This is a genomic window from Halochromatium sp. NSM3, assembly GCF_059621085.1.
In genome coordinates this window covers 1-57,671 of the sequence record NZ_JCAQIA010000007.1, presented here as the reverse complement: position 1 = coordinate 57,671, position 57,671 = coordinate 1, and the positions used below count along the sequence as shown (strand labels likewise).

50 protein-coding genes, 3 pseudogenes and 1 CRISPR repeat array (1 of these 54 running past the window's edge) are annotated in these 57,671 nt (G+C 64.7%); of the genes and pseudogenes, 15 read left to right on the top strand and 38 right to left on the bottom strand.

Annotation, left to right across the window (positions count from 1 at the left end):
* The 3 genes from nagZ to fur form a co-directional block, all read right to left on the bottom strand.
* Window positions 1-589, bottom strand: partial view of a beta-N-acetylhexosaminidase gene (gene nagZ / locus AC54T3_RS04870; protein ID WP_496622880.1) — the 5' portion only. 464 nt of this gene lie to the left of the window's left edge; only the first 589 of its 1,053 coding nucleotides appear in the window; its start codon is at window positions 587-589; the stop codon falls past the left edge of the window.
* A 105-nt stretch (window positions 590-694) separates the two neighbouring features.
* The gene (locus tag AC54T3_RS04865; protein WP_496622798.1) at window positions 695-1,171 is read right to left on the bottom strand and encodes a L,D-transpeptidase family protein; all 477 of its coding nucleotides are present in this window, start codon (window positions 1,169-1,171) and stop codon (window positions 695-697) included.
* Window positions 1,168-1,614 (bottom strand): ferric iron uptake transcriptional regulator, encoded by a 447-nt coding sequence (gene fur, locus AC54T3_RS04860; RefSeq protein WP_496622878.1) that lies wholly within the window; start codon window positions 1,612-1,614, stop codon window positions 1,168-1,170. The genes AC54T3_RS04865 and fur overlap by 4 nt, the downstream gene beginning before the upstream one ends.
* A 114-nt stretch (window positions 1,615-1,728) precedes the next feature.
* Here fur and AC54T3_RS04855 point away from each other — a divergent pair, with 114 nt between their 5' ends.
* A complete protein-coding gene (locus tag AC54T3_RS04855; RefSeq protein WP_496622797.1) occupies window positions 1,729-2,229 on the top strand; it encodes an outer membrane protein assembly factor BamE in 501 nt (166 codons plus the stop codon).
* A gap of 25 nt (window positions 2,230-2,254) precedes the next feature.
* Here AC54T3_RS04855 and AC54T3_RS04850 read toward each other — a convergent pair whose 3' ends face one another.
* The 12 genes from AC54T3_RS04850 to rlmD form a co-directional block, all read right to left on the bottom strand.
* Window positions 2,255-2,572, bottom strand: a complete 318-nt coding sequence (locus tag AC54T3_RS04850) for an RnfH family protein (RefSeq protein WP_496622796.1) — start codon at window positions 2,570-2,572, stop codon at window positions 2,255-2,257.
* Window positions 2,562-2,996 (bottom strand): type II toxin-antitoxin system RatA family toxin, encoded by a 435-nt coding sequence (locus AC54T3_RS04845; RefSeq protein ID WP_496622794.1) that lies wholly within the window; start codon window positions 2,994-2,996, stop codon window positions 2,562-2,564. Before AC54T3_RS04845 ends, AC54T3_RS04850 begins: the two co-directional genes overlap by 11 nt.
* A gap of 1 nt (window position 2,997) precedes the next feature.
* Window positions 2,998-4,365, bottom strand: coding sequence for a sodium-dependent transporter (locus tag AC54T3_RS04840; protein ID WP_496622793.1), 1,368 nt, complete (start codon window positions 4,363-4,365; stop codon window positions 2,998-3,000).
* Between the two features lie 4 nt (window positions 4,366-4,369).
* The gene (glmM, locus tag AC54T3_RS04835) at window positions 4,370-5,710 is read right to left on the bottom strand and encodes a phosphoglucosamine mutase (RefSeq protein ID WP_496622792.1); all 1,341 of its coding nucleotides are present in this window, start codon (window positions 5,708-5,710) and stop codon (window positions 4,370-4,372) included.
* A 36-nt stretch (window positions 5,711-5,746) separates the two neighbouring features.
* Complete coding sequence (gene folP / locus AC54T3_RS04830; RefSeq protein WP_496622790.1) at window positions 5,747-6,526, bottom strand: dihydropteroate synthase; 780 nt, start codon at window positions 6,524-6,526, stop codon at window positions 5,747-5,749.
* Window positions 6,527-6,614: 88 nt separating this feature from the next.
* Entirely contained in the window at window positions 6,615-8,537 is a 1,923-nt protein-coding gene (ftsH, locus tag AC54T3_RS04825) for an ATP-dependent zinc metalloprotease FtsH (RefSeq protein WP_496622788.1), read from the bottom strand.
* Between the two features lie 91 nt (window positions 8,538-8,628).
* Complete coding sequence (gene rlmE / locus AC54T3_RS04820; protein ID WP_496622786.1) at window positions 8,629-9,252, bottom strand: 23S rRNA (uridine(2552)-2'-O)-methyltransferase RlmE; 624 nt, start codon at window positions 9,250-9,252, stop codon at window positions 8,629-8,631.
* 46 nt (window positions 9,253-9,298) lie between these two features.
* Complete coding sequence (locus AC54T3_RS04815; RefSeq protein WP_496622784.1) at window positions 9,299-10,075, bottom strand: hypothetical protein; 777 nt, start codon at window positions 10,073-10,075, stop codon at window positions 9,299-9,301.
* A gap of 264 nt (window positions 10,076-10,339) precedes the next feature.
* Complete coding sequence (locus AC54T3_RS04810) at window positions 10,340-10,696, bottom strand: high-potential iron-sulfur protein (RefSeq protein WP_496622782.1); 357 nt, start codon at window positions 10,694-10,696, stop codon at window positions 10,340-10,342.
* Between the two features lie 244 nt (window positions 10,697-10,940).
* On the bottom strand, window positions 10,941-11,420 hold the full coding sequence (locus tag AC54T3_RS04805; RefSeq protein WP_496622780.1) for a C40 family peptidase: 480 nt from the start codon (window positions 11,418-11,420) through the stop codon (window positions 10,941-10,943).
* A 158-nt stretch (window positions 11,421-11,578) separates the two neighbouring features.
* On the bottom strand, window positions 11,579-12,046 hold the full coding sequence (locus AC54T3_RS04800; protein ID WP_496622778.1) for a CYTH domain-containing protein: 468 nt from the start codon (window positions 12,044-12,046) through the stop codon (window positions 11,579-11,581).
* Window positions 12,047-12,082: 36 nt separating this feature from the next.
* Window positions 12,083-13,507, bottom strand: a complete 1,425-nt coding sequence (rlmD, locus tag AC54T3_RS04795) for a 23S rRNA (uracil(1939)-C(5))-methyltransferase RlmD (RefSeq protein WP_496622776.1) — start codon at window positions 13,505-13,507, stop codon at window positions 12,083-12,085.
* A gap of 147 nt (window positions 13,508-13,654) precedes the next feature.
* Here rlmD and AC54T3_RS04790 point away from each other — a divergent pair, with 147 nt between their 5' ends.
* A complete protein-coding gene (locus AC54T3_RS04790) occupies window positions 13,655-14,146 on the top strand; it encodes a hypothetical protein (protein WP_496622775.1) in 492 nt (163 codons plus the stop codon).
* A 50-nt stretch (window positions 14,147-14,196) separates the two neighbouring features.
* Here AC54T3_RS04790 and cysM read toward each other — a convergent pair whose 3' ends face one another.
* Together cysM and lptG are read right to left on the bottom strand one after the other, a co-directional pair.
* Entirely contained in the window at window positions 14,197-15,090 is an 894-nt protein-coding gene (gene cysM / locus AC54T3_RS04785; RefSeq protein ID WP_496622773.1) for a cysteine synthase CysM, read from the bottom strand.
* 34 nt (window positions 15,091-15,124) lie between these two features.
* Window positions 15,125-16,186, bottom strand: coding sequence for an LPS export ABC transporter permease LptG (gene lptG, locus AC54T3_RS04780; protein WP_496622771.1), 1,062 nt, complete (start codon window positions 16,184-16,186; stop codon window positions 15,125-15,127).
* A 189-nt stretch (window positions 16,187-16,375) separates the two neighbouring features.
* Here lptG and AC54T3_RS04775 point away from each other — a divergent pair, with 189 nt between their 5' ends.
* The 3 genes and pseudogenes from AC54T3_RS04775 to AC54T3_RS04765 form a co-directional block, all read left to right on the top strand.
* Complete coding sequence (locus AC54T3_RS04775; RefSeq protein WP_496622770.1) at window positions 16,376-17,887, top strand: leucyl aminopeptidase; 1,512 nt, start codon at window positions 16,376-16,378, stop codon at window positions 17,885-17,887.
* 75 nt (window positions 17,888-17,962) lie between these two features.
* Entirely contained in the window at window positions 17,963-18,415 is a 453-nt protein-coding gene (locus tag AC54T3_RS04770) for a DNA polymerase III subunit chi (RefSeq protein WP_496622768.1), read from the top strand.
* 100 nt (window positions 18,416-18,515) lie between these two features.
* Window positions 18,516-19,165: pseudogene (locus tag AC54T3_RS04765) on the top strand (AAA family ATPase); the annotation flags it as partial.
* Window positions 19,166-19,205: 40 nt separating this feature from the next.
* Here AC54T3_RS04765 and AC54T3_RS04760 read toward each other — a convergent pair.
* Entirely contained in the window at window positions 19,206-21,755 is a 2,550-nt protein-coding gene (locus AC54T3_RS04760; RefSeq protein WP_496622766.1) for a penicillin-binding protein 1A, read from the bottom strand.
* A 145-nt stretch (window positions 21,756-21,900) separates the two neighbouring features.
* Between AC54T3_RS04760 and AC54T3_RS04755 the strand changes: the two genes are divergently transcribed.
* Together AC54T3_RS04755 and AC54T3_RS04750 are read left to right on the top strand one after the other, a co-directional pair.
* A complete protein-coding gene (locus AC54T3_RS04755) occupies window positions 21,901-22,593 on the top strand; it encodes a TetR/AcrR family transcriptional regulator (protein WP_496622764.1) in 693 nt (230 codons plus the stop codon).
* Window positions 22,594-22,766: 173 nt separating this feature from the next.
* The gene (locus tag AC54T3_RS04750) at window positions 22,767-23,246 is read left to right on the top strand and encodes an Hsp20 family protein (RefSeq protein ID WP_496622763.1); all 480 of its coding nucleotides are present in this window, start codon (window positions 22,767-22,769) and stop codon (window positions 23,244-23,246) included.
* 265 nt (window positions 23,247-23,511) lie between these two features.
* On the opposite strand, the gene hemW is transcribed toward AC54T3_RS04750, so the two are convergent.
* The 3 genes from hemW to uvrD are packed head-to-tail and all read right to left on the bottom strand — an operon-like array spanning window position 23,512 to window position 28,084.
* Window positions 23,512-24,714, bottom strand: a complete 1,203-nt coding sequence (hemW, locus tag AC54T3_RS04745) for a radical SAM family heme chaperone HemW (RefSeq protein WP_496622762.1) — start codon at window positions 24,712-24,714, stop codon at window positions 23,512-23,514.
* 11 nt (window positions 24,715-24,725) lie between these two features.
* Complete coding sequence (locus AC54T3_RS04740) at window positions 24,726-25,808, bottom strand: TRAP transporter substrate-binding protein (protein WP_496622761.1); 1,083 nt, start codon at window positions 25,806-25,808, stop codon at window positions 24,726-24,728.
* 35 nt (window positions 25,809-25,843) lie between these two features.
* A complete protein-coding gene (gene uvrD, locus AC54T3_RS04735) occupies window positions 25,844-28,084 on the bottom strand; it encodes a DNA helicase II (RefSeq protein WP_496622760.1) in 2,241 nt (746 codons plus the stop codon).
* A gap of 176 nt (window positions 28,085-28,260) precedes the next feature.
* Between uvrD and hemE the strand changes: the two genes are divergently transcribed.
* Window positions 28,261-29,328, top strand: coding sequence for a uroporphyrinogen decarboxylase (gene hemE, locus AC54T3_RS04730; protein ID WP_496622759.1), 1,068 nt, complete (start codon window positions 28,261-28,263; stop codon window positions 29,326-29,328).
* Window positions 29,329-29,375: 47 nt separating this feature from the next.
* Here the strand turns inward: hemE and glmS are convergent, their stop codons facing one another.
* The 17 genes and pseudogenes from glmS to AC54T3_RS04645 all read right to left on the bottom strand — a co-directional run bounded on the left by glmS (window position 29,376) and on the right by AC54T3_RS04645 (window position 46,452).
* A complete protein-coding gene (gene glmS / locus AC54T3_RS04725; RefSeq protein ID WP_496622758.1) occupies window positions 29,376-31,295 on the bottom strand; it encodes a glutamine--fructose-6-phosphate transaminase (isomerizing) in 1,920 nt (639 codons plus the stop codon).
* 13 nt (window positions 31,296-31,308) lie between these two features.
* Window positions 31,309-32,676 carry a bifunctional UDP-N-acetylglucosamine diphosphorylase/glucosamine-1-phosphate N-acetyltransferase GlmU gene (glmU, locus tag AC54T3_RS04720; protein WP_496622757.1) on the bottom strand — a complete coding sequence of 456 codons (1,368 nt, stop codon included), beginning with the start codon at window positions 32,674-32,676 and terminating at the stop codon, window positions 31,309-31,311.
* A gap of 182 nt (window positions 32,677-32,858) precedes the next feature.
* Complete coding sequence (locus AC54T3_RS04715; RefSeq protein WP_496622756.1) at window positions 32,859-33,284, bottom strand: F0F1 ATP synthase subunit epsilon; 426 nt, start codon at window positions 33,282-33,284, stop codon at window positions 32,859-32,861.
* Window positions 33,285-33,313: 29 nt separating this feature from the next.
* Window positions 33,314-34,690, bottom strand: coding sequence for a F0F1 ATP synthase subunit beta (gene atpD / locus AC54T3_RS04710; protein ID WP_496622755.1), 1,377 nt, complete (start codon window positions 34,688-34,690; stop codon window positions 33,314-33,316).
* A gap of 87 nt (window positions 34,691-34,777) precedes the next feature.
* The gene (atpG, locus tag AC54T3_RS04705) at window positions 34,778-35,650 is read right to left on the bottom strand and encodes a F0F1 ATP synthase subunit gamma (protein ID WP_496622754.1); all 873 of its coding nucleotides are present in this window, start codon (window positions 35,648-35,650) and stop codon (window positions 34,778-34,780) included.
* Between the two features lie 115 nt (window positions 35,651-35,765).
* Window positions 35,766-37,307 (bottom strand): F0F1 ATP synthase subunit alpha, encoded by a 1,542-nt coding sequence (gene atpA / locus AC54T3_RS04700; protein ID WP_496622753.1) that lies wholly within the window; start codon window positions 37,305-37,307, stop codon window positions 35,766-35,768.
* Window positions 37,308-37,320: 13 nt separating this feature from the next.
* Entirely contained in the window at window positions 37,321-37,860 is a 540-nt protein-coding gene (locus AC54T3_RS04695; protein WP_496622751.1) for a F0F1 ATP synthase subunit delta, read from the bottom strand.
* Between the two features lie 9 nt (window positions 37,861-37,869).
* Entirely contained in the window at window positions 37,870-38,340 is a 471-nt protein-coding gene (locus AC54T3_RS04690; RefSeq protein WP_496622749.1) for a F0F1 ATP synthase subunit B, read from the bottom strand.
* A gap of 60 nt (window positions 38,341-38,400) precedes the next feature.
* Entirely contained in the window at window positions 38,401-38,634 is a 234-nt protein-coding gene (gene atpE / locus AC54T3_RS04685; RefSeq protein ID WP_200246175.1) for a F0F1 ATP synthase subunit C, read from the bottom strand.
* Between the two features lie 43 nt (window positions 38,635-38,677).
* On the bottom strand, window positions 38,678-39,544 hold the full coding sequence (atpB, locus tag AC54T3_RS04680; RefSeq protein ID WP_496622747.1) for a F0F1 ATP synthase subunit A: 867 nt from the start codon (window positions 39,542-39,544) through the stop codon (window positions 38,678-38,680).
* Between the two features lie 15 nt (window positions 39,545-39,559).
* The gene (locus tag AC54T3_RS04675) at window positions 39,560-39,922 is read right to left on the bottom strand and encodes an ATP synthase subunit I (RefSeq protein ID WP_496622745.1); all 363 of its coding nucleotides are present in this window, start codon (window positions 39,920-39,922) and stop codon (window positions 39,560-39,562) included.
* 340 nt (window positions 39,923-40,262) lie between these two features.
* Window positions 40,263-41,183, bottom strand: coding sequence for a ParB/RepB/Spo0J family partition protein (locus AC54T3_RS04670; protein WP_496622743.1), 921 nt, complete (start codon window positions 41,181-41,183; stop codon window positions 40,263-40,265).
* A gap of 45 nt (window positions 41,184-41,228) precedes the next feature.
* Window positions 41,229-42,023, bottom strand: coding sequence for a ParA family protein (locus AC54T3_RS04665; protein WP_496622742.1), 795 nt, complete (start codon window positions 42,021-42,023; stop codon window positions 41,229-41,231).
* Complete coding sequence (rsmG, locus tag AC54T3_RS04660; RefSeq protein WP_496622876.1) at window positions 42,016-42,732, bottom strand: 16S rRNA (guanine(527)-N(7))-methyltransferase RsmG; 717 nt, start codon at window positions 42,730-42,732, stop codon at window positions 42,016-42,018. Before rsmG ends, AC54T3_RS04665 begins: the two co-directional genes overlap by 8 nt.
* A 15-nt stretch (window positions 42,733-42,747) precedes the next feature.
* Window positions 42,748-43,014 (bottom strand): annotated as a pseudogene (gene gidA, locus AC54T3_RS04655) (tRNA uridine-5-carboxymethylaminomethyl(34) synthesis enzyme MnmG); the annotation flags it as partial.
* Between the two features lie 180 nt (window positions 43,015-43,194).
* Window positions 43,195-44,811 (bottom strand): annotated as a pseudogene (mnmG, locus tag AC54T3_RS04650) (tRNA uridine-5-carboxymethylaminomethyl(34) synthesis enzyme MnmG); the annotation flags it as partial.
* Window positions 44,812-44,985: 174 nt separating this feature from the next.
* Window positions 44,986-46,452, bottom strand: coding sequence for a lytic transglycosylase domain-containing protein (locus tag AC54T3_RS04645; protein WP_496622741.1), 1,467 nt, complete (start codon window positions 46,450-46,452; stop codon window positions 44,986-44,988).
* Between the two features lie 242 nt (window positions 46,453-46,694).
* Here AC54T3_RS04645 and rlmH point away from each other — a divergent pair, with 242 nt between their 5' ends.
* The 7 genes from rlmH (at window position 46,695) to AC54T3_RS04610 (ending at window position 57,154) form a co-directional block, all read left to right on the top strand.
* Window positions 46,695-47,219 carry a 23S rRNA (pseudouridine(1915)-N(3))-methyltransferase RlmH gene (gene rlmH / locus AC54T3_RS04640; RefSeq protein ID WP_496622740.1) on the top strand — a complete coding sequence of 175 codons (525 nt, stop codon included), beginning with the start codon at window positions 46,695-46,697 and terminating at the stop codon, window positions 47,217-47,219.
* Window positions 47,216-47,896, top strand: a complete 681-nt coding sequence (locus AC54T3_RS04635) for a Maf family protein (protein ID WP_496622738.1) — start codon at window positions 47,216-47,218, stop codon at window positions 47,894-47,896. The genes rlmH and AC54T3_RS04635 overlap by 4 nt, the downstream gene beginning before the upstream one ends.
* A 184-nt stretch (window positions 47,897-48,080) precedes the next feature.
* The gene (gene rng / locus AC54T3_RS04630) at window positions 48,081-49,535 is read left to right on the top strand and encodes a ribonuclease G (RefSeq protein ID WP_496622874.1); all 1,455 of its coding nucleotides are present in this window, start codon (window positions 48,081-48,083) and stop codon (window positions 49,533-49,535) included.
* Between the two features lie 131 nt (window positions 49,536-49,666).
* Window positions 49,667-53,899 (top strand): YhdP family protein, encoded by a 4,233-nt coding sequence (locus AC54T3_RS04625; protein ID WP_496622737.1) that lies wholly within the window; start codon window positions 49,667-49,669, stop codon window positions 53,897-53,899.
* 89 nt (window positions 53,900-53,988) lie between these two features.
* Complete coding sequence (locus AC54T3_RS04620; RefSeq protein ID WP_496622735.1) at window positions 53,989-54,816, top strand: carbon-nitrogen hydrolase family protein; 828 nt, start codon at window positions 53,989-53,991, stop codon at window positions 54,814-54,816.
* A gap of 196 nt (window positions 54,817-55,012) precedes the next feature.
* The gene (gene tldD, locus AC54T3_RS04615; protein ID WP_496622733.1) at window positions 55,013-56,458 is read left to right on the top strand and encodes a metalloprotease TldD; all 1,446 of its coding nucleotides are present in this window, start codon (window positions 55,013-55,015) and stop codon (window positions 56,456-56,458) included.
* A gap of 45 nt (window positions 56,459-56,503) precedes the next feature.
* Entirely contained in the window at window positions 56,504-57,154 is a 651-nt protein-coding gene (locus AC54T3_RS04610; protein WP_496622731.1) for a Uma2 family endonuclease, read from the top strand.
* 122 nt (window positions 57,155-57,276) lie between these two features.
* Window positions 57,277-57,671: a CRISPR direct-repeat array (repeat unit 29 nt; unit sequence CGGTTCATCCCCGCAGGCGCGGGGAACAC).

The following is a 57,671-nucleotide window of genomic DNA, read 5'->3' as shown; positions in this document are numbered from 1 at the left end:
CGGGCAATTCCAGATGCGAATCGGCGACCACACCGCCATGGCCGGGAAAGTGCTTGCCACAGCCGGCCATGCCTGCGGCATGCACCCCGTCCAGCCAGGCCGTCGCCAGCGTGGCCACCGCCTCCGGCGTGGTGGCAAAGGCGCGGTCACCGATGACGCAGCTCAGTCCTTGCTCGACATCGAGCACGGGCGCGAAACTGAAATCGACACCGAGCTGACGCAGCTCAATCGCCATCAGCCAACCGACGGCGCGGGCGGCATCGAGGGCCGAGCGCGCATCACGCTCATAGAGCTTGCCGAAGCGCGCCGCCGCCGGCAACCGCGTGAGGCCCTCGCGGAAGCGCTGGACGCGCCCGCCCTCCTGATCGACCGCGATCAACAGACGCCGCTCATCGAGGGCGCGGATGGACTGGGTCAGCGCGGTGAGTTGAGCGGGCGCGGTGAAATTGCGTTGGAACAGGATGACGCCACCAACCGCCGGATGACGCAAGAGCTCGCGGTCCTCGGCGCTGAGTTCGATCCCGCCGAGATCCAGCATCACCGGTCCCAGCCGCCGCTGGCCGGGACGTTGATCGGCGTGTGCCCTCATCATGAAGCTGCTGGCCATCTCGGCAACCCTGTGTCCTGATCGGCGGTTCGTAGAGTACAGGCCGATGGCATTGTCGGCCCCATAAGGCGGTGTCTCGGCGGCGGATCAGCCGATCAGCACCGGACAACCGACCGGCACCAGGTCGCAGAGCCGGATCACATCGGCATTGCGCATGCGAATACAGCCCTGCGAGCGTGGCACCCCCATCGGCTCGGTCTCCGGGCAGCCGTGGATGTAGACAAAGCGACGCAGCGTATCCACCGAGCCACCCCGATTCCACCCCGGCTCGCAGCCGGTGAGCCAGAGGATGCGGCTCAGTATCCAATCCCGCTGCGGCGCCGCAGCCGCCAGCGCGCCCGAATAGACCTCACCGGTCCAACGGCGTGCGCGGAACACGGCACCGCTCGGACAGCCCTGCCCCACCTTGAGGCGAATGCGGTGCAAGCCGCGCGGTGTGCAACCGCTGCCGTTCAGCTCGCCCGGACCACGCGCCGCCGTCGACACAGAGGTCACCTCCAGCAGCGCGTCCCCGCAATAGAGCGAGAGCTGTTGCAGCTCCAGATCGACCTGGATTCTGATCACGCCCCCCGCTTGATCGCCGAGCGTCGCGGACAGTCCTCGCCCTGGAGGCAATCGCCATAGATGACCAGCGCATGCTCAACGATCTTGAACCCGTTCTGTTCGGCGACGGCCCGCTGGCGCTCCTCGATCACCTCGTCAAAGAACTCGACCACAGCGCCGCATTTGACGCAGACGAGGTGATCATGGTGCCCCCCCCGATTCAGCTCGAACACCGATTGTCCGCCTTCGAAATGGTGGCGGATGACCAACCCGGCGCCCTCGAACTGAGTCAACACCCGGTAGACGGTCGCCAGGCCGATCTCCTCATCGGCGGCCAGGAGTTCCTTGTAGACCTCTTCGGCGCTCAGGTGTCGCTGCTCGCTGGTCTCCAGGATATGGAGGATCTTCAGTCGCGGGACAGTGACCTTGAGTCCAGCCTGCTTGATCTGGTGCTGATTCTCCATGGGCTGCTTACTCATCAGTCCACGCGGCACGCGGCGCCTGCTCAAGAAAATGATGCCGTTCGCTCATGTGCGGTACCATCTATGTTTGTTTCATCCGGTCTTTATAACAGATTGATGCGAAGGCTTGTCATTCTTAGCTCGATCCTAATCCTCGCGACCCTGTTGGCGAGCACCGGCTGCGCGCGTGGCAAGAAACCCGATGCGCCACCAAGCGGCTCGATGCTGTCGAACCTGCCCTTTGTCTACAAGATGACAGTCCAGCAAGGGAATATCATCACCGAGCGCATGGTCAACCAGATCCAGCTCGGGATGAATCGCGAGCAGGTGCGTTTTGTCCTCGGCACACCCTTGCTCACCGATATGTTCCACACCGACCGTTGGGATTACCTCTACACCATTCGTCGCGGTCATGCGCCGATGGAGAGCAAGCGACTCACGCTCTGGTTCGAAGACGACCAACTCGTGAGTATCGATGGATTCGCGCGGCCCGACCCGGCCGAAGCACTCACCGCATTCGAGGACGAGACCGTGATCGTCGAGGTGCCCGATTGGCAAGACGATCGCGGTCTGTTCAACCGCGCGCTGAATGCCGTCGGCGTCGAGACCGTCGACTAAAGCGCCCTATCCGCCGAGGACACACTCAGGTGCTGGCTGTCGCGGCCTTGGTGCCACTGGAGCCAGCCGCGCGCTGCTTGCGCGCCTGCTTCGGATCAGCGATCAACGGTGGATAGATCTCGACCCGATCACCACTCGCCAAGACCTGATCGAGCTTGGCGACCTTGCCGAAGAGACCCACCTTGTTCACCCCGAGATCGATCTCGGGGAATCGCGCGAGGATGCCGGAGCGCTCGATCGCATCGGCCAGGGTCATCCCCGGCTGCCCCTTCACCGGTATCAGTGCCTGCGCACGCTCGCGCGCATAGGCGACTTCGACGTCGACAGTCTTCTCAGTCTCCATAGATCTCATCCGCTCGTTTGCAAAAGGCGTCCACCAGGGAGTTGGCGATCTGCCCGAAGACGCCACCGAAGGCCTTGTCGATGAGGCGCCCGGAAAACTCGAAATCCAGTTCCAGTTCGACCTTGCAGGCATCCTCGCGCAGCGCGGTGAAGATCCAGACGCCGTTGAGTTTTCGGAAGGGCCCCTCTTTGAGGCCCAAGTACATACGCTCTGGGGGCTCGAGCTTGTTGCAGGTCGCGAACACCTGCCGCACCCCAAGCCGGGCGACCTCGATGCGGCCGCACAGTTCATCGTCGTTGCGCGACAGCAAGGTCGCTGATTGACACCAGGGCAGAAATCGCGGATAGCCCTCCACGTCCGCCACTAGGTCGAACATCTGTTGCGTCGAGTGACGCACCAGCGCGCTTTTCTTTACCTGTGGCACGTCAAATCAGTCCAATCGCATTCAAAAACACAAGGATGACACAGAGCGGCGCGACCCAGCGGATCAGCGCGCGCCACAGACGATACAGCCAGGCGCCACTGCTGACACCGAGTTCGGCGCGTGACACCTGATCGTCGAGGATCCAGCCGGCAAAGATCGCGATCAGGATACCGCCAAGCGGTAGCAGCACGTTGGCGGTCAGATAATCGAAGAGGTCCAAGATCCCCTTACCGAACACCATGAAACCGGACCATGCGTTCAGCGACAGCAGACAGGCGATGCCGAGCAGCCAAACCGTGCCGCCTGCCAGCAGCGATGCGCGAACCCGGCTGAAGTCCTTGTTCTCGACCAGGTAGGCGACCATCGGCTCGAGCAATGAGATCGCCGAGGTCCAGGCGGCGAACGCGAGCAACAGGAAGAACAGCACACCGAACAAGGCGCCGAACGGCATCTGCCCGAAGGCAACGGGCAGCGTCTGGAAGATCAGCCCGGGGCCGGCGCTCGGCTCGAGGCCGTTGGCGAAGACGATCGGAAAGATCGCCAGCCCAGCCAGTACCGCCACCAGGGTGTCCATGCCGGCGATGATTGCCACATTGGCGCCGATCGAGGCCTGGCTGCTGAGATAGGAGCCATAGATCATGATCGCGCCCATGCCCAAGCTCAGGCTGAAGAACGCCTGTCCCATCGCGCTCAGGATTGCCTCCCCAGCATTGGCTCTGAGCGCGGAAAAATTCGGGGTGAACAAGTACGAGAACCCCGCTCCGAGGTCTCCCGCCTGAGCCGCATACAGCACCATGATGATCAGCAAGACAAACAGCGCCGGCATCAAGAAGCGTACGGCGCGCTCCAAACCACTGACAACACCGCGTGCGACGATCATCACCACCAACACCATGAAGATGGTATGCCAGGCCAAGAGCCGCTCGGGGTCCGCCATCAGCGCACCGAAGATGGCCTCGGAACCAACTCCATCGATGCCTGAGAACTGCCCACTGCCGGCACGAAAGACATAGGCCAGCGTCCAGCCCGCGATCACGCTATAGAAGGACAGGATCAAGAACCCGCACAGGATGCCTATCCAACCGAGCAGTTGCCAAGCCGGATGCACACCCTGCTGCGCCGCCAGCGCGCGCATGGTATTGATCGGACTCTGCCGGCCGCGCCGCCCGAGCATGACCTCGGCGATCATGATCGGAATGCCGATAGCGGCCACGCAGAGCAGATAGATGAGGACGAAGGCGCCACCGCCATATTCGCCTGCGGTGTACGGGAAACGCCAGATATTGCCGAGGCCGACCGCAGAGCCCGTCGCCGCGAGGATAAAGGCGAGGCGCGATGACCACATGCCATGCATCGAGGTCGTCGACATCGGCTCAGGCCCCCAACTCGTCGCGCACCAGGGCCGCAAGTTGCTCGGCAAGCGTCTGCACCATGCCAGCATCGGCGCCTTCGACCATCACCCGCACCAGCGGCTCGGTCCCGGAGAGACGCAGCAGGATGCGCCCCTGCTCGCCGAGGTCCGACTCGGCATCGCGCACCGCGTCCTGAATACGCGGTCGTGACATGACATCGATGCGCTGCTCGAGGCGCACATTGATCAACACCTGCGGATAGGACTCGACCGGCCGCACCGCATCGGCGAGCTTGACATCGGCATCGATCAGCGCCTGCAGCACCTGCAGCGCGGCGATGATGCCATCGCCGGTGGTGGTCCGATCCCGGCAGATGATGTGCCCCGAGGGCTCGCCACCCAGCATGCCGCCGTCTTGCTTGAGCCGTTCCATGATGTAACGATCGCCAACCTGGGTGCGGACGAAATCGATCCCCAATCGCCGCAGCGCGAGTTCGAAACCGAGGTTACTCATCAGGGTGCCGACGACGGCGCCGCGCAGCGCATCATGGCTCAATCGCGATTGCGCGATGATATAGATCAGCGCATCGCCATCGATGAGCCGCCCCTCGGCATCGACCATCATCAACCGATCGCCATCGCCATCGAAGGCGATGCCAAGCTCGGCACCCTCGGCGAGCACTGTCTCGGCCAGGGCAGCCGGCTTGGTCGAACCGACTTCGCGATTGATGTTGAAGCCATCGGGGCGCGCGCCGATGGTCACGACCTCGGCGCCGAGTTCCTCGAAGACATAGGGGGCGACGTTGTAGGTGGCGCCATGCGCGCAGTCGAGCACCAGCTTGAGGCCCTTGAGCGAGGTCGACGGCGGGATGCTGCTCTTGCAGAACTCGATATAGCGCCCGGCGGCATCCTCGACCCGCCTTACCTTGCCGAGGTCGGCCGAGGGCACGGTGCGCAGCGGCTGATCGATCGCCGCCTCGATCTCATACTCGATCGCGTCGGGCAGCTTATCGCCATCACCCGAGAAGAACTTGATGCCGTTATCGTCATACGGATTATGGGACGCCGTAATCACGATACCGGCGGCGGCGCGAAAGGTGCGGGTCAGATAGGCAACCCCAGGCGTCGGCATCGGCCCCAGCAGACGGATATCGACGCCAGCGGCGACCAGCCCGGCTTCGAGCGCGGACTCGAACATATACCCCGAGATGCGGGTGTCCTTGCCGATCAGGACCGTGCTGCCATCGCTGCGGCCGAGCACCCGGCCGGCGGCCCAGCCGAGCTTGAGGACGAAATCCGGGCTGACGCTCGGATCGCCAACGCGTCCACGAATCCCATCGGTGCCGAAATACTTGCGTTTCAATGCTTCACCTTCCTCTCATCGAGCGACCATCGGCACTCAAGCTGCAGCGGCAACCGCAGCGAACACGCGGACCGCATCCCGCGTCGCCGCGACGTCATGGGTGCGGATGATCGCCGCACCCCGCGCCAGTGCCAGCACTGCGGCGGCAACCCCGGCCGGACCCCGGCCACGCACATCCCGTCCCGTCAATGCGCCGAGCATGGACTTGCGCGACAGACCCACCAACAGCGGACACCCAAGCTCCGCGACCCGATCCAATCGCGCGAGCAGTGTCAGATTATGCGCGAGGCGCTTGCCAAAGCCAAAGCCCGGATCAAGCACCAGCCGCTGACGCGCAATACCGGCCTGCTCGCACGCATGGACACGCGCGCGCAGGAAGTCGATGACCTCGGCCACCACATCCTCATAATGCGGCTCATGTTGCATGGTACGCGGCAGCCCTTGCATATGCATCAGGCACACCGGCAAACCGGTCTCGGCCGCTACGCGCAAGGCATCGGGCGCCTGCAAGGCGAAAACATCGTTGATCATCCCGACGCCAGCACGCGCAGCGGCGCGCATGACCGCAGGCTTGGAGGTATCGATCGAGATCGGCACCTCGACGCGCCGACTGAGCGCTTCGATCACCGGCACCACGCGGTCGATCTCCTGCGCTTCCGGCACCGGCTCGGCACCGGGACGCGTCGACTCGCCGCCGACATCGATGATCGCCGCACCCTCGGCCACGAGCTGCTCGGCGTGCGCGAGCGCATGCGCGACACACACAAAATCACCCCCGTCCGAGAAGGAATCGGGGGTGACGTTGAGGATACCCATGACGCGGGGAACGGTCAGGTCCAGTGACCGGTCCCCGCACTGCAGTGCCGTCATCCGCGTGCGCTACAGCGGTCGCTGCCCGCGCGCATCAGTGCTCGCCGGCGGGCCCGCCGATCGGACCCGAGGCGGGCCGACCATCGGTGGATGGGGTGACCGGCGCATCCGCGCCCCCGCCTGGACGCTTCGGCTCGTCATTGCTCCAATCCTTTGGTGGCCGCGGTGCGCGCCCCTCCATGATGTCGTTGATCTGATCGGCATCAATGGTCTCGTACTTCATCAAAGCCGCAGCCATCGCGTGGAGCTGATCCATGTGCTCGGTGAGAATGGTCTTGGCCCGCTCGTAGTTGCGATCGATGAAGCTGCGCACCTCCTTGTCGATCAGATGCGTGGTCTCATCCGACACCGACTTGTGCTGGGTCACCGAATGGCCTAGGAACACCTCTTGCTCGTCCTCGCTGTAGGTCAAGGGGCCCAGCTTGTTCGAAAGGCCCCACTTGGTGACCATGTTGTGCGCGATATCGGTCGCGCGCTGGATGTCATTCGAGGCACCGGTGGTGACCATCTCCGCGCCAAAGATCAGCTCCTCGGCCAAACGACCACCGAACAGGCTGGAGATTTGACTCTCCAGACGCTGCTTGCTGTAGCTGAAGCGATCGTCCTCGGGCAGGAACAGCGTGACGCCCAATGCCCGACCGCGCGGGATGATGCTGACCTTATGCACCGGGTCATGCTGCGGCACCAAGCGGCCAACGATCGCATGCCCGGACTCGTGATAAGCGGTCAGCTTCTTCTCGTCCTCCGACATGACCATCGAACGACGCTCGGCGCCCATCATGATCTTGTCCTTGGCCTTCTCGAGGTCCTCCATGTCGACCAGGCGCTTGTTGGAACGCGCCGCGAACAAGGCCGCCTCATTGACCAGATTGGCCAGGTCGGCACCGGAGAAGCCCGGCGTGCCGCGTGCGATCAGCGACGGGGTCACATCCTCGGCGGTCGGGATCTTGCGCATGTGCACCTTGAGCACCTGCTCGCGACCACGCACATCGGGCAACGGCACCACCACCTGGCGATCGAAACGACCAGGACGCAGCAAGGCCGGATCGAGCACGTCGGGGCGGTTGGTCGCGGCGATCACGATCACGCCCTCGTTGCCCTCGAAGCCATCCATCTCGACCAGCAACTGGTTCAGCGTCTGCTCGCGCTCGTCGTGCCCGCCGCCCAAGCCAGCCCCACGATGACGACCGACCGCGTCGATTTCATCGATAAAGATGATGCAGGGCGCGTGCTTCTTCGCCTGCTCGAACATATCGCGCACGCGCGAGGCGCCGACGCCGACGAACATCTCGACGAAGTCCGAGCCAGAGATGGTGAAGAACGGCACCTTGGCCTCGCCGGCGATGGCGCGCGCGAGCAGCGTCTTACCGGTGCCGGGCGGGCCGACCATGAGCACGCCCTTGGGGATCTTGCCGCCGAGTTTCTGAAACTTGGACGGGTCTTTCAGGAAATCGACGACCTCGACCACCTCGTCCTTGGCCTCATCGGCGCCGGCCATATCGGCGAAGGTGACCTTGACCTGATCCTCGCTCAGCATGCGCGCCTTGCTCTTGCCGAAGGACATGGCACCGCGGCCACCGCCGCCGCCCTGCATCTGCCGCATGAAGAAGATCCACAGGCCGATCAGGATGAACAGCGGGAACCAGTTGATCAGGATCTGCATCAGCACCGAGGGCTTCTCGGGAGGCGCGGCTCGGATCTCGACATCATTGTTGAGCAGATCGCCTATCAGCCCATTGTCGTCGGGACTGTAGGTGGTGAAACGTTGCCCGTTCTGGTTAACGCCATCGATCGTGCGTCCCTGTACCGTCACCTCTTTCACCTGGCCCTGTTGGACCTGCCTGATGAAATCGGAATAGGCCAGGGTCTGCGGACTCGACTGCGTAGCCGTGAAGTTGTTGAACACGGACATCAGCACGATCGCGATGACCACCCAAAGGATTAAATTTTTCGCCATGTCGCTCACGGCATCGGCCTCTTTAAGAACGGCGGTGCTCGAACCGGCTGGCTCGGGGGACCGCGAAAATGGAATGTCGTTAAGTTGGACGTTACCGGACTTGACGCCCTTTCGCTACCAGATAAACCTCGCGGCTTGTGGACCGGGAGGCCGCTGGCTTGCGAATATGGACCTGCTTGTACCCTTGTCGCAGATCCTTGAGCATGTGGTCGAAGCCTTCGCCCTGAAACGCTTTGACGACCAGTGCGCTACCCGGTTTTGCGTACCGCGCCGCGAAATCGATCGCCAGCTCAACCAGGTACATCATGCGTGGCTGGTCCACCGCCGGCATTCCCGACACGTTTGGGGCCATATCCGAAAGCACAAGATCGACCCCCGCATCGCCGATCCGTGCGCTCAGTTGCGCGAGATCCTCGGCCTCGCGGAAATCACCGCGCACGACATCGACCCCGGCGATTGGTTCCATCTCCAGCAGATCGATGGCAAACACGCACCCTTTCGGCCCGTTGCGTTTGGCCACAACCTGAGACCAACCGCCCGGTGCCGCGCCGAGATCGACCACGCATTGGCCCGGTCGCAGGAAGCGATCGCGCTGATCGAGTTCGATCAGCTTGTACGCCGCCCGCGAACGATAGCCCTCGCGCTGTGCCTGCTGCACATACGGATCCTTGAGATGGCGCTGCATCCAACGCCGATCGCCCTTGCGCGCCGCCATCAACCGACCCCGCCGCTAGGCCCCGAAGACGCGCGTCTCGGACCGTTCATAGATCATCAACCCAGTCAAAATCGAACAGCTCCAGCAAGGCCCCGGTCACGCTGCCGGCGGCCAGGCCAGCTGCGGCGGCAACCGGCAAGCCCGAGGACGTGGTCTCGATCACCTGCAGGAACAGCCCGGGCTGGTCATACCCGGACAGCGTGCTCGCAAAGGCCCAAACGCTGCCGCCGACGATGATCGCCACCAGGCCGATGACCAAACCTTCGGCGACCGGACACCAACGCCGCGGCAAGCCACCGGCGGCAGTCACGACCCAACGCACGGAGGCGACATAGATCACACCGTTGACCGACACCAGGAAGGCAACCGCAACCACCGACGAGAGCCCGAGCCCGAATAAGGCCAACGCCGAGAGCACCGCCCCGGAGGCGACACCTGACAACGCGCCCACCAAGGCCTTCGCTGGCACATTCGCGGTGCAGCGGCTGGGGAAATCGACCAAAAGCCCGGTTGCCAGACCCAGCACACCGCAGAGCAACGCGGCCTGCCAAAACAGGGCTTGGTCGTGAAACAGGATGAGCACGAACAGCGTCGCGAGCGCGCCGATCAGGCTGGCCGCCAAGGCCACCTGCCGCGCACTGTAGTAAGCGGCGCCGATCGCGCCAGCACAGGCAGCGGCCCCCACCAACGCGAAGACCCCCAGCATGGGGGCTAATAGCGCCTCGAGGACCACGAATAAGGGGGCATAAATGGCGCCGATGAGCGCCCAGAGCAACGCCCGGATCAGCAGTTGCCGGGTAACCGGCAGGAGCGCGAGACTCATGACTCACATCCAACACAACGGAACAACAGGAGGTTATCGGGGCGGCACGCTCGCGTACATCGCCGATCGATAAAGGCTAGGTTAGGGATTCGAGGCAAGGGCCTATGCGTGGGCGCTTGATCAGCAGGCATCGGCGCGACGGAAGCGAGTGTGGAGCCGACAGGGCACTGAGCGGGAAGGACGAGGAAGAACGGTAAGCGGGGCTAACGCGGGGCGAAAAAACGCCCCGCAGAACGGCGAGATGCCGCAAACGGAGGCGCGGTCTTAGCCGGCCTTCAGCGTCCAGGATGCACACCAGCCGGTCTCATGCACGGCCTTGCCGGGGAACAGGCTGCACGGGCGCCATTCACCCGAGTCGGCCAGCACGAACTGGCAATTGTGGCAGAACTGCTCTTCCGGTGGCTTGCCCGGACGACCTGCGGCGGCGCGATCGGCGCTGGCTGCGTCTTCGGCGTACTTGAGCGCTTGCGCGGTCGGGTCGGTGGCCGGATCAACATGCGGCAGATCCTGGGCCTGGGCGGCGGCAATGCCAACCAGGTTAACCAGCGGCACCGAGGCGAGACCACCAAGCATCATCTTGACGGCGTCACGACGGCTCTTGTTCATTGGCTTATCGGACATTCTGACGTCTCCTTCAGAGCGTGGACTGAGATTGCTCGAACGGCCCGGTGTCACCACGCAAGGCCGGACCGCCGGCCATTGTGCATCAATGGCCCTAAAAACGCGAGTGCAGCCGGCCACGCGACCACACAGCGCTGTTTTCACCAAGCGTAGACAGTGGACTCCGGGTGACGTTCCTACCCGATGAGGTGCCTGCCTAGCGGCGTTCCTGTTGCGCGCCCGTCTTGAGCGCCCGTCAAACCCGCTACAGATAACTGCCGGCCCCAAGGAAACGTTTCTGCCAATAGGGATTGCCGAGGCTCGCGAGTCGCACGCGCCGCTTCGAGGTCGAGGCATGGACGAAGCGCTGCCGATCCACCATCAGGCCGACGTGATACTGGCTCGGTGCCGTGCGGAAGAACACCAGATCGCCCGGTTTGGGAGGCCCCTGCAATGGCCGAGCCGCCGCCTGTTGCTGCGTCGAAACGCGGGGGATTTGCATGCCGACCGCCTGATGGGCGACCAAGGTCAGCCCACTGCAATCGAGCGCCTGATGCGGTGTCGCCCCCCCATACGCATAGGGCGTCCCAATCTGCGCGAGCGCGGCCGTGACCAGATCAGCGCGCTTTGGCTCGAGCCCGCTGAGATCGAAGCGCTCACCCGCCATCTCGACGTCGCGAGTCGGTGCGGTCTTGGTGCAGCCACTCAAGGTCAAGACCAACCCCAGACAGGCACTCGCCATCATCACCTGACGCAGCCAGCGAGGATGAAGCGCGCGGCAAACCCAATCAACTGTTGACATTTTACTGGATGAAAACTCTATAACCTCATGAGAGTCTTCAGTTTAGAGTGATCTTAACGGCTGTCAAGTAAGACCGGATTCTTAGATGCGCACGGATCGCCTCACCAGTGCTTGAACGGATGACGCGCCAGGTTGGCGTTGTAATAGCGCGGATCATCGCTGACCTCGGCCCCGATCCAGCTCGGGCGCTCGAAGGGCTCGTCTTCGCGGCTCAGCTCCAATTCCGCCACCACCAGGCCGGCATTGTCGCCGGCAAAGACATCCAGCTCCCAGGTCTGCGGGCCGCAGCGCACTCGATAGCGGGTCTTCTCGATGATCCCGGTCTGGGCTAGCTCGCTCAGCATGGCCTTGGCATCCTCGGCCGGAATCGAATACTCGTATTCGCTGCGACGGATGCCGTGGGTCGCGCCCTTGAGCGTCAGCACGCCCTGCTCGCCCTCGAGTCGCGCGCGCACCGTCACCGTCGGCGTCGACGCCAGATAGCCCTGCATCAGCCGCACGCCGGGCAACGCCTGCGCGCGCCAGCTGTCGTCGCGGACGAGGAATTTACGCTCGATCTCAGTCGCCATCGCTGTTGCCTCATCTCAGCCTGATAGGCGAGCGCCTCAAGCGCGCTCGAACAGCGCCATCGCCTCCAGGTGCGCCGTGTGGGGAAACATATCCATCGCGCCCGCCGCCTCGAGCCGGAAGCCGAGTTCGCCAACCAGCTTGGCTGCATCACGCGCCAGCGTCGCCGGGTAGCAGGACACATACAGGATGCGCTTCACACCGGAACCGGCAAGCCCATCCAGCACCTCGAGCGCACCGCTGCGCGGCGGGTCGAGCAACGCCTTAGCGAAGGGCTGATCAAGCCAGGGGGCACCGGCCAAGGGCGATGCGGCCGGGCGTTGGCGAGACGGCGCGCCCACTTGCACACTCCCTTGTGCGCCCGCTTGCGCACCACTTTGCGCACCACCTTGCGCATAGAGATCGGCGCTGTAAAAGCGCGCATTCTCAACCCCATTGCGCACGGCATTGGCCTCGGCCCGCGCCACCAAGCCCGCATCGCCCTCGACCCCGACGACCTCGCGCGCCCGCTGCGCGATCGGCAGTGTGAAATTGCCGAGCCCACAGAACAGATCGAGCACGCGCTCGGCGGGCTGCGGATCGAGCAGCGCCAGCGCCTGATCGATCATCCGCCGATTCAGCTCAAGATTCACCTGCGTGAAATCGGTCGGCTCGAAGCCGAACGTCAGCCCCTGAGTCGGCAGGCTGTAGCCAAGCTCGATCCCCTGATCGGGCAGCGGGCGGATGCTCTCGACCCCGCCCTCCTGCAGATAGACATGAAAACCAGTCTCGGCGGCAAAGCCGAGCAGCCGCTCGCAATCGGCCGCCGAGGGCGGGTCCAGTACCCGAAACACCAGCACCACCGGCCCGTCGCCCTGCGCCACCTCGATCTGCGGCAGCCGTTCGCGGATGCTCAGACCCTCGATCAGCCGCGCCAGATCCTCGAGCCGCTCGCCCACGCTCGGATGCAGCACCTCGCAGCGCCGCACATCGGCGATGAAGCTCGAGCCACGCTCGCGAAAGCCGACCAGCACCCGACCCTTCTTCGCCACCCAGCGCACCCCGAGCCGCGCCTTGCGCCGATAGCCCCAGTGCGCCTCGGCACCCTCGGCGGCCAGCGGCGGCAGCCAGCGCGCCGGCGCCAGGCCACCGAGGCGCTGCAGCACATCGGCCAGGATCGCCTGTTTATTCTCGATCTGCGCCGCTGGGTCCATGTGCTGCAGCGCGCAGCCACCACAGACGCCAAAGTGCGCGCAACGCGGCTCGACTCGCTGCGCCGAGGGCTCCAACACCTCGCTCACCACGGCCTCGTCATGGCGCTTCAAGCGCCGAGTCAGCCGCAAGCGCACGCGCTCCCCGGCCAAGGCACCATGCACGAACACGGTTTTGCCCTCGACCCGCGCGACCCCGCGCCCATCATGGGCGAGCGATTCGATCACGGCCTCGATCGGTTGCGCCGGCAACGCCTTGGATTTCCGGCTCATCGTGCCTCACCTACTCTGTCATTCCCAATGTCGGCGCCGATCATAACGCGCCTCGCCTGATGCCGCAGGGATGCCGCAGGCCGGGCAGCGCCCTGATACACTCGCTATCCCCTTCTTTCAAAGCCGACGATCATTTCCAGAGCAACCATGACTCTTCGCCAAAAAGACATCGATTTCATCAAAGAGAACCTCGGCAACTGGCTCGAGGAACTTTCCATCATCGCCCCGGTGCGCAATCAACAAGATCAGCTCGAACGGCTCGAGGCCATCGAAGTCGCGCTCGAGCAGCAGCGCCGATTCCTCAAAGGTCAGGGCGAGCAGATCGACAGACGCATCTCGTCCATCCAACAGACGATCGAACGCCAGCAGGAAAGCAGCGAGACCCGTTTGACGAACCTGCGCGACGAGATCGAGCAACGCCTCACGCGGCTGGAAAAACGCATCGAGGCCACGGACAAGCGTTCCCAGGGACAGGACAAACACTTCCCGCACTTGCAGGAGGTGATCGAGCAGCAGGGCAAGGACATCAACCGCCGTATCAGCCGCTCCCTCTTGTTGATGTTCTTGGTCATGCTGGTGGTCGGCGCGCTCATCTCCATCGAGATACTGAAGCTGATCACCACCGGCAGCCCCATCTGAGCAGGTCTAAGAGAAGCGCCACACCGAGCGTCTAGCGCCACGCCGGCCCGCTAGCGCTCGGGATAGACACCGGTCGACAGATAGCGATCACCGCGATCGCAGATGATCGCCACGATCAGAGCGTCCTCGACCTCGGCCGCGAGCTTGAGCGCCGCAGCCACCGCGCCACCCGACGAGACACCGGCAAAGATCCCCTCGCGCGCGGCCAGTGCGCGCATCGTCTCCTCGGCCTCGGTCTGCGAGACATCGATGACGCGATCGACCCGCGAGGGCTCGTAGATCTTGGGCAAATAGGCCTCGGGCCAGCGCCGGATACCAGGGATGCTCGAGCCCTCCTCCGGCTGCACGCCGACAATCCGCACGGCCGGATTCTGTGCTTTCAGATACCGACTCGCCCCCATGATGGTGCCCGTCGTGCCCATGGCGCTGACGAAATGGGTCACCCGACCCTCGGTATCGCGCCAGATCTCCGGGCCGGTGCCTTCATAATGGGCCAGCGGATTATCCTGATTCGAGAACTGATCCAAGCGCACACCCAGCCCTTGCGCCTCCAGCTCGCGCGCCAGATCGATCGCCGCCTCCATGCTGCCGTCCTTCGGCGTGAGCCGGATCTCGGCGCCGTAGGCCGCCATCGACTGGCGCCGCTCCACGCTCATATGCTCCGGCATGATCAGCAGCATCCGATAACCCTTGATCGCGGCAGCCATCGCCAATGCGATACCGGTGTTGCCGCTGGTCGCTTCGATCAGGGTATCGCCGGGGCGGATCGCACCGCGCTGTTCGGCGTGGCGGATCATGCTCAGCGCGGCCCGATCCTTCACCGAACCCGCCGGATTGTTGCCCTCGAGCTTGGCGAGGATGCAATTGCTGGTCTCGCCGGGCAGCCGTTGCAGCCGCACCAGCGGGGTGTTGCCCACTTGATCTTCGATGGTCGGATAGTGCATCGCTTATCTCCAGGCCGATGTGTTCAACAGCGCCTCATCCAACGCGCCGCAGCACGATGAGTGCCCCAGTCGTAAACAGCAGCGGCGGCGCAAAGGCCGCAAGCGCCGGGCTCATCCCGTACAGCAACGCCAGATAGGTGAAGGTGCGACTGACGAGATAGAACAGGATACCCAGCGCAATGCCGATAAAGAGCTTGATCCCGGTGCTGCTGCTCCGGGCAGAACCCAGCAATACCGGGATGGCAACGAAGATCATCGCCAGGATCAACAGCGGTTGAACCAGCTTGGCCCAAAACGCGACCGCATGCGCGCCCGCATCCTGCTCGGTCCGCTGCATGTAGCGCAGATACCGATACAGCCCCCAAACCGACAACGCCTGCGGCTCGACGACGATCAATTCCAGCAGGCGCGGATTGAGCAGCGAGTCCCAACGCGCGCGCTCGACACGCTCCACCTCGACCCGATCGACGCCGATGCGACTGCGCTCGATATCCGTCAAGACCCACTGTCCCTCGCTGTAGCGGGCCTCGCGCGCATGCGTGGCGACGTTCAACCGATTGTCCTCGATCACGAAAAGATCGATATCGGACAACGCGGCCCCAGCCTCGATGCTTCGCACGTTGATGAAGGCATTACCATCGCGTGCCCATAGCCCTTGCCCGCTCATCTGCACGGCATCGTTGCTGCGTGCGCTCGCGCGCACGGCGATCGCATGCCGCTCGGCCGCTGGCGCCACCAACTCACCCACGGCCGTCGCGCCCACCGCCAGCAGCAGACCGCCCACCATCGCGCCGCGCACGATGCGCGCGATCGATAGGCCCGCCGCGCGCATCGCGACCAACTCCGAACGCGCGGCAAGCTGCCCGAGACCGATGAAAGCCCCGATCAGCGTCGCGATCGGAAACACCTGATACAGATAACGCGGCATCGAGAGGGTCACGAACCACAGCGCATCGCTCAGCGCGTAACCCCCGTCGCCCACCCCGCTGATCTCATCGGTGAGCACGAAGACCGCCAGCAACGGCATCAGTACCCCCAAAGCCAACAGCGTGCCACCGATCACGGCGCCGGCGAGATAGCGATCGAGGATAGGCAACGGCGCTCCACTCATGTCAGACAGGCGTGCGGGCAGGCTTTCAGACGACGTTTCAGGCGGGATGCCAGGCAAGCCGGCCATCACGAATGGCCTGCGGCGCGGACACCAAGACGATACCTGATAGACTTTTGAGCCTGATAGACTTGGGATAGTAACCCAAGCCCTCGCCCAGCCGCCTCAGGAGCTTCGATGCAATCCAAGATCACCAGCCAGGACCTGACCCAGGTCGAGACCCCGTGCCTGATCCTCGGCGTCTTCAGCGAGCGCCAGCTCTCCGATGCCGCCAAGACCATTGATGCCGCCAGCAACAGCGCCCTGACCGCAGTGCTCGAGCAGGGCGATCTCGACGGCAAGATCGGCGGCGCGCTGATGCTCTATGGCGTCGCTGGCGTCAACGCCAAGCGCCTGCTGCTGGTGAACTGCGGCAAGCACGAGGAATTCGACCGCGCCGCTTACGAGAAGGCGCTGAAGGCGGCGCTGTCGCGACTCGATGCCGCCCGCCTCGATCATGCCCTCTGCACACTCACAGCGCTCGAGCCGAACGGCATGGACACCTATCAATGTGTGCGCCACACGGTCCTGCTCGCCGCGCAGAGCGCCTATCGCTACACCGAGACCAAGAAACCCGCTACCGAGGCCGCAGCGCCACTCGCCGAACTCGACTGTTGGATTCAGGATGGCGCGCAGACCGAACTGGCCGAGCGCGGCGCCGCACAGGGCCTCGCCATCGCCGACGGCGTCGCGCTGGCGCGCGATCTCAGCAACCTGCCCGGCAACCTCTGCACCCCAAGCTATCTCGCCGATCAGGCCGTCGCGCTCACCGAGCATTCCGACAAGCTCCTGGTCGAGGTCCTCGAAGAGGACACCATGGCCGAACTCGGCATGGGCGCCCTGCTCTCGGTCAGCCGTGGCAGTCGGCAGCCGGCCAAGTTCATCATCATGCAGTACCGCGGCGGCCGCAATGACGACAAGCCCGTCGTACTCGTCGGCAAGGGACTCACCTTCGATGCCGGCGGCATCTCGATCAAGCCCGCCGAGGCGATGGACGAGATGAAGTACGACATGTGCGGCGGCGCGGGCGTGATCGGCGCGATGCGCGCGCTGTGCGACTTGGCGCTGCCGCTGAACGTCATCGGCGTGGTGCCGGCCTCGGAGAACCTGCCCGATGGCGCCGCCAACAAGCCCGGCGACATCGTCACCAGCCTCTCCGGGCAGACCATCGAGATCCTCAACACCGATGCCGAGGGCCGGCTGATCCTCTGCGACGCACTGACCTATGTCGAGCGCTTCGACCCGGCCCTGGTGATCGACATGGCCACCCTCACCGGCGCCTGCATCGTCGGCCTCGGCCGCCATCCGTCCGGGTTGTTCGCCAACGACGACGCCCTCGCCGAGGCCCTCACCCAAGCCGGCGAGACCAGCGCCGACCGCGTCTGGCGCCTGCCGCTCTGGGACGATTACCAGCAGCAGCTCGACAGCAACTTCGCCGACATGGCCAACGTTGGCGGCCGCGACGGCGGCGCCATCACCGCCGCCTGCTTCCTCTCGCGCTACACCAAGGCCTACACCTGGGCGCATCTGGACATCGCCGGTACCGCCTGGCTCACTGGCAAAGAGAAGGGCGCGACCGGGCGACCGGTGCCGCTGCTGAGCCAATTCCTGCTCGATCGGGCCGGTCAGAGCCAAGGCGAGGGCGTCTGAATCACCGCGCGACAGCCGCCAGCGGCATCACAGCCGCTGCGCTGTCGGTGCCACCGCTATGGAGGTGCCGCCCTGATGACCCGAGTCGACTTCTACATCCTCAAGGACGGCAGCCGCAGCGATCGCTTCGGACTCACCTGTCGTCTGGTCGAGCGCATCCGCAAGCGCGCGCCTGACGATGCCAAGCCGCCACGCGTGCTCATCTACTGCCCGGACGCACGCCAGGCGCGTCACCTCGATCGGCTGCTGTGGAGCTTCCGCGAAGACAGCTTCCTCCCGCATGGGCTGGTCGGCGAGACCGATGCGGCGCTCACCCCCATCCTGATCAGCAGCGACGGTCGACCCGAGGAGGAAAATCAGGTGCTGATCAACCTCAGCCCCAGCGCCGAGGTTCCGGCGTTCCACAGCCGCTTCGAGCGCCTGTGCGAGCCGCTCGACCATGACCCCGAGATCCGCCAAGCGGGCCGCAAACGCTACCTCTTTTACCGCGACGGCGGTCATCCACTGGCGCATCATGAGGTTAGATGAGGGCTTGGGCTCGACAATCTTCGACCGCTATATTGAGGCAACGCATCACGTGAGCACCGGGAGCTGAGATGCTTCCATTTTGCACAATCGAGCCAAGCCCATGCCCCGCCAACGGTTACCGATCGGCATCCAGACCTTCCGCGTGATCCGCGAAGGCGGCTATTACTATGTCGACAAGACCGGCTTCGCGCTGCGGCTGATCGACGAGGGGAACTTATTACTTCCTCTCGCGCCCGCGCCGCTTCGGCAAGAGCCTGTTCTTGGATACGCTCGCCGAGCTATTCAGCGGTCATCAGGCGCTGTTCGAGGGGCTGGAAGCTTATGACCGCTGGGATTGGTCGAGACGCTTCCCGGTCATCCGCCTCAGCTTCGGCGGCGGTGTTGTTGGGAATCCGGCAGAACTGGAGGGCAAGATCTGCGAGCAGCTCGACCTCAATCAGCAGGCGCTCGGCATCCGTTGCACTCAGTCCAGCGTTAGCGGTTGCTTTGCCGAGCTGATCCGCAAGGCGCATGCCGCAACCGGCGAGCGGGTGGTGGTGCTGGTCGATGAATACGACAAGCCAATCCTCGACAACTTGACCAATCCGGAGACCGCGCGAGCGATGCGCGACGGGCTGCGTAATCTCTATTCGGTGATCAAGGATTCCGACGCCCATATCCGCTTCGCCTTCCTCACCGACCTGGTACAACGGCTACAACTGGCGCGGCGAGGCGGTCTGCAACCCCTTCGATGTCCTGCTGTTGTTTAAAAGGACTGCTTCATTCACTGCCGCATAGGCAGCTCAGAAAACTAGAACAACTCATCAAGCATCCGGGGCGCAGTGCGCCGTCGCTGCTGCGGCGGCGCCTCTTGTTTCGAGTACCGCACCGGGTCCGGCCCCAGAGTCATGAGTCGATACTCGTCGCGGATATATTCGATGCGGCTATTACTGCGCGATTGCGTCACCTCACCACTGTGCAGGCTGATGCGCACCGGCACCATCCCCTCGGGGCGCTTGATGGTCGCGACCGGGAGGTCAGCCAGGGCCTCCTCCATGAAATCGATCCAGATCCCAAGCGCGGCAGTCCCGCCCCACTCGCCGCGCCCGAGCGGGCTGTTGTCATCGCGACCCACCCATGCGACCGCCATGAGCTGGGGCTGATAACCAGCGAACCAGGAGTCGCGCGACTCATTGGTGGTGCCCGTCTTGCCGGCGATATCCTCGCGTTTCAGGCGCCGTGCGCGGGTCGCGGTCCCCGATTGAATCACGTCCTTCAGCATGGAGTCGATGTTGTAGGCGATGCGCGGATCGATCACGCGCGGAGCGCGCGGATCATCGGAGGCGCCAATCGGCAGCACCTGGGCCGCATCCACATCGGCGTCGATCCAGCACGTCATGCAGGCGCGTAACGGCTGCGCCTCGAACAGCCGTTGACCCTGCGCATCTTCGATCCGCTCGATCAGATAGGGTTGCACCCGATAGCCACCATTGGCGAATACGGCAAAACCCCGCGCCAGCTCGAGCGGGGTCACCGAGCCCGAGCCCAAGGCCATCGACAGATCCGGCGGGATGGTCTCGGGCGCGAAACCGAAGTGTTGGATGTACTCACGGGCGTAATCGACGCTCATTCGATCAACTAAATTGACCACGGCAAGATTGCGCGACTTTGTTAAGGCGACGCGGATGCGGATTGGCCCCATGAACTTCCCATCCGCGTTCTTCGGTCGCCACATGCCACCGGCCGAAGGCATCTCGAAGCGTTCATCCTTGACCAGGCTCGCGGGCGTATAGCCCTTTTCCAGGGCCGCCGCATAGACGAAGGGCTTGAAGGTCGAGCCGGGTTGACGCCTCGCATCCACGGCCCGATTGAACTTACTCCACTCGAAGGCATAGCCGCCGGAGAGGGCGCGGATGGCGCCATCCTCGGGCGCCAGCGCCACCAGCGCGCCGCCCACCTTGGGCACCTGCGCCAATCGCCAATCGCCGTCCTCGGTCTGCCGCAGCCGAATCACATCGCCGACGGCCACGGCATCGGTGACGCGACGCGGCGCCGCTCCGCGCGCGTTCTCGGTCCTGAACCGCCGCGCCCACTTGACCTGCGCCAGCTCGAGACCGCGCGTCTCGCCCTGCCCTAGGTAGACTTCGGCGCGCGACGCCGAGGCACTGACCACGATCCCCACCGGCAACCCGGGGACGCGCGGACGCTCGGCAAGGAGCGCGTCTAGTGCCTCATGGGTCTTGGCGCCGACATGCTCAACCTGCGCCTCCGGGCCATGGTAGCCATGGCGCTCGTTGTACGCTCTGAGCCCCTTGCGCAGCGCCGCATCGGAGGCGCGTTGCAGCCCTGCGTCGACCGTGGTATAGACGCGTAAGCCGAGACGGTAGGCATCCTCCTGACCGTAGCGCTCGACCACCTCTTGGCGCGCCATCTCGGCGAGATAATCGGCACGCAGCTCGATCGCGGGGATATAGCGTTTTGCGCTCAAGGGCGCGGTGCTCGCGAGCAGGAAGTCGGTGTCGTCGATATAGCCAAACGCGTGCATGCGCTCGAGGATGTAATCGCGGCGCTCAAGTGCTCGCTCGGGATTGGAGAGCGGGTTGTTCGCCGAGGGCGCTTTCGGCAAACCCGCGAGCATCGCCATCTCCGCCACCGTCAGTTGATCGAGTGATTTCTGGTAATAGAACTCGGCGGCGGCCGCGACCCCGTAGGCGCGATGGCCGAAGAAGATCTTGTTGAGATAAAGGCTCAGGATCTCGTCCTTGCTCAACCGGGCCTCTAGATTCCAGGCGAGCATGATCTCGATCAGCTTGCGCTTGACCGTCTTCTCGCGGGTCAGGAAGAAGTTGCGCGCCACCTGCATCGTGATGGTGCTGCCACCCTGGGTCGCCTCGCCGCTTTTGGCCACGCTCACCGCCGCGCGCGTCAAGCCGATCGCATCGATCCCGTCATGGGTGAAAAAACGGCTATCCTCGGCGGAGATGAAGGCCTTGATCAGCAGCGGCGGGATCTGCTCGATCGCCACCGCGCGCCGACGCTGCACGCCGAACTCGGCCATCAGCGCGCCATTGGCGGCGAAGATGCGCAGCGGTTCCTCGAACTTGACCTCGGTCAGCGCTTCGATCGGCGGCACCTCGGCCTCGAGCGCCTGCACCACCACCGCCGCCGCGAAGACGCCGATCACGGCCAGATCGAACGGCATCGCCAGGCCCGCCTTGACCAGACGCGCGAGCCAGTCGAGGATGCCGAGCACCGGCCCGGTAGGCTGCCGGCGGCGGCGGCCTTTTCGGGGTGCCGCAGGTGGGCGTTGGGTGCGTGCTTGCGCCGTGCCGGAGCGGTCCGAACCGTGGCGATCTGGCACGTTATGGTCGTTATCCAACCGACTCGACCTCGTCGCAAAGGGTCCGTGGTGAGAAGAGAAACAAACCGATGGAGTTTACACGAAGCCCTCGGTCATCATGCTCGGTGTTCTAAAATAATGACGCCGAGCAGCCGAGGAGACTGTCTTGCCGGACACCGAACCCACGCATAACACACGCGAGCGCCTGCTGCAGGCGGCACTCGAGGTCTTTGCCGAGCACGGCTATCGCGCCGCCACCATCCGCGAGATCTGTGGGCGTGCCGAGGCCAACGTGGCCGCCGTGCATTACCACTTTGGCGACAAACGAAGCCTCTATGAAGCGATCTACGGGCGCTTGTTCGAGACCCTGCGCGCGCGCCGAACCGCCTTTCTGCCACCCGATGCCCCACCCGAGCAACGCCTGCGTGTGCATATTCAGGCCCTGCTCGAGGAATTCCTGCGTTGCGACAACGACAGCGAAGGACAGGTTCGACCAAGCACGCTGTTTTTCAACGAGATGATGCGCCCGACCGAGGTGCTCGACCGGATCGTCGCCGAGCACCTCGAGCCAGACGCGCGCGAGCTGTACGAGATCGTCGCCACGCTCCTCGAGACCCGCACCAACGATCCATTGACCATCGACTGTGCCGCAAGCGTGATCGGACAGATCCTCTACTATCATCACGCCACGCCGATCATCTCGCGCCTGCATCCGGATCGCCCGCCCGTTGCCGAACGCCTCGACGCGCTCGTCGAGCAGATCTGGCTATTCTCGCTCGGCGGTATCGAACAGGCCAAGCAGGCCCGCGCGGCGCTCAAGCAGCCGCCGTTCGAAGACGCCTCCGATCAGGGATGCTAAGGCCGTCGGGCCAAGCCAGCAGGAAAGATGACAATTTATCCATGTTGGCTTGCAAAACCAGCAAGCTGTATTACTTTACATAACGCGGACGGCCAACTCGGCGTTCGCACTGAAACCGGCGGTTCCTCGGGAACGCCAACCCCAACCATATTGCTCATTTGGAGAATATGCAGATGACAACCATCGACTTCTCACCCCTGTTCCGTTCCATGATCGGCTTCGACCGGATGGCGCCCTCGCTCGAAAATGCGTTTCGCAACGAGGCCGGCGGCTATCCGCCCTACAACGTCGAGGTCGAGGACGAGAACAAGTACCGCATCACCATGGCGGTAGCGGGCTTCGCCGAGGGCGACCTGGGTCTCGAGACCAAGGAGAATCTGCTCACGGTGACCGGCTCGCGCCAGCAGAATGACGACGAAGACTCGCGGCGCTACCTCTATCGCGGTATTGCAACCCGCAGCTTCGAGCGTCGCTTCCAGCTCGCCGACTATGTGAAGGTGGTCGACGCAAGGCTCGAGAACGGGCTGCTGCACATCGACTTGGTGCGTGAGGTGCCGGAGGCCATGAAGCCGCGCAAGATCGAGATTCGCGGTGACAATGGTCACTACATCGAAGGCACCAGCACTCAGGAAGAGACGCGCGCCGCCGCCTGAGTGCGGTCGCCGCGCTGACCTCACTCGGCTGGCCTACGCGGCCAGCCCAGCAGGTTAGCGCCAGCGGTGACTGAACCAAAGGCCGAGCCATCGCTCGGCCTTTTTTCGTTGGGACATCTTCATCCTGAACACCCTAGCCCTGTTCGCTGTTCAGCAGCCATTCGAGCACAGAACTTAGCCGCCACGATTCAGATTTCAGAAACCGTCTGGAAATGCTGCATTGGGCACCCCAGAAGCCATTCAAGCTCGCAACTCAGCCTCCTTCTCAGGCAGAAAAACCCGCAATCAGATCGTTCAAGAACGCGAGACCGTGCACGGTTGGGCGGATCACGACCGGGTTTGCAGCTCCAGTGTCAACGCGCGACACCAGCCCAAGCTCCGCTGCGGCACGCAAGCCGGGTGCAAGGGCGTCTGCGCTCAGCCCGGTATTGCGCTCGAAGTCCGCCGCCGTGAAGCCCTCGACCAGCCGAAAGGCATTGAGCGCGAACTCCTCGATCAGATCCTGCTCCGAGAGGGTCCGCACGGAGCTTGTCGGGTCACCCGCCTTCAGATAGGCATCCGGGTGACGCCTCTTCGCCCGGCGTTCGACCGTCCCCGATCTCGCATCGCTCAACTTCCCATGCGCCCCGGCGCCGATGCCCAGATAATCTCCAAACCGCCAGTAGTTCAGGTTGTGGCGACAACGAGCGCCCGGCCGCGCGAAGGCCGAGATCTCGTAGCGCTCGAAACCCGCCGCCGCCAACTGCTCGAACCCCTGCTGCTGGATCGCATCGGCCAGATCAGGATCAGGCACCGCGGGCGGGTGCTGATAGAACGCGGTGTTCGGCTCCAGCGTCAGCTCGTAATAGGAGAGGTGCGTGGGTGCGAGCGCGATCAGCCGTTGCACATCGTCGCGCGCGGCCGCTAGATCCTGTCCAGGCAGTGCGAACATCAGGTCCAGATTGAGGTTACTGATCCCGGCCGCGCGCGCCGCCGCGACCGCGCACAGCGCATCGGCGCTCGCATGTATCCGCCCGAGCCGTTCAAGCGACCTGTCGCTCATCGACTGTACCCCGATCGAGAGCCGATTCACCCCGGCCTCGGCATAGCCCGCGAAATGCGCGGCATCGACCGCGCCCGGATTGGCCTCCAGCGTCACTTCGGCGTCATCCGCGACCACGAACCGCGACCTGATCCCGTCGAGCAGACGACGCATCGCCGCGCCCGAGAATAGGCTTGGCGTGCCGCCGCCGATGAAGATCGAGATCAGTGGCCGATCCCGATCAGACGTGGTTGCGACCCGCGCGCGCTCGGCATCAAGGTCGCGCAGCAAGGCGTCGATGTAGGCGGCCTCGGGAATCCCATCTCGCAGCACATGCGAATTGAAATCGCAATACGGGCATTTGCGCACGCACCAAGGCAGATGCACATACAGGGCCAGCGGCGGCGGCCCGATCACGATCAGACGCCGCACCGCCCGGGCGGACATCCCGGCATCGCTCAACCCTTGAGCTGATCGCGTGCCCGCAGATAGACCAAATCAGAGATCGCGCTCCAGTCCCTAGCGTTGGTGAGGAATTTTTGATAGGACGCAAAGGTCTTGCGCGAGAAGGCATCCTTCTCGGCGATCTCGGCGACCACCTCGTTGGCGATCGTGCGCAGCTTGAGCAGCACATCATCGGGATATTGGCGCAGCTCGACCCCGTGCTCATCAAGCAGCGTCTGCAACGCAGTCGGATTGCGCGCCGCGTACTCGGCCAGCATGTCCTGATTCACCACCTTGCAGGCGTTCAGCACGATCGCCTGCAAGTCATCCGGCAGCGCATCAAAGACCTCCTTGTTGATCATGGCCTCGAGCGTGGTGCCTGGCTCGTGCCAGCCTGGGTAGTAATAGTATTTGGCTGCCTTGTAGAGTCCGAACGCAAGATCGTTATAGGGACCGACCCATTCGGTCGCATCGATGGCCCCGGACTGCAGCGAGGTAAAGAGTTCACCACCGGGCAAGCTCACCGGGGTACCGCCAGCGCGCTTGAGCACCTCGCCGCCGAGCCCTGGGATGCGCATCTTCAGGCCCTTCAGATCCTCGACCGACCCGATCTCCTTGTTGAACCAACCGCCCATCTGCACGCCGGTATTCCCGGCCGCCGCCGGCACCAATCCGAACCGCGCGTAGAGTTCGCGCCACAGCTCCATACCACCGCCATGGTAGAGCCAGCCGTTCATCTCCGGTCCAGTCAACCCAAACGGCACGCTGGAGAAGAACTGCGCTGCCTCGCTCTTGCCCTTCCAGTAATAGGCCGAGCCGTGGCCCATCTGCGCAGTCCCGCGCGAGACCGCGTCGAAAACCTCGAAGGCCGGCACCAGCTCGCCGGCGCCATAGACCTTGACCTCGACACGCCCGCCGCTCATCTGCCCGATCAGTTCAGCCAGATGATTGGCCCCGGTGCCGAGGCCCGGGAAATTCTTTGGCCAAGTGGTGACCATCTTCCAGCGATGCTCGGCCTTGGCTGCGGCTGGCTTCACGCCAGCCCCCAAGGCGAGGGTTGCGGCTCCGGCTCCAGTGAGTAAGGCTCGGCGTTGCATTGCGGACTCCTCTGTCGTGCGGTGTGATCAAGCGTTCAGTCGGCTGGCTCCAAACGCGCATAGTCGAGCACCAGCCACTTTGCGCCAGCCGACTCGAAATTGACCTGGATACGGGCGCCGGCGCCGCGACCTTCTGCGTTCAAGACCACGCCGCAGCCAAATTTTGGATGGCGCACACGCTGCCCGAGCTTGAACCCACCGCCAGCATCGGCGCCACGCGCGCTGGCTCCGGCGCCGGCGCCGAGGCCGACTTTGGCGGCGCCACCGGACGGCCGCTTGCCCTTGCCCCCACCGCCACGCACCTCCTCGATCAGCTCGGCCGGCACCTCGCGCAGGAAGCGCGACGGCATGGGGTATTCCTCGCGCCCGTGCAGCCGGCGGCTCTCGGCATGGGTCAGATAGAGCTGGCGCTTGGCGCGCGTGATGCCGACGTAGCATAGGCGCCGCTCTTCCTCGAGTCGGACTGGATCACTGGCCGACATGCTGTGCGGAAACAGCCCCTCCTCGACTCCGGTGATGAACACCAGCGGGAACTCCAGCCCCTTGGCGCTGTGCAAGGTCATCAGCTGCACGCTGTCCTCGAAGCCGTCGGCCTGCGCATCACCGGCCTCGAGCGCGGCATGCGCGAGAAAGCTGCCGAGGAGATCGCCCTCGTCGTTCGGCGCCTCGGCGGCGAAGCGGCGCGTGGCCTCGACCAACTGCTCCAGGTTCTCCAGTCGTTCGATGCCGCGCCCGTCCTTGTTCTTCTCGTAATGGACCGGCAGGCCACTCGCTTTCAGCACCTCGGCGACCAGATCCGGCAGTTCCAGATCCAGCGCTTGCTTCTGCTCTTGCCCCTGCTCTTGCTCGCCTGCGGCGCGCGTTGCCAGCCGCTGGATGAGTTCGATGAAGCCGCGCAGCGCGCCCGTCGCCCGCGCCGGCAACAGGGCCTGATTGACCGCTGCCCGCGCCGCCTGCCAGAGCGTGCTGCCGTCGGCGCGTGCCTGGGTGCGCAATAGATCGACGGTGCGCGCGCCAATCCCGCGCGGCGGCAGATTGACGATGCGCTCGAAGGCGGTGTCGTCGGCAGGATTGCCGATCAGGCGCAAATAGGCCAGCGCATCCTTGATCTCGGCGCGCTCGAAGAAACGCTGACCGCCATAGACCCGATACGGGAGACCGGCCTGGATCAGCGCCTCCTCGAACAGCCGCGACTGCGCCGTGGTGCGATAGAGGATGGCGCAATCGCTGCGCGCGAGCCCTTCCTCCTGGCTCGCGCGGCGGATGCGCTCGACGACGAAGCGCGCCTCATCGATCTCGTTGAAGGCGGCATAGCGGCGGATCAGCTCGCCGGCACTGTCCTCGGTCCAGAGGTTCTTGCCGAGCCGACTCGGGTTGTTCGCAATTAGCGCGTTGGCGGCACCGAGGATGGTGCTGGTCGAGCGATAGTTTTGCTCCAAGCGCACGATCTGCGTGTTCGGATAGTCGCGCTGGAAGCTCTGGATGTTCTCGACCCGCGCGCCGCGCCAGCCGTAGATCGACTGATCGTCATCGCCGACCAAGAACAGGTTGTCTCGGTCACCCGCCAGCAACCGCAGCCAGGCGTATTGAATGGCATTGGTGTCCTGAAACTCATCGACCAGGATGTGCGCGAAACGCTCGCGGTAGTGATGCAGGATGTCCGGTCGATCCCGCAGCAGCTCATGCGCGCGCAGCAGCAGATCGGCGAAGTCGAGGCTGCCAGCTTTGTCGCAGGCCTCCTGATAGGCACGGTAGATGCGCAGCATCTGCTCCTGGAAGAAATCCCCGCCCGCATCGATGTGCTTGGGGCGGCGGCCTTCGTCCTTCTGGCTGTTGATGAAGCCTTGCGCCTGACGCGGCGGCCAGCGCGACTCATCCAGCTCCAGCGCCTTCAACGTGCGCTTCACCAGCCGGAACTGATCATCCGAATCCAGAATCTGGAACTGCTGCGGCAGCCCGGCATCCTGCCAATGCGCGCGCAGGAAGCGATGCGCCAGCCCGTGAAAGGTGCCGACCCACATGCCGCCGACCGGATCGCCGAGCATCTCCTGGATACGGCCCTTCATCTCGCGCGCGGCTTTGTTGGTGAAGGTGACGGCCAAGATGCGCCAAGAGCGCACGTCTTGGACCTGCAGCAGCCAAGCGATGCGGTGGACCAACACCCGGGTCTTGCCGGAGCCGGCACCGGCCAGCACCAGGCGATTGCCGGCATCGGCGGTGACGGCCTCGCGCTGGGCCGGGTTCAGGGGATCGAGAATATGAGAGATATCTTCCATCGCGCGATTGTAACCGCAGCCCCTGCCGTTTTCCGCAGTCAATAGCGGCTGACGGACCGCAGCCGTTTGCGGCACGTCAGCTGCATCCCCGCATCCGCCCCTGACAGCATCCGAACCGGCGTAGTATCCTGCCCGCGACAACAACACCCACCCACCACCGCTGCCGGAACCTGCCTGTGACCGAGCTCAAAAACGACACCTTCCTGCGCGCGCTGATGCGCGAGCCCGTCGATTACACCCCTGTCTGGATGATGCGCCAAGCCGGCCGTTATCTGCCCGAGTACCGCGAGACGCGCGCCAAGGCCGGCAGCTTCATGGATCTATGCCGCGCCCCCGAGCTGGCTTGCGAGGTCACCATCCAACCGCTCGAGCGTTTTCCGCTCGATGCCGCGATCCTGTTCTCGGACATCCTCACCATCCCCGACGCGATGGGCCTCGGCCTCTCCTTCGCCGAAGGCGAGGGGCCTCAGTTCGCGCGTCCGGTGCGCAGCGCCGCCGATATCGACGCCATTGCAGTGCCCGACCCTGAGGACGAGCTGCGCTATGTGATGGACGCGGTCGCGCTGATCCGCAAGGAACTCGACGGGCGAGTGCCACTGATCGGCTTCTCGGGCGCGCCCTGGACCCTGGCCACCTACATGATCGAGGGCGGCAGCACCAAGAACTTCGCCCACAGCAAGGCGCTGATGTTCGATCAGCCCAACCTGATGCACAAGCTGCTCGGTAAGGTTGCCGAATCGGTCACCAGCTACCTGAACGCCCAGATCGCGCGCGGCGCCCAGGCGGTGATGGTGTTCGACACCTGGGGCGGCGTGCTCGCGCCCTCCGACTTCCGCGAGTTCTCGCTGCGCTACATGGAGCGCATCGTCGAGGGGCTCACGCGCGAGGCCGATGGCCGCCGTGTGCCGGTGGTGCTGTTCGCCAAAGGCGCTGGCCAATGGCTCGACCGCATGGCCGAGACCGGCTGCGACGCGCTCGGCGTCGACTGGACCACCGATCTGGCCGATGCCCGCAAGCTGGTGCGCGACAAGGTCGCCCTGCAAGGCAACCTCGACCCCTGCACCCTCTACGCCTCACCCGAGCGCATCCAGCGCGAGGTTGGCCGCGTGCTCGCCAGCTACGGCCGCGGCAGCGGTCATGTCTTCAACCTCGGTCACGGCATCCATCCGGACGTCAACCCCGACCACGCTGCCGCCATGGTCGAGGCCGTGCATGAGCAGAGCCGGCCGTATCACGCGGGTTGAGAAGCGTCCCATCCCCAAGTTCCTCGGCCGAAGACCTCAGGCCGAGGCTACTCCACCGTCACCGATTTCGCCAGATTACGCGGCTGATCGACATCGGTGCCCTTGAGCACGGCGACGTGATAAGCCAAGAGTTGTAGCGGGATGGTAAAGACCAGCGGGTCGATGAGGTCGTCGGTCTCGGGCACGCGGATGATGGTCACGCCCGGGTCTTCCTGGAACGGCACCTGATTGTCGGCAAACACATAGAGCTGACCGCCGCGCGCGCGAACCTCCTCAAGGTTGGATTTGAGCTTCTCGAGCAAGGCATTGTTAGGCGCGACCACGACGACGGGCATGTCCTCGTCGATCAGCGCGAGCGGGCCGTGCTTGAGTTCACCCGCCGGATAGGCCTCGGCATGGATGTAGGAGATCTCCTTGAGCTTGAGCGCGCCTTCCATCGCGATCGGATAGGCCTCGCCGCGGCCAAGAAACAGGCAGTGGTGTTTCTCGACGAACTGCTCGGCGAGCGCGGCCACCTCGTCATTGAGCGCCAGCACGCGCTCGAGCTGCGCCGGCAGCGAGCGTAATAGCTCCGCCTGGCGGGCGGCGTGAGCCTTTTCATCGCGCGGCTTACCCTGATACAGGGTATCTTGATCACACTGACCCGCACCACCCTGGCGAGACGCATCAGCCTGATCGCCGATGCTCGTCCGATGCAGACGCGCCAGCGTCAGCGTCAACAACAGCAGCGCGACCAACTGCGTGGTGAAGGCCTTGGTCGAAGCAACACCGATCTCGGGCCCGGCACGGGTCAGCAGCACCAGATCGGACTCGCGCACCAGGCTGCTTTCCGGCACATTGCAGATCGCGAGCGTAGTCGCATAACCACTCTCCTTGGCGATACGCAACGCGGCCAAGGTATCGGCGGTCTCGCCTGATTGCGAGAGGGTGACGAACAGTGAGTCCTTTGGGACCACGTGTTGGCGATAGCGATACTCGCTAGCGACCTCGACGTTGCAGGGCAGACCGACCAGGGCTTCGATCCAATAGCGCGCGACCAAACCGGCGTGGAAGCTGGTGCCGCAGGCGACGATGGTGACCGCCTGGGCGGCGGCAAAGATGCGCTCGGCGTCGACGCCAAAGGCCTCGGGCAGGACGCCTTCGCTGCTCAGTCGGCCTTCCAGGGTGTCGGCCACGGCGCGCGGCTGCTCGAAGATCTCCTTCTGCATGAAATGGCGATACTGGCCGCGTTCGGCCGAGTCCGCCGCCACCGAGGACTCGCGCAACGGGCGTTCGACCCGCTCGCCCTGGGCGTTCCAGATGCTGAGCCGATCGCGGCGCAGCTCGGCGACATCGCCTTCCTCGAGAAAGATGAAGCGGTTGGTGACCGGCAGCAGCGCGAAGACGTCCGAGGCGATGAAGTATTCCTGGAAGCCAACGCCGATGACCAGCGGACTGCCTTGGCGCGCGGCGACCAAGCGATCCGGGTAGTGGGTGTCGATGACCCCGAGCGCATAGGCGCCATCCAGCCGCGCGATGGTGTCGCGCAGCGCGTCGGCCAGCTCATGGCCGGCCTCGAGCGCATCATGGATCGCATGCACCACCACCTCGGTATCGGTCTGCGAGCTGAACACATGGCCGGCAGCCATCTGCTCGCGCCGCAGTAGTTCATGGTTCTCGATGATGCCGTTGTGGACCAGCGCGCAGCGCTGGCGCGCCATGTGCGGATGCGCGTTCTGGGTGGAGGGCTCGCCGTGTGTGGCCCAACGCGTGTGGGCGATGCCCAGGGTTCCCGCGAGCGGTTGTTCATCGTGCGCGGCGCTGAGCTGAGCGACCTTTCCCAGGGTACGCAAACGACCGATCTTGCCGTCCGGATCGAGCACCGCCAATCCGGCCGAATCATAGCCACGGTATTCGAGTCGCCGCAGCCCTTCGAGCAGGATCGGTGAGACGGGACGATGGGCGATAGCGCCGACGATGCCGCACATGATGGGAAGTCCTCTAGTGTTCGCCCTTCTTCGGCCGCTCCCAGCCCGGGATGGTCGTCTGGGGTGCGCGCGTCAGCGTCAATTGATCGGCGGGCGCGACACGGCTAATGACCGATCCCGCGCCGATGGTGGCGCCGGCGCCAACGCTCACCGGCGCGACCAAGGCCGTGTTGGAGCCGATGAAGGCGCCATCACCAATCTGGGTGAGGTGCTTGTTGGCACCATCGTAATTGCAGGTAATAGTACCCGCGCCGATGTTGGCGCCAGCACCGATCTCGGCATCACCGATATAGCTCAGGTGATTGATCTTAGTGCCGGCATCGATGCGCGACTTCTTGACCTCGACGAAGTTGCCGATGTGGCAATCGACGCCGATCTCGGCCTCGGGTCGGAGACGGGCAAAGGGCCCGATACGGGCTCCGGCACCGATCGTGGCACCCTCGATGATCGAATGCGCCAACACCTCGACGCCCGCGCCGATGGTGCAATTCTTGAGCAGGCAATGTGGGCCGATGCGCGTGTTGGCGCCGATCCGCACCCGCCCCTCGCAGACCAGGTTCACGTCCAGCACCACATCCTGATCGCAGATCAACGAGCCGCGCACATCGAGCCGCTCCGGGTCGACGACGGTGGTTCCATCGAGCATCAGTTGATTGGCCAGGGCGCGCTGATAATAGCGCTCGAGCGTCGCGAGCTGGGCGCGATCATTGATACCGGCCACCTCTTCCAGGGTCTCCGGCTGGGTCGTGGCGACCTCGACGCCATCGCCGACGGCGAGCCCGATGACGTCGGTGAGATAGTATTCGTGCTGCACATTGTCGTTGCCGATGCGCCCGAGCCACGCGGACAGGCTCGCCTGTTCAGCGACAATGATGCCGGTATTGACCTCGGTGATCGCGCACTCGGCGGTGCTCGCATCCTTTTGCTCGACGATACGCAAGACCCGCTCGCTCTTATCGCGCACGATACGACCGTAGCCGCTGGGATCGGCAAGCTGCATGGTCAGCAGCCCGAGCTTGGTACTGGCCGTGTCATCGACCAGTCGATTGAGGGTTTCGGGCTCGATCAGCGGCACGTCGCCGTAAAGCACCAGCACCCGATCCATGCCTGCCATGGCGGGCATGGCTTGGAGCACGGCGTGACCAGTGCCCAACCGCTCCTGTTGCTCGACCCAGGTGGCCTTAACCTCGGGAAAGGCGGCCGGAACCTGCTGGCCACCATGGCCATAGACGACACAGATTTGCGCCGCGCCGAGTGCCGCCGCCGCATCCAGCACATGCCCCAACAGCGGGCGCCCGGCGAGTGGATGCAACACCTTCGGCAACGCGGAGCGCATCCGCGTACCCTTGCCAGCCGCGAGAACAATGACACCAAGCTTCATCCATTCCTCCGCGAAAAATCTCGCCCCTGAGGGCGAGGGCGTTTGAGCAGGAGCCTGCACCTGGCTGGATCATAACCTAGCAGCGAAGCGCGGAGCCGTTGCATTTTCCACCGCAAAAAACGCAAAACCCCCGCGCGCAGGCAGGGGTTGGCCATCAGGAACTCAACGCGAACGGGCCGAGATCAGCCGCCTCTCATCTTACGCAGCTTCTCGATCGCGCGCAGTTGGGCGATCGCCTCGGCCAGTTCAGCCTGGGCCTTGGCGTACTCGAACTCGGCGGTCTGACCGGCGAGCGCATCCTCGGCGCGCCGCTTGGCCTCGAAGGCCTTCGCCTCATCGAGATTCTCGGCCCGAATCGCGGTATCCGCGAGCACGGTGACGATGTCGGGTTGCACCTCGAGCATTCCACCGGAGACGTAGAAGTGCTCCTGCTTGCCCTGCTCGTCCTCGACCCGCACGTCACCGGGCTTGAGCCGAGTAATCAGCGGCGCGTGACGCGCCGCAATACCTAGCTGGCCCATCTCGCCAGGGGCGTAGAGCATCGACGCAGGCCCGGAGTGGATGGCCCCCTCCGCGCTGACGATGTCGACTTGTACGGTCTTTGCCATGGTTCAGGCCCTCCGTAACCGCCGGGCGGTCACATCTTCTCCGCTTTGGCGACGGCCTCGTCGATCGAGCCGACCATATAGAACGCCTGCTCGGGCAGGTTGTCGTGCTCGCCGTCGACGATCGCCTTGAAACCGGCGATAGTGTCTTTGAGGCCAACGTACTTACCCGGCGAGCCGGTGAAGACCTCGGCGACGAAGAACGGCTGCGACAGGAAGCGTTGGATCTTACGCGCCCGGGACACGGTCAGCTTGTCGTCCTCGGACAGCTCGTCCATACCCAGGATGGCGATGATGTCCTTCAGCTCCTTGTAGCGCTGTAGCGTCCCCTGCACCGCGCGCGCGGTGTCGTAATGCTCCTGGCCGACGATGTTCGGATCGAGGATACGGCTGGTTGAGTCCAGCGGGTCCACGGCCGGGTAGATACCCAGCTCGGCGATCTGACGCGAGAGCACCAGAGTCGCGTCCAAATGCGCGAAGGTGGTGGCCGGCGACGGATCGGTGAGGTCGTCCGCCGGGACGTAAACGGCCTGGAACGAAGTGATCGAGCCGGTGTGGGTCGAGGTGATGCGCTCCTGTAGGGCGCCCATCTCCGAGGCCAGGGTCGGCTGATAGCCCACGGCGGACGGCATGCGGCCCAGCAGTGCCGAGACCTCGGTGCCGGCCAGGGTGTAACGGTAGATGTTGTCGATGAACATCAGCACGTCACGGCCTTCCTCGCGGAAGTACTCGGCCATGGTCAGACCGGTCAGCGCGACGCGCAGGCGGTTGCCCGGAGGCTCGTTCATCTGACCGTAGACCAGGGCGACCTTGTCCAAGACGTTGGACTCGGTCATCTCGTGGTAGAAGTCGTTACCCTCGCGGGTGCGCTCGCCGACGCCCGCAAACACCGAGAAGCCGGAGTGCTCGGCGCCGATATTACGGATCAGCTCCATCAGGGTGACGGTCTTGCCGACGCCGGCACCGCCGAACAGGCCGACCTTGCCGCCCTTGGAGATGGGCATGATCAGGTCGATGACCTTGATGCCGGTCTCGAGGATCTCGGTCGCGCCGGCCTGCTCCTCGAACGAGGGGGCCTCGCGGTGGATCGGCCAGGTCTCCTCGGCGCCGATATCACCCTTCTCATCGATCGGCTTGCCGAGCACGTCCATGATACGGCCGAGGGTCTTGGGACCCACGGGCACGCTGATTGGCGAGCCCGTATTGCTCGCGTCGATGCCACGCTTCAGGCCGTCGGTCGAGCCCATCGCAATGGTGCGCACGACGCCATCGCCGAGCTGCTGTTGCACTTCCAGCGTCAGACCGGTTGAGTCGACCTGAAGTGCGTCGTAGACCTTGGGCATCGCGTCGCGCGGGAACTGAACGTCGACGACGGCGCCGATGATTTCCACCACCTTACCGGAACTCATAGCGGATTCCTCTATTCTGCCTTGCGGAGTGCGCGCAAGGGCGTGTTTACCTGAAGTCGAATGCCGTCGCGGGCAGCCCGCGCGCCGCTATCCAACGGCAGCGGCGCCACTGACGATCTCAGAGAGTTCTTGTGTGATCGCCGCCTGGCGCGCCTTGTTGTAGACCAGCTGCAACTCATCAATCAGCTCGCCGGCGTTGTCGGAAGCGGCCTTCATCGCGACGCGGCGCGCGGCCTGCTCGCAGGCGCCGTTTTCGACCACGGCCTGGTAGACCAACGACTCGATATAACGGGTCAGCAAACTGTCGAGCACCAGGTGCGCATCGGGCTCGTAGATGTAATCCCAGATCGGCCCGGTCGGTCGCTCGTCGTCGTCGGCCGCTTGCAGGGGCACCAGTTGCCGAATGATCGGCTGCTGGGTCATGGTGTTGACGAACTCGTTGTAGACCACGTAGACCGCGTCGACCTCACCGTTCTCGAAGGCGTTCAGCATCACCTTGACGGTGCCGATCAGGTCTTCGATATGCGGTTTATCGCCGAGCTGGGTCACCTGCGCCTCGACCTTGCCACCGAAACGGCGGAAAAAGCCGAGCGCCTTGGAGCCGATGGTGCAGAACACCGGCTCGATACCCTGAGTCTTCTGCTCCTTGATGTTGGCCACCAAGCGCCGGAACAGGTTGCTGTTCAAGCCGCCGCAGAGGCCGCGATCGGAGGAGACGACGATGTAGCCAACGCGCTTGATCTCGCGCTGCTTGGCCATGAAGCTGTGTCGGTATTCGGGTGATGCCTTGGCCAGGTGACGGATCACCTGCAGCATCTTCTCTGCATAAGGACGCGAGGCCTGCATACGCTCTTGGGCCTTACGCATCTTTGAGGTCGCGACCATCTCCATCGCACCGGTGATCTTCTGGGTGCTCTTGATGCTCGAAATCTTGGTGCGGATCTCTTTGGCGCCTGCCATTGCGTGCTCCGTGTGTGAGCGGGCGCGCCCGAAGGGACGCGCTCACGCCAGACCTCTATCTCGGTTGAGCCAAATGACCTGAAAAGCCGCCCGGACAGAGGCCCGGGCCGACGTCTTACCAGGTGTTGTTGGCCTTGAAGTCCTTGAGCGCACTGTGCAGGGCGCTCTTGACCTCGTCATCGTATTTGCCCGAGGCGTTGATATCGTCGAGCAAGGCCTTGTGACTGCTGGCCACGTAGCTCTGCAGGGCACGCTCGAAATCGACCACCTTCTTCACGTCGACATCGTCGAGGTAGCCCTCGTTCGCCGCGAACAGCGAGACCGCCATTTCACCCACATTCAGTGGGTGATACTGCAGCTGCTTCATTAGCTCGGTCACCCGCTCGCCGCGCTCGAGCTGCTTGCGGGTTGCCTCGTCGAGATCGGAAGCGAACTGCGAGAAGGCCGCCAGCTCACGGAACTGGGCCAGCGCGAGGCGAATACCACCGCCGAGCTTCTTGATGATCGTGGTCTGGGCGGCACCGCCAACACGCGAGACCGATAGACCCGCGTTGATCGCGGGACGGATACCAGCGTTGAACAGATCACTCTCGAGGAAGATCTGACCATCGGTGATCGAGATGACGTTGGTCGGCACGAACGCCGATACGTCGCCAGCCTGGGTCTCGATGATCGGCAGCGCGGTGAGCGAGCCGGTCTTGCCCTTGACTTTGCCGTCGGTCGCCTTCTCGACATAGTCAGCGTTGACGCGAGCGGCGCGCTCGAGCAGACGCGAATGCAAGTAGAAGACGTCACCCGGATAGGCCTCGCGACCCGGCGGCCGACGCAGTAGCAGCGAGACTTGGCGATAGGCCCAGGCCTGCTTGGTCAGGTCGTCATAGACGATCAGCGCGTCTTCACCCTTGTCGCGGAAGTATTCGCCCATCGCACAGCCCGAGTAGGGCGCGATGAACTGCAGGGCCGCCGAGTCCGAGGCGCCAGCATGGACGATGATGGTGTGCTCCATCGCGCCGTGCTCTTCGAGCTTGCGCTGCACGGCGGCGACCGAGGAGTTCTTCTGGCCGACAGCGACGTAGATGCACTTAACGCCGGTGCCTTTCTGGTTGATGATCGCGTCGATGGCGACTGCGGTCTTACCGGTCTGACGATCGCCGATGATCAGCTCGCGCTGACCACGGCCGACCGGCACCATCGCATCAATGGCCTTGAGGCCGGTCTGCATCGGCTCATCGACCGACTGGCGAGCGATGACGCCGGGCGCGATCTTCTCGATCGAGGATTGCGCGGCGGCATCGACCGGGCCCTTGCCGTCGAGCGGCGTGCCGAGTGGGTCGACGACGCGACCGAGCAGCCCTTCGCCGACCGGCACCTCGAGCACACGGCCGGTACAACGCGCCCAGTCCCCTTCGGAGAGATGGGTATAGTCGCCCAGGATCACGGCACCGACCGAGTCGCGCTCCAGGTTCAGCGCCAGGCCAAAGGTGTTGTTCGGAAACTCCAGCATCTCGTAATACTGGGCATCAGACAGCCCATAGATGCGGACGATACCGTCGGTCAAGCTGACGATCGTGCCCTCGGCTCGCGCCTCGGTCTTGATGTCGAACTGCTCGATCTTCTGTTTGATGAGATCACTGATCTCGGAGGGATTGAGTTGCATGGCGGTGTCCCGTTCAGAATTGCAATTCGTTAGCCAGCTGCTGCAGCCTGCCGCGTACCGAGGCGTCGATCACGACGTCGTCGGCACGCACCTCGAGACCGCCGATCAAGGTGGGGTCGTCTTCGACCGTCAGCTCCACGTCGGCGCCGAAATGGCGCTTCAGCGTTGAGCGCAGGCTCTCCTGCTCGGCAGCCGAGAGGGCGTAGGCGCTGCGAACCTGGATGTGCCGCACGCCCTGAGCCGCCGTCTTGCGGGCCTCGAACAGACGCGCTAGATCAGGCAGGATGCTCAGGCGCTCGTTCTCGGCGAGCAGACGCACCAGGTTCTGGGCCTCGACGCTCAACCCCTCGCCGACGACCCCAAAGATCAGGTCGAGCAGCGTGCTATCGCTGAGATTTGGATTTCCGATCTGCGACGCGACCTGTGGGTCGGCCACGATGGCTGCGAGCTTGTTCAGCGCCTCCGACCAAGCGTCCAGAGTGTGACCGGCCTGGGCCACCTCGAAGGCGGCTTCGGCGTAGGGTCGCGCGATGGTTGTGCTGTCTCCGGCCATCGGCGTGTCCTAAAGCTGTTTCGCGAACGAGTCGAGCAGCGCCTTGTGCGCACTGGCATCGACCTCTTTCTCAAGAACCTTCTCGGCAGCGGCCACGGCGAGTGTTGCCATGCGCTCGCGCAATTCCTCGCGCGCCCGATTGGTCTCCTGCTTGATCTCGGCATGCGCGGCCGTCTTGATGCGATCGGCCTCGCCTTGCGCATCACGCTTGGCCTCGTCCATGACCTCGTTGTAGCGCTTTTGCGCCTGTGCGACGATATCGGCCGCCTTGGTCTTGGCCGCCTTCATTTCTTCGAGCGCCTTTTGGCGTCCGATCTCTTGCTCTTGCTGGCCGCGCTCGGCTGCCGCGAGACCTTCGGCGATCTTGGTCGCCCGCTCGTCCAGCGCCTTCATCAGCGGCGGCCAGACGTATTTCATACAAAACGCCACGAAGACCGCGAAGGCGATCATCTGGGTGATTAGGGTCAGATTGATGTTCATCCTATTGCCTCGTTGGGGGACGCGCGGTGAGCGGTGCTGTCCGTCCGGGACGAGACGAGATCAGAGTGCGAACATCGCGTACAGACCCATCGCGATGGCGATGACTGGCAGCGCGTCGGTCAGGCCCATGACGATGAAGAACTGGGTGCGCAGCATCGGGATCAGCTCGGGCTGACGCGCGGCACCTTCCAGGAAACGACCACCGAGGACACCGATACCGACACCGGCGCCGATAGCGCCAAGACCCAGCATCAGACCGGCCGCGACGATGATAAGAGCTTCTGCGATTTCCATTTGAATTCCCCCTCGGGAGGCTGTGTTGTGTGAAAGGAAAAGATCAGTGATCGGTCTGATGCGCCATGTCCAGATAGACGATGGTCAGCACCATGAAGATGAAAGCCTGCAAGGTGATAATCAGGATATGGAAGATCGCCCAGGCCAACTGCAGTGCACCGCCACCGAGGGTGAGCACCATGTTGTGGCCGTACATCAGCGCGACCAGAATGAAGATCATCTCACCGGCATACATGTTGCCGAACAGTCGCAGCGAGAGCGACAACGGCTTCGACAAGAGGCTGATGCCCTCGAGGATCAGGTTGGCCGGCAGACCGAACTTGCCAAACGGATGCAACGTCAGCTCGCCGACGAAGCCGCCCACGCCCTTGATCTTGATGCTGTAGTAGAGCACCAGGAAGAAGACCGCCAGCGCCATGCCAAAGGTGACGTTCGGATCGGTGGTCGGCACCACGCGCATGTAGACATGATGCGGATCGGCGCCGAACAGCCCCATGAATTGCCCAAACGCCCAGGGGATCAAATCCACCGGCACCAGGTCCATCAGGTTCATCAGGAAGACCCAGGCGAAGATGGTCAGCGCGAGCGGAGCGACCATGTCGTTCTTGGCGCTGAACGAGCCGCGCACATTCTCGTTGACGAAGTCGATGATCCATTCGATGAAGTTCTGTGCCTTGCCGGGCACGCCGGCGGTGACGTTATCCGCTACCTTACGAAACCCGATCAGGAAGAGGACGCCAAGACCGATCGACCAGAGCAGGCTGTCGACGTGCAAGGCCCAAAAGCCCATGGCCGCCGCTTCCTCGGCATCGTGGGCGAACACCAGACCCTGGTCCGGAAGCCAACCCAGCGTCAGGTTGGTCAAATGGTGTTGGATGTAGTCGCTGGCGGTGAGCTCTGCGGTGGCCATCGATGAGGTCTCTTCTTAGCTGTTCGAGCGTGCATCCGGGCGCTGGGCGACGATGGCTGGCAAGATCTGGACCGCCAGATAGGCACCAAAGAGCGCCAGCGGATTCAGATCGTCCATGGTCGCGAATGCCAGGCCGAAAACGGCTAGGGCTATTGCAATCTTCGCAAGCTCAGCACCGTAGATACGGGCGAGCAACTGACCCGGCTCTCGCGCCTGATAGCGCTGAAAGACGCGGTACGCGAAGTACCAATTCGCGAGGAGGCAGGCAGCAGCACCCATCGCCGCCGCCAGCAACGCATTTGTACCAAACGGGATGGCCACGACAACGGCCGTTGCCGCGACGATGGCTTGCCAGACGAGCAGCCGTTTGAGCTGCACGCGATCTGGAAGACCCAGGCTTTCCGTTTTGGTTGAAATTCGGTCGCCCTCCTAAAGCTGGCGAAGTATAAGTTCCTCTGAATATACGGGTCAATGTCGATAGACAACCGGATGGCGAGGTTCGAGGCCAAAAAGGCCAGCCAGCCTGACTTGCGGGGCCAGACGCGCGCGCATAAACCCATTAAAATCAAAGCCTCATTGATTGCCAGCAACAATCAAGAGAACACCAGGCTTGCTAATGTCGATAGAAACCATCGAGATTGCCTATACTCGTCGCGGCGACCGGACACCGGCCACCGGATGGATGGCGGGGCGCTCCCGGCTCCGCGACTGAGTGCGGCTACTGGATATGCGCCAGGATGCCGTCGAGTTCATCAAGGCTGTTGTAGTTGATCACCAACCGCCCGGTGCCCTTGCTGCCATGCTGGATCACCACCCGCGCCCCGAGTCGCTCGGCGAGATCGTCCTGCAGGCGGCGGATATTCGGGTCCGGATCAGGCTTGGAGCGCGTCCCGTCCGGCGCCTCGGCATCGGCCTGGACCCGGCGAATCAAGCGCTCGGTCTCGCGCACCGAGAGCCCGAGCATCACCACCTGCCGCGCCACCTCGATCTGCGCATCACCACGCACCCCTAACAGGGCGCGGGCATGGCCCATCTCCAGGCGTCCCTCGTCCAACAGGGTCTTGACCTCGTCCTCGAGTTCGAGCAAGCGCAGCAGATTGCTGACCGTGCTGCGCGACTTGCCCACCGCCTCGGCCACCTGCAGATGACTGAGACCGAACTCATCGAGTAAGCGGCGCAGCGCCCCGGCCTCCTCGAGCGGATTCAGATCATCACGCTGGATGTTCTCGATCAACGCGATCGCCAGCGCGGCCTGCTCGGTGACCTCGCGCACCACCACTGGGATGCGCTCGAGCCCCGCCTGCTGACTCGCGCGCCAGCGCCGCTCGCCGGCGATGAGTTCGTAGCGATCGGCGCCGAGCGGGCGCACGAGGATGGGCTGGATCACCCCTTGCGCGGCGATCGAGTCCGCCAGCTCGCGCATCCGCTCCGCATCGAAATCCCGTCGCGGCTGATAGCGCCCGCGCTGGATTCGATCCAACGGCAGCTCGTGCACCGGCTCACCGACGACGGGTTTGATCAGCGCCTCGGCATTGGCCGCTGTCTGTTCCGGGTTCGATGCCAGGGCCGCTGCGTCGCGCGCGCCACCGAGCAGGGCGTCGAGCCCCCGGCCCAGCCCCTTCTTCTTGACAGCGGCCATTAGCGCTGAGGCTCCCAACGGTCGAGAAATGGATGCAGCATGCCGCTAGGCCGCGCTCGGCGTCCGCTCGCGCCGCCGCAGAACCTCGCTGGCGAGCGCTTGATAGGCGAGCGACCCACGCGAGCCGTGATCATAGAGCAAGGCCGGCAACCCATGGCTGGGGGCCTCGGCCAGGCGCACGTTGCGCGGAATAATGGTGCGATAGATCTCGTCGGCAAAATGGCTCGCCAACTGGGTCGAGACCTGATTGGCGAGATTGTTGCGCGGATCATGCATGGTGCGCAGGATGCCCTCGATGCGCAGTCCGGGATTACGGCTGTTGCGGATCTGCTCGACGGTATCGAGCAACGCCGATAGGCCCTCGAGCGCGTAGTACTCACATTGGATCGGGATCAGCACCCCGTCGGCGGCAACCAGCGCGTTCACCGTCAGCATATTCAGCGATGGCGGGCAGTCGATCAGCACGATCTCATAAGCATCGGCGACCCCGGCGAGAGCCTCCGCCAAGGCCCGCTCCCGCTGCCCGGACTGCATCAGCCCGACCTCGGCGGCGGTCATATCGCCATTCGAGGGCAGCAGATCGAATCCCGGCGCCGGCGCATCGAGCCGCCGCACGCACTCGGCAAAGCCGGCCTCGCCCATGAGCAGATCGCAGCCGGTGCGCTCGAGTTCGTTCTTAGCGATGCCCACACCCATGGTCGCGTTGCCCTGGGGGTCGAGATCGATCAGCAGCACGCGCCGACCCACCGCAGCCAGGGATGCGGCCAGATTCACCGCTGTGGTCGTCTTACCGACACCGCCCTTCTGGTTGGCGATGGCAATGGTTCTGATACTAGCCATGGTTTCTGCTGCCGAGGGGGACCTCAATCAGGAAGCGCTCGCCGTCGACGCCAGGAACAACGAGAGGGTGGATACAGGGTTCAGCGAGCCGGGCATCGACCGCTGCGGAATCCGTGGCCGACTGGCAGGCCAGCAGCCTGTTCAGCTCATCTTGGGCCAAGCGACCTTTCAGCGCCAACAGGCGGGCATCGTCACTGGCCAAGCCCCGCGCGCCGCGATAGAGATCCGGCAAGGACGCCAGGGCGCGGGCGACAATGGTAGCGAATTTGCGCGCCGGCCGGTACGTCTCGAGCCGACTCTGGATCACCTCGACCTGATCGAGCCCAAGTTCCAACACCGCCTGGCGCACGAAGCGCGTCTTCTTGCCGTTGCTGTCGAGCAGGGTAAAGGCCAGCTCGGGCCGGGCGATCGCCAGCGGAATCCCCGGCAGCCCGGCCCCGGTACCGAGATCCAGCACCGGCCCGCGCCCGACCCAGGGCAACACCGCCAGGCTATCGAGCAGATGACGCGCCACCTGCTCACGCGGATCGCGCACGGCGGTCAGGTTATAGGCCCGATTCCAACGCGCGAGCAGCAGCACATACTGCACCAATTGGTCACGCGCCGTCGCGTCCAGGGCCTCGGCGATCGCCGGCGCCATCGCCGCCAGCCCGGCATCCAACCGCGCCCGCAGCTCGGGCGCAGCCACCGCTTCATGCCCCGCGTGCATCGACACCTGAAGCACTCAGGCGCTCAGCCGCTTCAGATGGATCAGCAACAGCGACACCGCCGCCGGCGTCACCCCCGGAATCCGCGCCGCCTGCCCCAGCGTCGCTGGTCGCACCCGCCGCAGCTTCTCGCTGACCTCGGCTGATAACCCCCGCACCTGCTCATAATCGAAATCCACCGGCAGCGAGCGCGTCTCCTGACCGCGTTGACGCTCGATCTCGTCGCGCTGACGCGCCAGATAGCCGCCGTAGGTCGCCTGGATCTCGACCTGCTCGGCAATCGCCAGCGCGTCCGGATGGCGTGCACCCAGTTCTAACGCCGCAGGTTCATCAGCAACAGCCGCAGCCGCACCACCGGCCTCGTCATTCGCCACGGCGGCACTCCCGGCTTGCGCCCCTTGCCCACCGGCGGCTAGCACCCGATCCACCTGTGCCATCACGCCCCCCAAGGCCGACTCCGACGCTACCCCGAGCGGGTCACCGATCTCGGTGCAGGCGACCAGCTCCCGGTACGTCACCGCCGGACGCGCCAGCAGATCCAGCGCCCGCGCCTCACGCTTGATCGGCTCGCCGGTGCGCTGCTCGACCTCGGCCGCCAGTGCGGTGCCCGGCCGCACCCAGCAGGCACGCAGGCGCTGCTGCTCGCGCTCGATGGCCTCGCGCTTGGCCTCGAAGCGGCGCCAGCGCGCATCGTCCACCAGCCCGAGCCGGCGCCCGGTCTCGGTCAGGCGCAGATCGGCATTATCCTCGCGCAGCATCAGCCGATACTCGGCGCGGCTGGTGAACATCCGGTACGGCTCATTGGTGCCGCGTGTGATCAGATCATCGACCAGCACACCGAGATAGGCCTCGTCACGACGCGGTGACCAAGGCTCGAGTTCGCGCACCCGGCGCGCGGCATTCACGCCCGCCAACAGGCCCTGGGCCGCTGCCTCCTCGTAGCCGGTGGTACCGTTGATCTGGCCGGCAAAGAACAGCCCCGACACACAATGGGTCTCGAGCGATGGCGCGAGATCGCGTGGATCAAAGAAGTCGTACTCGATCGCATAGCCGGGCCGGGTCAAATGCGCCTGCTCGAAGCCCGGGATCGAGCGCACCAGCGCGTGCTGCACATCGAAGGGCAGGCTGGTGGAGATACCGTTCGGATAGACCTCGCCGCTTTCCAGCCCCTCCGGCTCGACGAAGATCTGATGCGAGGTCTTGTCGGCGAAACGCACGATCTTGTCCTCGATCGACGGACAATAGCGCGGGCCGATGCTCTCGATGACCCCGGAATACATCGGCGAGCGCGACAGCCCACTGCGGATGATCGCGTGCGTGCGCTCGCTGGTGCGTGCAATGTGGCAACTAACCTGGCGTGGATGCTCGGCGGCGCTGCCCAGATAGGAGAACACCGGCACCGGTACGTCACCCGGCTGCTCATCGAGCTTGTTGTAATCGATGCTGCGCGCGGCAATCCGCGGTGGCGTGCCGGTCTTCAGCCGCTCGACCCGAAAGGGCAGCGCGCGCAGACGCGCGGCTAAGGCGTTCGCCGGCGGATCACCGGCGCGCCCACCCTGGTAATTGCTAAGCCCGATATGGATCTTGCCACCGAGAAAGGTGCCAACCGTGAGCACCACCGTCCGCGAGCGAAACTCGAGCCCCATCTGGGTGCGCACGCCGACAACGCGCTCGCCCTGCCCGGCCGACTCGATCAGCAGATCATCGACCGCCTGTTGGAACAGATCCAGGTTCGGCGCGGTCTCCACAGCGGCGCGGACCGCAGCGCGATAGCGCATGCGATCGGCCTGGGCGCGCGTCGCGCGCACCGCCGGCCCCTTGCGTCGGTTCAGCACCCGGAACTGGATACCGGCGCGATCGGCCGCACGCGCCATCAGCCCGCCAAGAGCGTCGATCTCGCGCACCAGATGACCCTTGCCGATGCCGCCGATGGCCGGGTTGCAGCTCATCTGGCCGATGGTCTCGATATTGTGGGTCAACAGCAAGGTGCGCGCACCGACGCGAGCGGCGGCCAAGGCCGCCTCGGTGCCGGCATGGCCACCGCCGACGACGATGACCTCATACTCGTGTTCTGCCCACATGCGTCTCGGTTCCTCTCGCGGCGATCCGCCATGATAATGCGAATCTATCGGCGGTTGGGGCAACGATCATGCCCCACAAGCGCGAAGGGATGCCAATGCGCCTCAGTCCGAGGCAACGGAGACCGAGAAAGCCGTGATCTCCGTCAGCAGGTACGCGGTGTTCGGCACGGTGTTTCAGCCGCTCACCCGAAGTTTCTGACCAACGCGGATGGTGTTGTCGTCCGGGCCGATTTGATTCAGCCTGCGAAGCTTGTCGATCGAAATGCCGTTGGTGATCGCGACCCGGTAGAGGGTTTCATCGGGTTTGACGACATGATATTTCGCCGGGGCGGCCGCCGGCTTAGTCTTGCCGGCCGGCGTTGCGGTGCCCTGCTTCGGCGCGGTACTCGCCGACTTGCCCGCCGAACCGGTCTCGTTGCGAGCCACCTGCGTCGCCGTCGCGGGCGCGCTGATCCGGTCTCGATAAGCCGGGGGTTGCGCCGCCACCCGACGCATGCTCCCGGCCGGCAGCCAGACCGTACTCCCGGCTGGCAGGTGGACACGGCCGGCAACCGCCCGCTCGCTCCAATGCAGGTTCAAGCGAGCCAGGCTCGCCGTGGACACACCATAGTGACTGGCAACGTACTGGGCGGGCATCGAGCTGTGCAGCACCAAGCGATCATGCGACCAAGGCTCCTCAAAGCGCACACCCTCCGGGAAGTAGCGATCGGGATGATCGGCCACCTCGCGCGCGGCGACGAAGGAAGCGTAGAAGTTGCGCGAGGCGAAGCCGAAGGCGCGGCCCTTGTAGTGCTTCACGATCTCGCCGATATCATCGCCGTGCTGGGCCTTGGCGTTGGCCATGCCGCCCTTGCCATGGTTGTAAGAAGTAATCGCAAGCGGCCAGCTACCGAGCTGGCGATGCGCCGCTGACAAATAGCGCGCCGCACCGTCGGCGCAGGTGATCGGGTCCAGACGCTCATCGAGGGTGCGATCGACGCGCATCCCATAGTCGCGACCGGTGGCCGGCATGAACTGCCAGATCCCGGCCGCGCCCACGCTGGAGCGCGCATGCGCCTGGAACGAGGACTCGACATGCGGCAGGTAGGCGAGGTCGTCGGGCACGCCATTGGCACGCATGATGGTGCGAAACTCTGGATCATAGCGGCCGCTGATCTCGAGCCCGCGCTTGAAGCGCTCGCGCACGCCGCGCTGGCTGCGCAGACGCTGCGAGGCGCCGTAGAGCGCCCCCTTGCCCGCCTTCGTCTCGATCTTGGCCAGCAACTGCTTCTCCGCAGCGCTGAGCGGCGCGCGCTCGCGCACCTTATGCTCGAGCGCGCGAAGCCGATCCCGGTGGAAGGCCTCGCGCGACTTCACCCAGGCACGCTGCTCATGGGTGTATCCTTCCTTGATCGTCCCAGGGAGTTCACCAACCTCATAAACCACCCCCATATACTCGTTGTCATGGAAGGCGACCTGGCCCCGGCTCCACACACCATAGACATGGCGCCAGAAATCGACGTTGGGCTGGATTTCCTCAGGGACCGGGAATAGGCCAGTGGTCTCGTAGTTGATCTTGCCAACGCCATCCCCGTGCAGATTCGCCCCGCCACCACAGCCGCTCAACGCGAGGACCGCCGCGATGACGAGGACGCTGGCCACTCTTGGGGCGATCCTTGGGACCGCCCTTGGGGCCATGGCAGAGGTCAGCGCTTGAGCAAACGCCTGGATGGGCAGTGGCGTCGGGCTCGGACTGGGCCGACCGGGGAAACCTCTCTGCGCGGGGATGCTGTTGCTCGTCGGCTTGCTCATGACGGGACCAATGCCTCTTCGGGTATTCTGAGCGAAAACAAAAGGAATCCTCGCTTACCTGAAGCTATTCTGCAAGTGCTGACGAGGACAGAATGCGCATCCATCTCTTAAGCGTCGGACGGCGCATGCCGGCCTGGGTCGAGGCCGGCTTTGCCGAGTATGCCAAACGCCTGCCATCAAGCTGCGCACTCTCGCTGGTCGAGATCGAGCCCGCCGCGCGCGGCAAGGGCCTGGGCCGAGGTCGCGGCAAATCCGGACAACGCGCGCAACTCTCGCCGGCGGAGCGCGCCCGACTGCTCGCCGACGAAGGCGAGCGGCTGCTGAAGGCGGTCCCGAGCGACGCGCTGGCGATTGCGCTGGATGTGCGCGGTCGCGCCTGGAGCACCGAGGCGCTCGCCGCCGAACTCGAGGGCTGGCTGGCGGGTGGACGCGACCTGGCGCTGCTGGTCGGTGGGCCGGATGGACTCGCGGATGCCTGCCTGGCGCGCGCCGAGCGGCACTGGTCGCTCTCGCCGCTGACCTTCCCGCATCCGCTGGTGCGTGTCATCCTCGCCGAACAACTCTACCGCGCCTGGACCCTGATCCAGGGCCACCCTTACCACCGTGGAGCGCGATGACGCATCCTTCCAAAACTCAGCCAGTGGCGGCATCGTCGATCGACCTCTACCTGGCCTCAAGCTCGCCACGGCGCCGCAAGCTGCTCGCGCAGTTGGGCCTGCGGCCGAGGATCGTCGCCGCCAAGACGGACGAGACGCCCGCGCCGGACGAAACCCCCGAAGCCTATGTCACCCGCATCGCACAGGCCAAGGCGCGCGCGGGCTGGGCCACATTGACCGCGCCAGAGCGCCTACCCTTGCTCGCCGCCGACACCGCTGTCGTGGTCGACGATCACATCCTTGGCAAGCCTGTGGATGTCGAGAGGGCGCTGCAAATGCTAGCCTTGCTCTCGGGCCGGAGTCATTCGGTCCTCACTGCGGTCAGCGTGCTGAGCGCCGCCGCCGGCGCAGACCAGCAGCGTGCGCCAGGCGCATGGGCAACATCCGGTCAAGTGCCTCGGGAACGTCAGGTCCTGGTTCGGACCGAAGTCCGCATGCGCCCCATCACGCGCCACGAAGCCTTGGCCTATTGGGCCAGCGGTGAGCCGCGCGACAAGGCCGGTGCCTATGCGGTGCAGGGCCGGGGCGCGATCTTCGTCGAGGCGATTCGCGGCAGCTACAGCAATGTGGTCGGACTGCCGCTGTTCGAGACGGCGAGGCTGTTGCGCGAGCACGGTATCGACCCACTTGCCGGCTAAACTGCGGCTCCGAATGCACGCAGCGAGCGGATGACGGCGGGCCATCGCGATGCACTCCCGCAGCACGCGAGCATCCCGGCGCGGGATACACGACCATGCCGCTCGGCCCCATACACCCGAGAACAACAACGAGGTCGACAGCCATGCCACCGAGCCACTCTTTCGCCCAGCGCGCGACTCAACGATGAGCGAAGAGATCCTGATCAATGTCACCCCGCCGGAGACGCGTGTCGCGGTGGTCGAAAACGGCGTGGTGCAGGAGATCATCATCGAGCGCGCTCAGCGCTGCGGCCTGGTCGGCAGCATTTATCGTGGGCGCATCTGCCGCGTGCTGCCCGGCATGCAGGCCGCCTTCGTCGAGATCGGCCTGGAGCGGGCCGCGTTCCTGCATGCCTCCGACATCATGGGCGTCGAGGGCGAGACTCGCAGCGAGCACATCACCAGCCTGGTCAAGGAGGGCGATCCGATCCTGGTGCAGGTGGTCAAGGATCCGCTCGGCAGCAAGGGCGCGCGTCTGACCACCAATATCTCGATCGCCTCGCGCTATCTGGTCTTCATGCCCCGGCTCGGCAACACCGGCGTGTCGCAGAAGATCGAGGACGATGACGAGCGCAAGCGCCTGCGCGAGGTCCTGCAGACCTATGTCGACGAGCACGAAGGCATCGGCGGCTACATCGCCCGTACCGCCGCCGAGACCGTGAGCGACGATGATCTCTGCCGCGACATGGCCTTCCTCGCGAAGCTCTGGAATGGCATCCGCGAGCGCGCCGCAAGCGCGAGCGAGATCGGCCTGATCCACGATGATCTCGCGCTCGCCCTGCGCGCGCTGCGCGACCTGGTCACGCCCGAGGTCGAGCGGGTGCGCATCGACTCGCGCGCCACCGTCGACAAGGCGCGCCCGTTCGCGGTGAAGTACATCCCCGAGATCGTCGATCGCATCGAATACTACGGCGGCGAGCGGCCGCTGTTCGATCTCTACGGCGTCGAGGACGAGATCCAGAAGGCCCTGCAGCGCAAGGTCCAGCTCAAGTCCGGCGGTCATCTGGTGATCGACCAGACCGAGGCGATGACCACCATCGATGTCAACACCGGCGCCTTCGTCGGCCATCGCAACCTCGAGGAAACCATCTTCAAGACCAACCTCGAGGCGGCGCAGGCGATCTGCCGTCAGCTGCGGCTGCGCAACCTCGGCGGGATCATCATCATCGACTTCATCGATATGACCGACGAGGAGCACAAGCGCCAGGTGCTGCGCGCGCTCGAGAAATGCCTCGCGCGCGATCACGCCAAGACCCATATCACCGAGGTCTCGGCGCTCGGCCTGGTCGAGATGACCCGCAAGCGCACCCACGAATCGCTTGAGCATATCCTTTGCGAGCCCTGCCCTTGCTGCGGCGGGCGTGGCTCGTTGAAGACCGCCGAGACCACCTGCTACGAGATCTTCCGCGAGATCCTGCGCGAATCGCGCCAGTTCGAGATCGAACAACTGCTGGTGCTGGCCTCCCAAGAGGTCATCGATCGGCTGCTGGACGAGGAATCCGGTCATCTTGCCGAACTCGAGGAGTTCATCGGCAAGCCGATCAAGCTCCAAGCCGAGTCGCTGTATACTCAAGAGCAGTACGATGTGGTCTTGATCTGACGCCGGACGCCAACTCTGGAGCCTGCCGAATCCCTGCGGGCGCGCGCCATGAACGGCCAGACCTTGTTAAGCCTCCAAGAGCGCAACAGCGGCCGCTACGCGGGCAAGATCCTTCGGTCACGGCAATAGAGATGCGAATCCTCCATTGGCTCTTCCAAGCGGCTGTCGCCACCTTTGCGGCCGCGATCATGGCGTTGGCGGTCCTCTCGATCGCCGTGCGACTGCTTCTTCCGCACGCCGATGGCCTGCGCGAGGACTTGGTCGAGCGTCTCGGCGAGACTTTGGGCGTTGATGTCGAGGTCGGCGCCTTGTCGATCCGCTTGCGCGGGCTTTCGCCCCAACTCAGGTTCGTGGACGCGCAATTGCTCGCGCCCGTGCCATCCGCATCGGCCGCGCCGGCCGAGGAGCCGAATGAGCCGCTGCTCGCCGCGCAAGCGCTGAGCGTCGATCTCGATCTCGTGGCATCGCTCGTGGCCCGGCGGCCACGGATCGAGGCGGTCACTCTCGTTGGCGCCGACATCCACGCGCACCGCGACGCCGAGGGGCGCATCCGCATCCGCGGACTCGAGGCGATGCAAGGCAATGATGCACAGGCGCTCGCGTTCTTCTTGCGCGAAGGCCGCTTCCGGTTGCTCGACAGCCGGCTCAGCTGGCACGACGTGGACACCGAGGCGCCAGTCCAAACGCTGTTCGTCGAGGTCGCCGAACTCGTCAATCAGGGGCGGCGCCATGACCTGCGCGTCCAGGCCCGCACGACTGATGATGCCGACAACAGGGCGCGGACCGGGACGCCGATCAGGGCGCTGCAACTGCTCGCCAAGCTCGAAGGGCCAGCAGTGCATCCCGAGCGCTGGTCCGGTCGTCTCTATCTCAAGGCCGAGGGTGGCGATCTGGCGCCGACCGCCAGCGCGTCAATGGCGGCGAACAGGCGGGCCGCCGCTAGACTCGGACTACACACCAGTGACGTCCAGATCGAGACCTGGAATCGGCTCGAGCAGGGGCGCCTGACCGAGTCCCTGTCAACAATCGGGATCGCGGGGCTCGAACTCGAGGGCGATGATGCCCGCGCGGCGCTCCAGCTCGGCGATCTGTCCGGGCTCGCCCGCTGGCAGCGGCAAACCGAAGGCTGGCGGCTGGACATCCAGGAACTTAGACTGCCCGGCAGCGGCGCATCGTCGCCGACCTCAGCCACGCTGCGCTACCGCCGCGCACCAACTCGGGACACCGCTACCCCCGCTGCCAAGCCCGCCCCAGCGGCGCGCCTGTTCGCGGCCATTGGCGCGCTCCCGATCGGCCCGCTCGCCGAGTTCGGCGCACGGGTTATTCCCGATCTCCCCGAACCTGTCAGCGCACTCGCCGAAGGCCGCATCAGTGGGCTGGCCCGCAACCTCGCCGTGCATCTGGAACTGCGCCCCAACACGGCCGCCCCTAGGCTCCCCGCCCTTACCGATTGGCGCCTCAAGAGCGCGATCGACAACCTTGCCATCAGCGCCGGCACCCAGATCCCGCCCTTCTCTGGACTTGATCTCGACATCGACCTAGGTCCAGCGGGCGGACGGGCGCGCCTCGACGGACACGAGGCCAGTCTCGACCTGCGACCGCTGTTCGCCCAGCCCCATCGGTTCACCGCGCTGGATGGCGCCTTCGCCTGGCGCCTGATGCCGGCCGGCTCGATCCATCTCTGGACCCACGCCTTGCGCGCCGAGACCGCACACCTCGAGACCCTGACCCGGCTGAGCCTCTGCGTGCATCCCTCCGGCGCCAATCCATTCATCAACCTGCACACGCATCTGCGTGACGGGGGCATCGAGGCGCTTGCGCAATGGCTCCCGGTCGGGATCATGGATGAGGGGCTCACGGACTGGCTGCTGACGGCCATCGTCGATGCGCATCTGGAATCTGGCGATCTGCTGCTGCGCGGCCCGCTCGATCGGTTCCCATTCGATCGCCAGGAGGGGCGCTTCCTATTAGCGCTGCGCATGGTCGACGGCGTACTCGACTACGGCGGCGGTGCCCACTCCGCCGCGCCCCAACCCGCCGCCCCCCCAGCCCCGGGGCTGCGCAGCGCCGAGCAGACCGAGCCGCTGCGCTGGCCGCCGCTGCGCGAGGTCGCGGCCAGCCTTCGCTTCGAGAACCGACGCCTCGAGATCACTGTCCCGAGCGCCGAAATCCTCAACACCCAGGTGGACGCTGGACACCTGCGCATGCCTGACCTCTGGAATCCAACCTACCTGGAGATCGATGCGCGCGGCACCGGACCGCTGGCCGATGGCAGGCATGTGCTGGCAACGACCCCCTTGGCGAATCAACTCGGTGGTCTGGCGCGCGCCATCGACGTCAGCGGCAACGGCGACATTGCGCTACAGCTCGGTGTGCCGCTGAACAAAGCACTCCCCTTCCGCTACAGTGGCGAACTGCTCTGGGAGCCAACCTCTACGCCCACCGTCGCGCCTAACGCCACGCCCAACACCGAGCGCACGCTCAGGATCAAAGGCACCGACCTGCAATTCAGTGGGATCGAGGGCCGCCTGCGCTTCGATGAGACGGGCATCGATGCCGACGAGATCCGCGCCAACCTCGGCCAACAAGCGCTCGAGATCGAAGTCGAGACCCACGGCGGCGGCGGCGACGAGGCGCGCACCGAGATCGGGCTGCATGGCCAAACGGCGGTCGCCAGACTGGCCGAGGCCTTGCCCAGTGAACTCTGGCAATTCGCTAGCGGCGAGTTCGATTGGCGCCTTGGTCTCAGCCTGCGTAACCGCGACGCCGTTCAACAGACCCCGCCGATCGACTTCACCCTCGGCTCCGAACTCCAGGGCCTCGGGCTGTCATTGCCGGCACCGATCGGCAAGTCGGCGAGCGAGCCACGCGCGTTTCGGCTCAGTGGCCGCTATCAAGACCAATGGCCGCTGCCGCTGCGCGTCGACTATGCCGAACTCGGCGCCTTGATAGAGGTTGATCGAGCCCCAGATGGTGCGCTTGCACCGCAACGACTCGCGATCGACCTGAGCGGCCAACCGGCGGCGTTGCCACCCGCGCGCTCGATTGAGATCGGCGGTGCACTCGAGTCGCTGGATCTCGGTCCTTGGCTCGATTGGGCCGCGCGCACCGATCTGACCGCGCTACGGGGCGGCGACGCCGACGACCAGCTCCAGCTGCTCCCGGTGCACCTCAACATCGACGATCTGCGTTTCAACGCCCTGCGGCTGAACGACCTTGAGGCCGTGCTCCGTCCGCAAGCAGACGGTCGCTGGGAGATTCAGTTCAATGCCGAGCAAAGCGGTCACGGCGAGATCAGGCTGCCGGCCAGCGAGAGCCAGAACCCGCTGCGCATCCGGCTAGAGCGTCTGGATCTGACGCCACTGTTGGAAGCGCGCGGCGCAGAGACCGAAGCAAGGACGGCGGACACACGCGCCGACCCACGCACCTTCGGCCGTCTCGACCTCGAGGTCGAGCAGCTTCACTATGGTGATGATCTGCTGGGCCGGTTGCGGATACAGAGTGAGCCGCAGGCAAACGGAGTCCGCTTCGAGACGCTGTCATTAGAGGGCCCCCATGTCGACGCCAGCGCTCGAGCGGAGTGGCTCATCGATGCCACCGATTACGTGGAAACCTCGATCGAACTCGATGCCAAGAGCAACGCGGTCGGAGAGTTGCTGCGCGAAAGCGGCTTCTACAGCGCCTTGAGCGGCGCGGCAGGTGAGCTGCTGCTCGATCTCAGCTGGCCCGGCGGCCCAGGTGATCTGTCATTGGCGCGCGCCCGCGGCTCACTGGCGATCGAGGTCGGTTCCGGTCGCATGCTCGACATGGAACCCGGGGTCGGTCGCATGCTGGGCATCCTCAACACAGGCGCCCTCAGCCGCAGGCTGAGCCTGGACTTCAGCGATCTGTTCGAGGATGGCTTCACCTTCGATCGCATCCAGGGCGAGATTGTCATCGGCAGCGGCGAGGCGCGCATCCGCACGCTCAGTATTCTCGCGCCGCCCGCTGATATCGAGATCAGCGGTCGCACGGATCTCGTCGAGGGGATGCTCGATCAGGCCGTCGTGGTGACCCCCGAGATCGGCGTCGGGCTCGCGCTCGCCGGCACGCTTGCCGGCGGCCCGGTGGTCGGCGCTGCGGTGTTCTTGGCCGACCAGGTCACCGATGGCGCGTTCGAGCGCCTCGGGCGTTATGCCTACCGCGTCACCGGACCCTGGCGCGATCCGCTGATCCGTCGCGTTGACACCGGCGGCTCACCCTCGGTCGGCAACCTCTTCGTCGGCGATGAGGACGAGGCCGAGAGCAAGCCGACACCGGGCACGACGAACGCGGCGCCACCGAAACGCGAGCAACCAAGCAGTCCCTTCCTTGAAGGTTTCTAATCCTGCACCCTGACCTTTTGACGGGCGCGCCCAAACAGAGCGCGTCCGGTGGTGCTATGGTTAAGGTACATTGACGAGATCGAGCGCCTATGAGCGATACCCCCAAGGTCGCGGCCGTGCAGATGGCCTCAGGCCCAAACACGACCGCTAATCTGATCGAGACCGAGCGCCTTATCCGCATCGCCGCCGAGGCTGGCGCCGGCCTGGTGGTGCTGCCCGAGAACTTTGCCTTCATGGGCAAGCATGACAACGATCTGCTGCATCTGGCCGAGCCCGATGGTCAAGGTCAACTGCAAGACTTCCTGGCCAAGACCGCCAGCCGCTATGGAGTCTGGCTCGTCGGTGGCACCATCCCGCTGCAGAGCAGTGATCCGAGCCGGGTGCGCTCGGTTGCGCTGATCTATAACGATCAGGGGGATCGGATCGCGCGCATCGACAAGACCCATCTGTTCGACGTCGTGCTTCCCGATGTCGACGAGCGTTATCAGGAATCGGCGACCATCGAGCCCGGCGCGCAAAGCCCGGTCGTTGACACGCCCTTTGGGCGGCTCGGAGTGTTGATCTGCTACGAACTCCGCTTCCCGGAAACGGCGCGGCGGATGATCGACAGCGGGCTCGAGCTGCTCGCCGTGCCGGCCGCCTTCACCGCACTGACCGGCAAGGCACATTGGGAGATCCTGGTGCGTGCCCGCGCCATCGAGAACCTGACCTATGTGATCGCCGCCGCCCAGGGCGGCTACCATCTCAGTGGCCGCGAGACCTATGGCCACAGCATGATCGTCGACCCTTGGGGCAATGTGCTCGCCCAGGTCGCGCGCGGCGTCGGCCAGATCTGCTGCGCGCTCGATCGTGACCGACAGGCATCGATTCGCCGCACCTTCCCTGTCCTCGAACATCGTCGCCTCAAGTGCCGCTGAGACACTGTCCGTCAACTGTTCCCCGGTTTGAACGCCCGTATCGGGCAACAATCGGGAAGTAGAAAGTGGACCTCGCCAATGGCCGGCATTGGACGCGCCTTCACGCGCCGCAGCTGGAAAAATCGCGCGATGCCTACCACTTCTTCCGGATCACCAGCAACGGCCAGACGCCCAAGAACGCGAGCCTAAAGACCTTATGACCGACTCCATCGACATCGCGCGCCAGAGCATCCTCGCGCCCTTCGGCCTCGGCGACAGCGACCTCGATCGCCTGATCGGCGCGCTGCGCAGCCCCGCCATCGACGCCGCCGACGTCTATTTTCAGAGCAGCCGGCTGCAATCCTGGATGCTCGAGGACGGCATCATCAAGGACGGCAGTTTCAACATCGAACAAGGCGCCGGTCTGCGCGCCATCAGCGGCGAGAAGACCGGCTTCGCCTACTCCGACGAACTCGAACTCTCGGCGCTGACCAAGGCCGCTGATGCTGCCCGCGCCATCGCCCGCAGCGGCGGTGCATCGCCCGTCAGCATCGGCGGCGGCATGCCCGCGCGCCAGCGGCTCTATGAGCCGATGAACCCGATCGAGAGCCTGAACGACGCGGCCAAGATCGACCTGCTGCACCGGGTCGATGCCGAGGCGCGTGGCATGGACGCGCGCGTGAAAGAGGTGATGACCAGCCTGGTCGCGGTGCAGGACACTATCCTCGTGGTCTCCGACGACGGCCGCCTGAGCGCTGATGTGCGCCCGCTGATCCGCCTCAGCGTGGTCGCGGTGGTCGAGGAGAATGGCCGTCGCGAGCAGGCTCACAGCGGCGGCGGCGCACGCCTGGACCTAGGCTGGATGCTGGCCGAGGATCGCGCGCTCGGCTTCGCCCGCGAAGCGGTGCGCCAAGCCTTGGTGAATCTGGAAGCCGGCCCCGCCCCGGCCGGCACCATGCCCGTGGTGCTTGGTGCTGGTTGGCCCGGCGTGCTCCTGCACGAGGCGATTGGCCACGGGCTCGAGGGCGACTTCAACCGCAAAGGCACCTCGGCGTTCAGCGGTCGGCTCAATCAGCGCGTCGCCGCCAAGGGCGTCACCGTGGTCGATGACGGCACCCTGCCCGGTCGCCGTGGCTCGCTGAACATCGACGACGAGGGCACACCGACCCACTGCACCACGCTGATCGAAGACGGCATCCTGGTCGGCTACATGCAGGATCGGCTCAACGCGCGCCTGATGGGCATGGCGCCGACCGGCAACGGCCGGCGCGAATCCTACGCGCATCTGCCGATGCCGCGCATGACCAACACCTATATGCTCGCCGGCAACCATGATCCGGGCGAGATCATCGCCTCGGTCGAGAAGGGGCTGTACGCAGTCAACTTCGGCGGCGGCCAGGTCGACATCACCTCCGGCAAGTTCACCTTCTCCGCGAGCGAGGCCTATCTGATCGAGAATGGCAAGATCGGCCGTCCGGTCAAGGGCGCGACCCTGATCGGCAACGGCCCCGATGTGCTCACGCGCGTCAGCATGGTCGGCAACGACCTCAAGCTCGACGAGGGGGTCGGCACCTGCGGCAAGGATGGCCAGAGCGTACCGGTGGGGGTTGGGCAGCCGACGCTGCGCGTCGATGCGCTGACCGTCGGCGGCACTGGGGCTTAAGCTAAGGCGCATCCGTCCGTTTTTTTCTCTCCACCGAGGTTCGTCATGGCCGCGATTGCTGAGCGCATTGCCGATACGCCTGCTGACGGATTAGCACCCGCCACCGCAGATCGAGCCACGCCACCCGACGACCAAATCGTCCTGCTCGATCAGGCCGACTGGAGCGATTACGAGCGTCTGCTCGAGATCCGGGGCGAATCTGCAATCCCGCGGCTGACCTTCATCGACGGAGTGCTGGAGCTGATGACGCCATCATGGAATCACGATTGGGACAAGAAAAGCCTCGCCCGACTGATCGAAACCTGGGCCATTGAAGTCGGGGTTGCGATGGATGGAGCGGGCTCCTGGACTATCAAGTCGAAGCTCGCCAAACGGGGCGCCGAGCCCGACGAGTGCTATCTGCTCGAACCCATCGCGAAAGAGCCCAGCCGACCGGACATTGCCATCGAGGTCGTGCGCACCAGCGGCGGGTTGAACAAGCTCGAGGTCTATCGTGTACTGGAGGTGCCGGAGGTTTGGTTCTGGCAGCACGGGCGGCTCCAGTTCTACGGGCTCGAAGGCGACCAGTACCAACAGCGTGAGCGCAGCCGCCTACTGCCACAGCTCGATCCAGCCTTGATCGAGGCCTGCATGGGTGCGCCGACCCAGACCGAGGCCATCCGGCAACTGCGCCAATCGCTCGGGGCAGAACGCTGAGACGTCGCTCGACCTGGCCGGTCGCAGCGATGAGCGTCGAGGGCATTTCCGATCCGATGCGCCGCGTTTCGAGGCGCTGAGCGCGCAGCCAAAAAGGCTCACTGCGCCATTGCCAAGACTACCGGTTCATCCCCGCAGGCGCGGGGAACACGCCGCGTCACCCCGACGGAGAGGTACTAGTGCCGGTTCATCCCCGCAGGCGCGGAGAACACTCGTCCGGCGACGCCGCATCGATGATGGCGCGCGGTTCATCCCCGCAGGCGCGGGGAACACGGACGCTCGACACACAGGCGGACTGGTCGTGTCGGTTCATCCCCGCAGGCGCGGGGAACACCACCAGGGGCTTGCCACTTACCCGGACGGCACCGGTTCATCCCCGCAGGCGCGGGGAACACCCGATTTGCTGGCCGACGCGGAGATAGAGCGGCGGTTCATCCCCGCAGGCGCGGGGAACACGTGCGATCCAGGCAACCTGTCCCGCATCGAGCAGGTTCATCCCCGCAGGCGCGGGGAACAC

Bases quoted from the DNA above. Each gene is read 5' to 3' on its own strand.
- fur (WP_496622878.1), bottom strand. From the start codon at position 1,614: ATGGAGAATCAGCACCAGATCAAGCAGGCTGGACTCAAGGTCACTGTC.
- AC54T3_RS04855 (WP_496622797.1), top strand. From the start codon at position 1,729: ATGCGAAGGCTTGTCATTCTTAGCTCGATCCTAATCCTCGCGACCCTG.
- AC54T3_RS04850 (WP_496622796.1), bottom strand. From the start codon at position 2,572: ATGGAGACTGAGAAGACTGTCGACGTCGAAGTCGCCTATGCGCGCGAG.
- AC54T3_RS04840 (WP_496622793.1), bottom strand. From the start codon at position 4,365: ATGTCGACGACCTCGATGCATGGCATGTGGTCATCGCGCCTCGCCTTT.
- folP (WP_496622790.1), bottom strand. From the start codon at position 6,526: ATGGGTATCCTCAACGTCACCCCCGATTCCTTCTCGGACGGGGGTGAT.
- ftsH (WP_496622788.1), bottom strand. From the start codon at position 8,537: ATGGCGAAAAATTTAATCCTTTGGGTGGTCATCGCGATCGTGCTGATG.
- rlmE (WP_496622786.1), bottom strand. From the start codon at position 9,252: ATGGCGGCGCGCAAGGGCGATCGGCGTTGGATGCAGCGCCATCTCAAG.
- AC54T3_RS04815 (WP_496622784.1), bottom strand. From the start codon at position 10,075: ATGAGTCTCGCGCTCCTGCCGGTTACCCGGCAACTGCTGATCCGGGCG.
- AC54T3_RS04810 (WP_496622782.1), bottom strand. From the start codon at position 10,696: ATGTCCGATAAGCCAATGAACAAGAGCCGTCGTGACGCCGTCAAGATG.
- AC54T3_RS04805 (WP_496622780.1), bottom strand. From the start codon at position 11,420: ATGATGGCGAGTGCCTGTCTGGGGTTGGTCTTGACCTTGAGTGGCTGC.
- AC54T3_RS04800 (WP_496622778.1), bottom strand. From the start codon at position 12,046: ATGGCGACTGAGATCGAGCGTAAATTCCTCGTCCGCGACGACAGCTGG.
- rlmD (WP_496622776.1), bottom strand. From the start codon at position 13,507: ATGAGCCGGAAATCCAAGGCGTTGCCGGCGCAACCGATCGAGGCCGTG.
- AC54T3_RS04790 (WP_496622775.1), top strand. From the start codon at position 13,655: ATGACTCTTCGCCAAAAAGACATCGATTTCATCAAAGAGAACCTCGGC.
- cysM (WP_496622773.1), bottom strand. From the start codon at position 15,090: ATGCACTATCCGACCATCGAAGATCAAGTGGGCAACACCCCGCTGGTG.
- AC54T3_RS04775 (WP_496622770.1), top strand. From the start codon at position 16,376: ATGCAATCCAAGATCACCAGCCAGGACCTGACCCAGGTCGAGACCCCG.
- AC54T3_RS04770 (WP_496622768.1), top strand. From the start codon at position 17,963: ATGACCCGAGTCGACTTCTACATCCTCAAGGACGGCAGCCGCAGCGAT.
- AC54T3_RS04750 (WP_496622763.1), top strand. From the start codon at position 22,767: ATGACAACCATCGACTTCTCACCCCTGTTCCGTTCCATGATCGGCTTC.
- hemW (WP_496622762.1), bottom strand. From the start codon at position 24,714: ATGTCCGCCCGGGCGGTGCGGCGTCTGATCGTGATCGGGCCGCCGCCG.
- AC54T3_RS04740 (WP_496622761.1), bottom strand. From the start codon at position 25,808: ATGCAACGCCGAGCCTTACTCACTGGAGCCGGAGCCGCAACCCTCGCC.
- uvrD (WP_496622760.1), bottom strand. From the start codon at position 28,084: ATGGAAGATATCTCTCATATTCTCGATCCCCTGAACCCGGCCCAGCGC.
- glmS (WP_496622758.1), bottom strand. From the start codon at position 31,295: ATGTGCGGCATCGTCGGCGCTATCGCCCATCGTCCCGTCTCACCGATC.
- glmU (WP_496622757.1), bottom strand. From the start codon at position 32,676: ATGAAGCTTGGTGTCATTGTTCTCGCGGCTGGCAAGGGTACGCGGATG.
- AC54T3_RS04715 (WP_496622756.1), bottom strand. From the start codon at position 33,284: ATGGCAAAGACCGTACAAGTCGACATCGTCAGCGCGGAGGGGGCCATC.
- atpD (WP_496622755.1), bottom strand. From the start codon at position 34,690: ATGAGTTCCGGTAAGGTGGTGGAAATCATCGGCGCCGTCGTCGACGTT.
- atpG (WP_496622754.1), bottom strand. From the start codon at position 35,650: ATGGCAGGCGCCAAAGAGATCCGCACCAAGATTTCGAGCATCAAGAGC.
- atpA (WP_496622753.1), bottom strand. From the start codon at position 37,307: ATGCAACTCAATCCCTCCGAGATCAGTGATCTCATCAAACAGAAGATC.
- AC54T3_RS04695 (WP_496622751.1), bottom strand. From the start codon at position 37,860: ATGGCCGGAGACAGCACAACCATCGCGCGACCCTACGCCGAAGCCGCC.
- AC54T3_RS04690 (WP_496622749.1), bottom strand. From the start codon at position 38,340: ATGAACATCAATCTGACCCTAATCACCCAGATGATCGCCTTCGCGGTC.
- atpE (WP_200246175.1), bottom strand. From the start codon at position 38,634: ATGGAAATCGCAGAAGCTCTTATCATCGTCGCGGCCGGTCTGATGCTG.
- atpB (WP_496622747.1), bottom strand. From the start codon at position 39,544: ATGGCCACCGCAGAGCTCACCGCCAGCGACTACATCCAACACCATTTG.
- AC54T3_RS04670 (WP_496622743.1), bottom strand. From the start codon at position 41,183: ATGGCCGCTGTCAAGAAGAAGGGGCTGGGCCGGGGGCTCGACGCCCTG.
- AC54T3_RS04665 (WP_496622742.1), bottom strand. From the start codon at position 42,023: ATGGCTAGTATCAGAACCATTGCCATCGCCAACCAGAAGGGCGGTGTC.
- rsmG (WP_496622876.1), bottom strand. From the start codon at position 42,732: ATGCACGCGGGGCATGAAGCGGTGGCTGCGCCCGAGCTGCGGGCGCGG.
- rlmH (WP_496622740.1), top strand. From the start codon at position 46,695: ATGCGCATCCATCTCTTAAGCGTCGGACGGCGCATGCCGGCCTGGGTC.
- AC54T3_RS04635 (WP_496622738.1), top strand. From the start codon at position 47,216: ATGACGCATCCTTCCAAAACTCAGCCAGTGGCGGCATCGTCGATCGAC.
- rng (WP_496622874.1), top strand. From the start codon at position 48,081: ATGAGCGAAGAGATCCTGATCAATGTCACCCCGCCGGAGACGCGTGTC.
- AC54T3_RS04625 (WP_496622737.1), top strand. From the start codon at position 49,667: ATGCGAATCCTCCATTGGCTCTTCCAAGCGGCTGTCGCCACCTTTGCG.
- AC54T3_RS04620 (WP_496622735.1), top strand. From the start codon at position 53,989: ATGAGCGATACCCCCAAGGTCGCGGCCGTGCAGATGGCCTCAGGCCCA.
- tldD (WP_496622733.1), top strand. From the start codon at position 55,013: ATGACCGACTCCATCGACATCGCGCGCCAGAGCATCCTCGCGCCCTTC.
- AC54T3_RS04610 (WP_496622731.1), top strand. From the start codon at position 56,504: ATGGCCGCGATTGCTGAGCGCATTGCCGATACGCCTGCTGACGGATTA.